This is a genomic window from Salmonella sp. SAL-020, from assembly GCF_017372215.1.
GTDB classification, from domain to species: Bacteria; Pseudomonadota; Gammaproteobacteria; order Enterobacterales; family Enterobacteriaceae; genus Salmonella; species Salmonella enterica.
The window spans coordinates 3,848,110-3,905,780 of the sequence record NZ_CP071690.1 but is presented as its reverse complement, the minus strand read 5'-3'; the positions used below and the strand labels follow the sequence as shown (position 1 = coordinate 3,905,780).

The following is a 57,671-nucleotide window of genomic DNA, read 5'->3' as shown; positions in this document are numbered from 1 at the left end:
TCGTCTGGCAGGCGAGGGCGAAGCGGGCGAGCATGGCGCACCGGCAGGCGACTTGTACGTTCAGGTCCAGGTGAAACAACACCCTATTTTCGAGCGTGAAGGCAATAATCTTTATTGCGAAGTGCCGATCAACTTTGCGATGGCGGCGCTGGGCGGTGAAATTGAAGTGCCGACGTTAGATGGTCGTGTGATGCTGAAAGTACCGAGCGAAACACAAACGGGCAAGCTGTTCCGTATGCGCGGCAAAGGCGTGAAGTCCGTACGCGGTGGCGCGCAGGGCGATTTGCTGTGCCGTGTGGTGGTTGAAACGCCGGTCGGTCTGAGCGAAAAACAGAAGCAATTGCTAAAAGATCTTCAGGAAAGTTTTGGCGGCCCGACGGGAGAGAAAAACAGCCCGCGTTCAAAAAGCTTCTTTGACGGCGTGAAAAAATTCTTTGACGATTTGACTCGCTAATCTTTTTCCCGTTGTATTTTTCTTCAGCCCGGGTGTATATCCGGGCTTTTTTCTGCCTGTACGCGCCCAGGCTTCTGTTAAACGCATCGTATCCTCTCATTTGTTGATATTTTGTTTTTACTGATAAACAAATTGATGTTAATCAGCAGTTTTGTATACGCTTATTCTTTAAAAAAACGTGATGTGATGACATTAATGATTGCTTTTTTAGATGCTGTGAATTGATTTATCTTGAGTATTATCTATATTGCTTTTTTTAGTTTCCGGAGGCAGACAGCGAATGGGATCGAAAGGTGCCAACAAGAGCTTTGATTATAATTTAATCAAAATTCTTGACGCTGTTATTTTGTCAGGAAATGCGGCTATGGCGGCAAAAAAGTTAGGCATTACACCGGCTGCCGTTTCTCTGGCGTTAAAGCGCCTGCAGAGTTATTACCCGGAAGAACTGTTTAGCAGAGGGAAAGGCGGGCTCATCCCCACAGCTAAGGCTGTCGACATTCACCAAAATTTCAGTCAGGTGATGAAACTGGTGGATGACACCTTTCTCTGTAATAGTAAAAAAGATGAAGCGTTCCAGATAACGTTATTAGGCAGTGATATTGTTGAAAGCTATTATCTTTCTCAGCTCTATAACAGCGATATATTTGACCGTATTTTGATAAATCATTTCACTGTCAGAAATATGAGTCGGGAGCATATCAGCGAACTTCTGTTTACTGCGCAAGGCGATCTGTTGATTAGTGCCGAACCTTTGCTGGAGTCCGGCATAGAGAATCAAATTATTGATAGTTTTAAATCATTTGTTTGTATCTGTAGCAGTAAACACATGCTGAGTACCCTCTCACAACTGTCGCTACATCATTTTTATTCTTCGCGTCATGCGTTATATCAGCCGGGGATGGGGGCTTCAGTGATATATCATGATAGTGAATTATTTAAGGATGAGCTTTACTATACTGGCAGGCGTATTGTCGGCTATCGCAGTGATTCGCTTAACGGTTTGATGAGCATGATCGAACGAACCTCATTGATTGCATTGATGCCTTTGAAATTAGCGCTTTTTTATAAAAATCATCGTAAATATGACATTAAATTTATTCAGCCTCCGCCCGAACTGGCTTTGAAGTCAGTTCAGGTTTATGCATCCTGGAATAAAAATAGTAGAAATATATCGACGATTAATGAGATGGTAAGTATGTTACAAACGCTTTCCTCCTTCCGTCGTTAATACACCTCATTTTTACGCTTTGATTTAATATGGTTTTAAATGATGTGCTTTGATTTTTACCCTCCTGACAGGGCGCTTACACTCCTTGTGTTAATTATTAATTTATAATGATTTCGGAGTGTTAAAATGTCTATTCCCAACCATGTGTCGACAACGGAAGTTGTGCTATTGGAGCTAGAGATCTTACTCACTATTATTTCGATTGGCGCGTGGGGAGGCTTTGTCAGCTATCTTTTACGCAAAGATAAGACAGAATATAATAGTTCTCATGAAAGTATTAAATATTGCTTAACGCAGATCGTGATTTCCTGCTTCACCAGTTTCTTGTTAAGCGCGATTGCGATCGAAAAAGAATGCAGTTTCAACATTGTTCTGTTGGCGGCAGGCTTAGGCGGTGTTTTCGCGAGTCCGATCTTAAAGATTCTTGGGCGGCGGATTAAAAAAATTATCGAAGGTAATAATTCAGATTAATTATCATTTGCAGTATCAGGCTCATCCGTGAGCCTTTTACGCGTCTTTTTTCAGCCTGGTCTAGGTCACTCTATTCTTGATCCAGCCATAAATAAATTGTTCGTTATTGTGGTTTTTCTCAGCAACGTTTAAGTAGTACGTGCCCTGACTGCAATTGAGGGCTTTCACCAAAACGGCTTCCCCTTCCTGGCCTCGCCAGGCCAAATAATGTTCGAGAGCGGCAAGCGTCCGCGGGCCAATATTGCCATCCACATGAATATCCGGGTAGCGTTTACCTTCGTGATTAAAGACGTTCAACCAGCGTTGCAGCCACGCGCTGGGGTGGTAAGCGCCTATGTTGACTGCCGCATCGCACAGCTCGAAGGAGACTGGCCACGATAGCGTCGAGATGACGTCAAAACCTGGTTTTATCCAGTAATCCTCTTCGAGAATCGCGTAGGCTTCAGCGTGGGTCAGATCCCGCATATCGCCAGCATAGCCATGCGCTCGCGCCGTGGCTTCGGTAATGCCCCAATGGGTGGCGCCGCCTTTATCTTTAGGGTTAAATACGTAACCGCCTTCAAGCGCAATAATTCCATCTATAATTGGATTCATCTTCCCTTTCCTTCGCTTAGTGAATATGCAGATACATGAGAGAACCTAACGTTACTGAAAATACGGTCGTCAGGGCGGCGATGGTTTGCCGTACAATCTGTTTTTTTCTTCCCTTTGTTTCGCTATCCGTCGCGATAATGGCGATATCACTATTCACTTTGAGACCTTGTCTTGGAATGGTAATAAAAAGATCGTTAATACCAAGCGCTTTAAGGTCACGTCTGATTAAATAGAGAATCTGCGTTAGATTTGCATCATTAACATAATGGCTTCGACTTCCCCATAACGCAGTGGTTATTTTTTGTCGCTCGATAATCTCCAGATGAGCATTCTCGATGATGAAACTGAGACATTTGGCTCTCATCGCAGTCATTTTAATAACCTGTGAATTTGAGACCGTCCTCAGTTCATATTTACCTTCATTGTAAATGCAATTGCTATTAATGATATAAGTTTTCATAACGTCTTCCTTTAGAAATGTACATCCTGGTTGTCTGTGGTGACTATATTGTATGAGAAATGTCTTAATCCAATAAATGTCACTGGTTTTATTGTATTGTCATTGTCTATAGCGAGTGTAATCACATTATTTCATTGTAATTAAATGATATTTAATTACATGATAAATGATATTTACTATGTTCTCACCAGAACGGAGTAAGCGGGCGCTGAGAGGTGTTGTTTTCTCTTCGTTAGACGGTGTTGTTAACCTCATTTTTATGATTTTTATATCATCTAAAAAGATGATGTTTTGTGATTAGCTATTTTTTATGCCTGTAACGATTATGGACCCCGCAGAACGAGCTGCGACAATTTTGAAACGTAAAAGGAAATTTGAAAATGGCTACAAGCAAACTGATTCAAGGCGATACAATTACTGAAACTACTCATGCAGCGAATGGTTTTGACCCTGCAACAAGCGATGATAAAATAAGCTATACTTCCGCTCGTGTTGCGAAACCGGTATACAATAAATATAAAAATTCCACGACTAAACCGAAGGTATTCGGTTATTACACCGACTGGTCACAGTATGACAGCCGTCTGCAAGGCAATATGTCCCAACCGGGCCGTGGTTATGATTTAACCAAAGTTTCACCGACGGCTTATGACAAACTGATTTTTGGCTTTGTTGGCATCACCGGTTTCAGAAAAATTGATACAGAAGACCGCGATGTCGTAGCAGAAGCGGCAGCGCTGTGCGGCAAAGTGAAATATGAGCCGACCTTCCTCGACCCATGGGGCGACTTCCAGTCTTATATCAACCTCGGCTTTGATGTCAGCGGCTGGGATGTGGATCCGAAGACTGTAACTCAGTCTAACGCCAAGGGTCTGCTGGGCGCGCTGCGTGATATGCAGGCAAAAGCGAAAGCCGCAGGTCACACGCTGGCGCTCTCCATGAGTATCGGCGGCTGGAGCATGAGTAACGGGTTCCACGAAACCGCCGCTTCTGACTCTTCTCGTAAAATCTTCGCCAAAGGCGTGGTGAAACTGTTCAAACAGTTCCCGATGTTCAGCGAAGTGGATATTGACTGGGAATACCCGAACAATGAAGGGGCGGGCAACCCGTTTGGTCCGGAAGATGGCGCTAACTACGCGCTGCTGATTGCCGAACTGCGTAAACAGCTGGATTCCGCTGGTCTGAGCAATGTGAAGATCTCTATTGCCGCTTCTGCTGTCACTACTATTTTTGACTATGCGAAAGTAAAAGATCTGATGGCTGCTGGCCTGTATGGCATCAACCTGATGACCTATGACTTCTTCGGTACGCCGTGGGCGGAAACTCTGGGCCACCACACCAACCGCAAAGCGCTGGAAGAGGGCGGCTGGGCTGTCGAAACCATCGTTGATCACCTGCTGGCGGAAGGTTTCTCCGCTGACCGTATCAACATCGGTTATGCCGGCTATACCCGTAACGCTCGTCAGGTAGAAATTGAATCCCTGTCGCCGCTGAAAGGTTCTTACAACCCAGGTTCAGGCCCTACTACCGGTTCCTTTGAATCCGGCACCAGTGAATGGTATGACGTCATTTATAGCTACCTGGATCTGGAAAACCAGAAAGGCCGTAACGGTTTCAACGTTTACACCGACCAGGTCGCTGACGCTGACTACCTGTATAGCCCGGAATCCAAACTGTTTTTATCCCTGGATACGCCGCGTACTGTCAAAGCAAAAGGCGAATATGCAGCGAAACTGGGCCTGGGCGGCGTGTTTACCTGGACTATCGATCAGGACAACGGCGTGCTGGTTAACGCCGTGCGTGAAGGTCTGGGTTATGAAATCGAATCTGAAGTTATCGATATGGAACCGTTCTACTTTGAAGGTATCAATGTAGAAAAAGATGAAGAGCAGAGCGACAGCGACGACGCGCAGAAGGTCAACCACGCGCCGAAAGCGGCGATTGAACTGCTGGTCGTAGGCGGATCTACGGTACAGCTGTCTGGCGCAGGTTCTTCTGATGAAGATAACGATGAGCTGTCCTTTAGCTGGGGCGTGCCTTCTCAAATCACTGTGGCAGACAAAACGGCTGAAATCATTGAGGTTGTGGTACCGGAAGTTAGCGAAAAAACAGCCTTCCAGTTCACCCTGTTTGTACGCGACTGCTACAACGAACCGTCCTCTCAACAGCGCTTTGTTCTGACGGCTGTGCCTGCGCTATCTCAGGTTCAACCGGAACCGGAAGAGGAAGAAGATATTATCGTTCCTGTACCGGACGAGGAAGAAGATACCACACCGGCTGAGGATGATACGCCAGCAGATGACAAAACGTCACCTTACGCGCAGTGGGATGCTTCTACCGTTTATGGCGCAAACTGGGGTTCTTTCGAAATCGTTAGCTGGAAAGGCCATAACTATCAGGTGAAATGGTGGTCTATGGGCAACCAGCCTGACCTGAACTGCGGTGTCGGCGGTGCATGGACCGATCTTGGCGCTTACTAATACACGGTATTAAGCCGATGTATTGGGCTTCATGATTCAAGCCCCGGTTTACCGGGGCTTTTCTCCACCAGGGACAGAGGAAGAGTAGACCATGACCATTTCCATTCACGCCAGCGCATTTGACGTCAACAGCTGGTATCAAAAAATCACCTTAACCTTCATCAATGAGAGCGGTAATGCGGTCGATATGAACCATGCCGCAATATCATTCACGGCTTCCGGGCACATCGATCCATGGGGAAATAGCGGCGGTACGCTCAAAGGGAACCTGCCGCTTACGCTGAATGAGAGTTCGTATGGCACGCTGGAAACTAACAACATCATCATTAATAACAGCGATGCATTACTTCTTCAGCCGGGCGAACGCGGGACGCTCTCTTTCAGCCTCGCGGCGACGCAGGTGCCGGTAAAAATGTCCGCCATCACCTTGACGCTGGCGTCATCGTCATCCGAAGACGCAGAGTCTGAAACCCCATCCGATCAGGAGACGCCAGCGATACCCGCCGCAGACGAACAACTCGCCGAACCCGATGTGCCGGAAAAGGACAATGATCTTCAGGAACACGGCCTTACGCTTAACGTTAGCGAGTTGAATACCGCAAGTTGGTATCAACGCGTCACCTTTACGCTGACCAACCTCTACGCCCAGGCGGTAGATCTCAATCAGCTTCAACTGAATTTTACGGCCAGCGCGCACCCCGATCCCTACAGTCCGTTTCAGGGAACAATGTTGGGGAATCAGGCCGTGACGCTGGCCAGCGATGGGGGATGGCCCATCGAGAAGAATACCATCACCATTAATCATGACGGCGCGCTGATGCTGGCGGCGGGGGATACCGCCGAATTACAGTGCTATCTGGCCGCCACGCAGACGCCAGTTGCCATCAGCGATTTGAACGCGACGTTGGCCCATGATCCTGCCCGTCAGGGAAAAGTTTGCGTTCATTTTCCTGCCATGACGCAGACCGTGGCGCTCAAACCGGTGATTGAGCTGCTGTTTCCTGCCGGCGAAACCCGGCGCTTTGTCGGTGAGTGGGGCGAGGTTCTGACAATAGGCGATCTTAGCGCAGGAACGTATCGGCTTACCGTACCGGTACTGGCGAATGATGAGATGCAAATCGCGCCAGTCGAGTCCTCTTTTACCGTTACGCTGCAATCCGGCGATGCCGCCGCGCAGGTCCAGGTATCCTGTCTGCCGATTGTCCGTTATGCCAGCGCGCGTCTGATGATTGACGCCCCTGCGCTTGGTAATGCGAAATTGACCGTTGAGATCGCCGATGCTACGCAAGCGGATGAGCGTACCGTCACGCTGATCGCCAACCAACCGCAGTTAATCACCCGGCTACTGGCGGGGCATCATTATACGGTCAATCTGCAGCCTGCGATGATTAATAACCGCTTTATATCGGCACCCATACAGCTTACGGGATTTATCCCTGCTGCGGCGCAGATTGCCGAGGTTGCTGTCGCTTACCAACAGTCGGCGCTCGACACGGCGAGTTTCGTGACGGTGGATGCCACTATACTGGGCCTGCCCGATGGCGTCGCGCCGCAGCGTTATCTGTTCAGCAGCGGTAAATATCAGTACTCATTAATGCTGGAGAGCGGCAGCGATCGGCAGACGTTGGCATTACGCTTTGCGCCCGGGCTGTATGATGTTCAGACGGACGATATTTTCATCGACAGCGTGCCGTGGCGTTGTGAACAGGCCGGGCCGCTACGGTTGTTGCAAAAGGTCAACCATGTGGCGCTGGAGTTTCTGCCCGGCGTGACGCTACAGGTAAAAGGTTGGCCTGATTACCTTGCTCATGGCGGCGTGACGGTTAACGCGCCAGAGACGGTTTCTCTTTATCGCGATATACCGTTTAGCGCGTTGTTTAAATACGATGGTTTTGACGGCGGCGGCGATCCGGTTCCGGCCGCGGAGGTTGACGTGAACGGGGATGGTTTTCTGGATTACGCGACGTTACCGATCCATAAAACCGTTGCGCTGGTGCGCCAGATAGAAAAAGAAGCCGGGCGTAGCGTCATGCCGGTAATGGTCATTTATACCGCGAATGCCAGCGGCGGTAGCGCGCTGGCGGATTTACAGGATGCGCAAAAGCTACGTAACCATTTTGGTAACTTTATTACCCAGTGTCTGGCGGCGCAGTCATACAAAGATGAGACGCATCCTGTCCCGGCCACCTTTGTGCTTAACCCGGATTTTCTCGGGGCGCTACAGCAAGGACCGTATGGCTATACCGTAGTACGGCAAAAAAACAGTGTGCCGGTGAATGCCCAACTGGCGGCGGCGATACAAGCATTACCGGCGATGGCTGGCTTTATCGTGCCTTCGTTGCCGACGTTTAGCGACGATCTCTACGGCTATATTCAGGCGGTGAACTATCTTGTTCGTCAGTTTGCCCCGGATGTGGCTTTTGGCTGGCAGACGAATGTCTGGGCGACAGGAACGGCGGACTGGGTGTTGCGCGATACCGCTGATCCGGTAGCTGAAGGGCAGGCGATCGCCGGATTTATTCATGAACTGGGCGTTTACAGCGGAGAATATGCGCCGGACTTTATTGCGTTTGATAAATTTGAGCGTGACTGTTTCAGTCCTGATGCGCTTGCCCACTATGGCTGGAATGCGACATGCTGGCTTAATTACCTGGCGATGGTCAAACAGGTGACGAAAGCGCTGCTGACGCCCGCCATGCTGTGGCAAATCCCTGGCGGCCATATGCCTACAGTAGAAGAGGGCGTCAGTAAAATCAGCGCTGCGCACTTTGCATCCGGCGGAACCTTTTTTATGGGGGACGCCCGCATTGGCAGCGATCCTGACACGCTCTCTTTGCAGCTACTCAATACGGCCTTAAATAGCGCGACTTACGGCGTCCCGACCGTCGGCGACTTTTTACGTAAAGATAAAGGGTATGACTGGGGCCAGATGCAGGCGCTGAATCTACCGGACTTTAACGTCTTTTCGATCTTATGGGGCGGTGGTTCTACTATCAGTATTACGACAATCCATTCTAACGGTGAAGACGGCGGCTGGCTGGCGGATAAAATGGTAGAGTATTATGCTGCCCCTCGCTATTTCAGATAATATCACTGCTTATTTGCATTAATCTGGACTATTAGTTTGAGATTCGAAGGCGCGTTCTTTCGAATCTCTTTTCCTGCGCCCCCTGACCTCTCATTCTTTATGCGTAATTTGTTATTAATTTTCTGTAATCATTTTGTATTAAGAATTGTCTTAATCTTAAAAATATTGCGTATTAGTGCGTTGTGAATACAGAAATACTGCATAGCGATGTTATTTATTATTAATTTAAGTACTTTTTGAGAGGTTATACTGTGACGCTACATTGAGTAGACAACCGTTAATGAAAAAAATGATGAACGACGCTTTTGCTAAAGATAATAATGAGAATTCATTACACTCTTTTCTTTTTTCTCAGCAGGCTAAACCTCACGCGGCAATTGATGCCTTATTTTCGGCCTTGTTGCCATTTGGTCAACCGTTTACGCTGGGTATCGGCGATGAGTTTTATTTACAGGCAAATGATGAACACTACATTGTATTACTGGAGTCAGGCGTTGTTTCTTTCTGTCATGATGACAAACGACTCCATATATCTTCATCGTTTGCGCCATCGGTCGTGGGTATGGTTGACAGCTATGGCGCTACCTATAACGTCCCCGCGCGACCGGAACACTTTTTGCTCGCAGAAACGGTTTGTACCGGTAGATTTGTTCGCCTGCCGGATTTTATAAAAATCGCCGATGAATGCGATTTGTGGCACGACGTGGCCCGTTGTCTGGCTTACCGTCTGATGGTGATGAGCGCGCGCGATCGTGAATTAGTCGGCGTCGATTCTTATCTGAAAGTTCGGGCGCTGCTGACTGAAATCTGGGCTTATCCACAGGCCTACCGGGAAAGCATTATCGTGTTGAATTTTATTCAACGGCGTACCGGGATATCGCGCAGTCGGACCATGAAGATTCTGTCTGAACTAAAAAAAGGCGGGTATATCCATATTGATAATGGGCGGCTGACGGCGCTCGGAAAACTGCCAGTGGCGTATTAATGCACTATCCGCAACGATATATTTACATATCTCGACTGAATTTGCCTGGTATCGTTAATAGAATGTTTTACTGAAGGTTGTTATGAAAACTATTTTTAAAAAGTCAATATGGCTAAAGGAGATAGGCCGAACGACTGGTGTAAAGTTAATATAAAACAACATGTTATGCCTGGTCCTATAAAACCAAATGTCGATGATTGCAACTTGCCGTTGGCTTGCTAATAATTAATAACATCGTTATCTCATTATAACGTAAAGATTAACTCACGACGTTGAGTGGCTGTTTTATTGCCTCTGACATTTATATCAGAACAAGAAGACACTTTTTTTCGCATAAGAAAAAGTCGTGATATTGCTGTGAAGAAATATCAGCAGCCGTTTCGTTAAAAAATCTGATTACCCTCATTTTTATATTTAAAAGGAGCTTGAATGAAAAAGCCTGTACTAGCATTAATGGTCTCTGCCATTGCCTTTGGCGGAATGTTGTCCACCGCGCAAGCGGATACTACAACCGTCACTGGCGGTACGGTAAATTTTGTCGGACAGGTCGTTGACGCTGCCTGTTCTGTTTCCGCTGACTCTGTCGATCAGACCGTGACATTAGGCCAGGTTCGCGCCAGTAAATTAACCGAGGCCGGTATGGTGGCGAATCAAAAAGAAGATTTCACCATCAAACTGGAAGACTGCGATACTCAGACCAGCCAGAATGCGGCGGTGATTTTTAATGGCCAACAGGACGCAAACCAGCCGGGGTCGCTGGCGAATACCGCTGGGGCAGGTTCGGCGACGAATGTGGCATTACAACTTTATGGACCAGATGGCCAGGCGCTGAATATCGGTGAATCGTCCAGTACTGTTACCTTGAACGATGGCGAAAACGTTATTCCGCTTAGCGTGGATTATATCGCTACCGGTACGGCGACTGCCGGTAATGTTACCGCGACGGCGACATTTAGCATGGTTTATTCCTGATTCCTTATCGGGATTTTTTTCTCGTCTGTTGGGAGGCGAGAAAGGGGCGTTACGCGCGTCACTGCGCGTAACAAACCGACGGCATCAGGATATTACGCAGATGAAAAAAAACGTACCGATTTTCCTTCGATTATTGCTACTGCTGTCGGCGGCCGGCCTGTCGTTTGCCGTGCAGGCGGGAGGCATTGCGCTGGGCGCGACCAGGGTGATTTATCCGCAGGGAAGTAAGCAAACCTCCTTGCCGATTATTAATTCTTCTGCCAGCAATGTTTTTTTAATTCAGTCATGGGTCGCCAATGCCGATGGTTCACGCTCGACGGATTTTATCATTACGCCGCCTCTCTTTGTGATCCAGCCTAAAAAAGAAAATATATTACGTATTATGTATGTCGGGCCGTCATTACCGACCGATCGCGAAAGCGTATTTTATTTAAACAGTAAAGCGATACCCTCTGTCGATAAAAATAAATTGACCGGCAACTCCCTGCAAATTGCGACGCAAAGCGTGATTAAGCTATTTATCCGCCCGAAAAATCTGGCGGAGGCGCCAGCTCATGCCCCGTCGACGCTTCGCTGCCGTAACGAGCGCGGCCAGCTAACGATTACTAACCCTTCGCCGTACTACGTTTCGATGGTTGAACTGTACAGCGCGGGGAAAAAACTGCCGAATACTATGGTACCGCCGAAAGGCGCGATCACTCTCCCGGCGACGCCCGGCCAGGTATCTTTGCGCACGGTAAACGATTTTGGCGCAACGACGCCAGCACGCGTTTGTCCAGCTTCATGATGTTATGCGTAATCAGCTTTTCATGACGCGATATTACTCCAGCGTAACTAAACCCGTATTAACCCCGCTGGCGTTGGCTATCGCATTGGCGCCTGCGCCGGGGTGGGCGGAAAACTATTTCAACCCGGCATTTCTGTCTGACGACCCGTCTGCGGTGGCCGACCTATCGACCTTTTCCCGTAATGCCCAGGCGGCAGGGATGTATCGCGTTGACGTTTACCTGAACAATACGTTTCTCGCGACCAGAGACATTGCCTTCCAGGCGGTGAAAACGACGGGAAAAAGCGCGCCCACCGATGACAGCGGATTACGCGCCTGCCTGACGCCTGAAATGCTTAAAAATATGGGGGTAAACACCGGGGCGTTTCCACTGTTGGCGAAGGCGGCGGCGGGAAGTTGCCCTGATCTCGCCAGTGCGATACCGGCCGCCCGGACCCGCTTTGATTTTGCGCAGCAACGTCTCGACATTAGCATCCCGCAGGCGGCGATGGTTGCCAGCGCCAGAGGCTATATCCCACCGAAATACTGGGATGAAGGTATTAATGCGTTGCTATTGAATTACACCTTTACCGGCGCGAATAGTCAGGATCGGAGCCCAGGCGGCAGTGCGGAGAACAGCTATTTTCTTGGATTGAATAGCGGCCTTAATCTGGGGGCCTGGCGGTTACGCGACTACTCCACATGGAACGCGAATAGCGGCGATCAGAATAGCGACAGCGACTGGCAGCACATCAGTACTTATCTGGAACGTGATGTGGTCTTTTTGCAGGGAGAACTGACGGCAGGCGATAGTTATACCCCCTCCGCATTATTCGACAGCCTTCCTTTTCGTGGGCTACAACTGGCGTCTGACGACAATATGTTGCCAGACAGCATGAAGGGCTTCGCACCGACCATTCACGGCATTGCCAGAAGCAACGCGCAAGTGACCATTCGGCAAAACGGCTACATCATTAATCAGCGCTATGTGCCGCCCGGGGCATTTACTATTAATGATCTCTATCCTACCGCCGCCAGCGGCGATTTGACTGTGGAAGTCAAAGAGTCCGACGGTTCTATTAATCGCTATAACGTGCCCTATTCCGCCGTGCCGATTCTACAACGAGAAGGGCGGCTGAAGTATGCGGCGACGGTGGCGGAGTATCGTAGCGAGAGTAGTCAAAAAGAGAAGGTGAAATTCAGTCAGGCGACCTTGATATGGGGGTTACCGCATGGTTTTACGCTGTATGGCGGAACACAACTTTCCAGTCATTATCACGCGCTGGCGATCGGCAGCGGCGCAAATCTGGGCGACTGGGGCGCGGTGTCGCTGGATGTCACCCAGGCTACCAGTACGCTGGCGGATAATAACACCTACCAGGGGCAATCGCTGCGTTTCCTGTATGCCAAATCGCTTGCACAGTCAGGAACCAATTTACAGCTTATGGGCTATCGCTATTCAACCTCGGGCTTTTACACGTTGGATGATACCACGTGGAAACGGATGAGCGGCTATGACGATGACAGTCGGACTGACAGCGATAAAAGCAGGCCGGAATGGGCGGATTATTACAACCTTTATTACACCAGGAGGGGGAAAGTACAACTCGATATCAATCAACAGCTAGGCGGGTTGGGATCGCTTTTTATTACCGGCAGCCAGCAAAGTTACTGGCACACTGATGAAAAGGATTCTTTGTTGCAGGTGGGATACAGCGATACGCTGGCGGGTATTGCATGGAGCGTTTCTTACAACAATAACAAATCCGCAGGCGATGCGGAGCGCGATCAAATTTTCGCGCTGAATATCTCGGTGCCGCTAAGTCAATGGCTGCAACACGATGATGAGGTCACGCGCCATCACAATGTTTACGCTACCTTTAGCACCAGTACGGACAAACAGCATAACGTTACGCAGAATGCGGGCCTTAGCGGCACACTGCTGGACGAAAACAATCTTAGTTACAACATACAGCAAGGTTATCAGAATCACGGTATTGGCGAAAGCGGCGCCGCCAGGCTGGAATACGATGGCGCGAAAGGCAACGCCAACATTGGCTATAACGTTAGCGATAACGGCGATTACCAGCAGGTGAATTATGGCCTGAGCGGCGGCCTGGTGGCGCACGCGCATGGAGTGACACTAAGCCAGCCGCTGGGCAATACCAATATTTTGATTGCCGCGCCGGGCGCAGCCAACGTCGGCGTTGTCGACCAGCCGGGTATTCATACGGACGCGCGTGGCTATGCGGTGGTGCCGTATGCGACAACATATCGCCAAAACCGTATGGCGCTGGACGTTAACGCCATGGCTGATGATGTCGATATTGATGACGCGGTGACTCGCGTTGTGCCGACCGAAGGCGCGCTGGTTCTGGCCCGCTTTAAAGCGCGGGTCGGCGCGCGTGCCCTGGTAACGCTGAATCATAACGGTAAGCCTGTACCCTTTGGCGCAACGGTGACGGTGAATGATCGCCATGCGGAGGCGATTGTTGACGAGGCCGGGGAAGTCTATCTTTCCGGGTTGTCAGCGCAAGGCGTTCTGCACGTTCGCTGGGGGAACCTGCCGGATCAACAGTGTGTCGCGTCCTATCATCTCTCTTCCTCCCGTCAGATTCTGAGTCGACAACATGCGGAGTGTCATTAAATGAAAATACCTCTTTTATTTGCTCTGCTGGCGGGAAGTGTCGTATCGCAGTACGCCTTCGCAGACGTGTGTAAAAACGTTAACGGCGTGCCTTCCAGTATTAATTACGATTTAACGACCACTCTGACGGCAGAACAAAACCAGGTGGGAAAGACGGTTCAACTGGAAAAAAGCCAGGAAGTTAATGTACAGGCGGTGTGTCCCGCCGGCGCGTCGACCTATAGCCAGACTTATCGCTCCTATGTGTCGCCATATCCGGTCGTAGAAACGAGCGGTAACTGGAAATATTTAAAGCTGGACCCGGACTACCTTGAAGGCGGAATGCGAATTGAGGATTCTTCGGCGGGCGATATCTATCCGCCAATGAACAACGTTCTGATGGGATATGATGAAAATGTGAAAGCGGGTCAACCGTTTTACGTTCGTGACTCAAATCTGGAGTTTCAGCTCAAAATTGTTAAACCGTTCGTCGGCACGGTGAATATTAGTCCTAAGACTATGTTCAATGTTTATGTCATGACCGCCGCAGGCGATCCGCTGACAGATGTCGTATACAGCATTCTTTATAGTGGAACGGTGACCGTACCGCAAAGCTGTGAAATCAACGCCGGACAAACGATTCTGGTAAATTTCGGCGCATTATACAGTGGCAATTTCAACCATGCAGGCCAAAAGCCGGAGGGGGTACGAGCGAAAAAATTCAGCGTACCGGTAAAGTGCAGCGGTCTGGATTCGCAGGTCAATTTAACAATGCGTCTTATCGCTACGCCGGATAGCCACGTTCCCCAGGCTATCGCTTCGGATAATGCCGATGTCGGCGTAGTGGTCGAAACCGATGAAGGAAACGCGCTTATCCCCAATGATGCACAGAGCGTCGCGCCTTTTATCACCGATAGCGCCGGACGCGCTAACATCACATTGCAAGCCTACCCGGTAAGTACAACAGGCGAAACGCCTGCGGAAGGGGCGTTTACCGCACTGGCCAGCCTGCGAGTGGACTTTGACTAAATGAACAGATCACACTGCGCTCTTTTTGCCATGGGACTAATGCTGTGTCCGCAAATCAATGCCAGCGCTGACGACCTCGCTTATAACCTCGAATTTACCGGCACTATTGTGGCGCAAACCTGCGACATAGATATTTCCAGTCTCAGTCAAAGTATTGATTTAGGACAGTTTGCGGTTGGCGACTTTCCTTCGACAGGAACAACGACAAAATTTAAGCCCTTTAATATCAACCTCAAAAATTGTTCCCGAGGAATTGCCGGGGCGAAGATCTGGTTTACCGGCGAACCCGATCCGGACAATCCCGCGCTACTGGCGATAACCGACACCGGGATGGGAAGCGGAAACATGTTAGCAAGCGGGGTTGGGGTGGAAATTCTGAATGATGATCAGGATACCATCAGTATCAATAATGCCGACTCGGTGGTCTATCCGTTGAAAGCCGGACGCAACACGCTGTCTTTTTATATTCGCTATAAATCGACCCGGCCGACGGTCACGTCCGGGAACGCGACGGCGGTCATGTATTTCGATATGCAGTATGAATGAGGAGCCATCGTAATTATGCGTAACGATATCCTGTACGGCATCGGGATGCTGCTGGCGGCATCCGGCGTCCAGGCGCACGATGGCCGGGTCTATGTTTCCGGAACCATCACGGACAATACGTGTTCGCTCTCTCCTGGCTCGGAAAATATTAACGTGGCGATGGGCGCGGTTTCTCAACGGCAGTTTTATCGCGCGGGCGACGGTTCCGCATGGCAACCTTTTGCTATCGATTTACAAAACTGCGGCAGCACTGCCAGCGGCGTAACGGTCAGTTTTAGCGGTGCGGCGGACAGCCGTAATACGGATTTATTGGCGCTTACCGCAGGGGAAAGCGACGCTTCAGGCATTGGGATTGCGCTTTATGATCAAAATAAAACTTTAATCCCACTGGGGCAAGAGAGTGATGTGGTGACGCTCAGTCCGGGTCAGGCGTCGGCGCATCTGCAATTTTACGCGCGTTATCTTGCCGATGGCGGCGCGGTAACGCCCGGGGACGCCAATGCCTCCGCAACCTTCATTCTTGCCTATGAATAAGTTCTTTTTACGCTGCGCGATATATTGGTGCTTGCTTCCCATATCATGGGCGCAGGCTGGCGTGGTAATTGGCGGTACTCGCTTTATCTATCATGCGGGCGCCCCGGCATTAAGCGTACCGGTAAGTAACCATTCAGAAGCGTCCTGGTTAATTGATACGCATATTTTACCTGGTGGCCGCTGGCCAGGAACCAAAAACGAAGGGAATATCATGCCCTTCGTGGTCACGCCGCCATTATTTATGCTTTCAGCGCGCCAGGAAAACTCAATGCGGGTGGTTTATACCGGCGCACCGCTACCCGCCGACAGGGAAAGTCTGTTTACCTTGAGTATCGCCGCTATTCCCTCCGGTAAACCGGAAGCGAACCGTGTACAAATGGCGTTTCGTTCGGCTTTAAAATTGCTCTATCGCCCTGAGGGACTCGCCGGCAATCCGCAGCAGGCCTACCGGCATCTGATCTGGTCGCTTACCCCCGATGGCGCGACGGTACGCAATCCGACACCCTATTACGTTACGCTCTTTTTATTACGCGCTAACGAGCGCGCCCAGGACAACGCCGGGGTCGTGGCTCCCTTTGCAACGCGTCAAACGGACTGGTGCCGGCACACGGTTCGCTGCACTGTGCGCTGGCAAAGTATTAATGACTATGGGCGGGTAATGACAGCGCAAACCGTGGATCTGACGCGTATTCATTAACTTTTTTTCAGGCGTCTCCCGATAGCGGGAGGCTTTCCGAACTTATCGAACGAGACTTTTATTATGTATTATCACGCGTTAAAACTTTCCCGACTGGCGATGTTGACGTTGGCAGGCGTTGCCGTATCCGCCTCGGCAATCGCCGCCGATTCTGCCCCGACGTCGCAAATTGGCCCGACGGCGGAAGCCTACATCGTCAGTCATCCGGATAAAGTGGGAGAGGTGGTGGCAACGTATTTGGCCGAACATCCGGAATTTTTGGTCGCCGCCAGCGAGACGTTGCATCAGCGTCAGCAGATTGCGCAACAACAGGCGTATGTTCAACTGGCATTACAGTATCGTGCTGAGTTGCTCAGTAGCAGCAGTCCTTCCGTTGGGCCCAACGAGGCAAAAGCGGCGGTGGTGATGTTCTTTGATTACCAGTGCTCGTGGTGCAGCAAAATGGCGCCTGTGGTCGAAAACCTGATTAAGGCGAACCCGGATACCCGGTTTATTTTCAAAGAGTTTCCTATTTTTTCCTCCCGCTGGCCGGTATCCGGACTGGCGGCCAGAGTCGGCGAACAGGTATGGCTTACACAGGGCGGGGCGAAATATCTCGACTGGCATAATGCGCTTTATGCCACAGGGAAGGTGGAAGGCGCGTTAACGGAACACGATGTCTACACCCTGGCGCAACATTATCTAACGCCGACGCAGCTGGCCGCCGTAAAAGAAGCGCAAAGCAGCGGTGCAGTACATGATGCGCTCCTCACTAACCAGGCACTGGCGCAGCATATGGACTTTAGCGGCACGCCTGCTTTTGTCGTCATGCCTCAGACGCAAGACGGTGATGTAAAACGGGTGACCGTGATCCCGGGAAGCACGACTCAGGATATGTTGCAAATGGCGATTCAGAAAGCGAAGGGGTGATATTCGCTCAGAGGAGAACGCACAGGAGTGAAAGTAAAATGAAGTCTATGCGTTGCGTCATACCGGTGATTTTACTTTCCTTTATCGTTCATGAAGGGACAGCGAAACCGACCGCTCAGATTCATTTTATGGGATCGGTTGTTGAGGCAGGCTGCTGGAATGACGTAGGAACCTTAGAAATTCAATGCCATAATAAAGAGGGAGTTGAACGTTATATTATTGTCGAGAATATTATCACGCCGATATCGTCTCCTCATGCAACGGTAAAACGAGATTATTTGGATGAAGATAAGCAATTAACAGTGCTACGCATTGTCTATGACTGAACCGCGTAGCAGACCGCAGATGGTGTCCCGTCAGTGTCGTGTGAGGATATTATGAAAAATGTTCTCACCTTCCCGGGACACGGTCTACAGACTTTATCTTCAGATAAACGGCGCTAAAAAGAAAAGCACGATCAATAAAAAAAGAGTGGGAATACCAATGGATATAATTTTATTACATCGGTGAGTATGATATTGAATAGCTTGTGGCGGTATGTCAGCAGCGTCAATGATAAATCTTTCATCGATTTTTATCCCCTGCCTGGGGAGCGTAACAAACAGTTCGAAAAGCCCGATTTGTTGTAAATCTCGTCGCAGCAGATAAAGAAGTTGCGTCAAATTAGCATCGCTAACAAATTGACTTCGCTCTCCCCAAACTGCGTGTGAAATCATCTCCCGCGTAATCAGTTTCTTGTAGGCATTTTCAAAAAGATAGCTTAAACAACGCGCACGCATTAGCGTCACCTTTAGCACTTTTTTATCATGTAATGATATTATTTCTCTTAACGACTCATTATAAATAAATTCGTTATTAATAGTATATTGTCTCATGAATTCACTCCGTTTTGATATTCATAAGGTACGTTTGACACTGTCAGTGTGTTCACTGGCGGTAAAGTACTCCTTACATCAGTACGGATAAGCGTAGAGAACCGCAAAGAAATAAGAGAATCATTTGTGATTAAACAGGATAATATTATGCTTTTTTATAAAGTGTGCCAGATGTTTTTGATGTTTTTTATAAAATGGCATCATGTGTTTTTATTTCACACAGGCTGAAATGATATCAATAAAATTATAATTTAATAACAAACAGATAGAGGAAATGATTTACTTATTGAAATAAGTGTGGTGCAAGGTTAATCTGCGCCTTAAATGATGGTGCCAGATTATACCAGCCAGGATAACCTATATGCGGCCAATAAAAAATGCTAAAAAAATTGACTACAATCTGATCAAAGTGTTCGATACGGTTATTACTGAAGGAAATGCAACCAGGGCGGCGAGGAAACTGGATGTCACGCCTGCGGCGATCTCTCAGGCTCTTCTTCGTTTACAAAATCTTTATGGCGAAGAGTTATTTATCAGAACCCGCAAAGGATTAGTTCCGTCCAGCAAAGGTAAATCGCTTCACCAGGTATTTCGCCAGGCAATTGAATCTATAGAAAGCACACTGTGCGATAAAACAGATGCTCAGGAGAGTAATGAACTCATTGTTCTGGGAGGTGATATCACTGAAAATTACTATTTTCCAGCATTGCTGGATACTGTGTTGATGAATCGATATATTATTAAACACTATGCGATTAAAAAAACAGGGGAATACTCACCAGCCTCCATGCTGACGCATGGCTATGCGGATGTCATCATGGGAATTCTGGAAATTAAGAATGAGATGATTGAAAGTTATCTTATTGATAATTTATCTGATTTTGTTTGTGTTTGTGGTGAAAAAAGTCCATTGGTTGGGCTTGAAAAAATTTCTTTATATAATTTTTATGCTGCCAGACATGCTGTCTATCATTCAGATATGTTCTCTTCTTTCACCGCTGATAGCATTGATTTATTCAAGAGTAGTACGCCTTATGCGGGGCGCAGAGAAATAGGTTATTATAGTGATTCACTATTTGGAGTTATCGGTGTTGTTGAAAAAAGCGATATGGTTGCGATTTTGCCAGGAAAGATTGCTACTTATTTTAGAGATGTGCGGCGTTATAATATAAAAATACTACGTATGCCTGATGAAATAATTTTTCGTATGTTACCCGTTTATGCTTATCTGGCTACAAACAGCACCCATTATAAAAATGCCAAAAAACTGATATCAACATTTCAGTCGACCTTTCTTTTTAGCCAGGAAAAGCAGCCTGACGCTTTGGTTGAAGGAAGCACATCCTTATGCGATTTGTCGGTTTAATATCAAATTATCGTATTAAATGAATAACCGTTATGACCATGGTCAGTAAAGCGAAAAATAATGCCATATATTTATACGCTTCTTTTTTTAAAGAAGAGGGGAGGCAGCTTTTGTTTTCATTGCTGATAATAATGTTAGCATCTACTTTAATACCCGTTCGAGGCACCGTGGAAAAAAACTGGCTCAGGCCAAAGCCTTTAAGGTCGCGCCGCAGTAGATATAAAATCTGGGTCAGGTTGGCGTCGCTGATAAATTGACTTCTTTCCCCCCAAAGTTCATTAGTGAGTTGTTTTTTATAAATAATCTCTTGTTGTGCATGATTCAGCATATATTCCAGACACTTTATGCGCATTGCGGCAATTTTTATCATCTTTCCCGTTTTTATGTTTTTTAGCTCATTGGTCTTATCATTGTAAGTGTGCGTGCTGTTAATTAAATAAATAGTCATGATGTTATTTAATGGGTTTAATTGGGGTGGCGATAATAATATGCATATTAAATTTACGGATCAACTGGCGTGATTGTAATAGCGTCTTTTTTCCAGAGAAAATCGTATCGTGTCACAAAAATGATGTTTTTTTAGAAAAACTAAAATTTTATTTTTAGTCGCTCTAAAAATAAAATGATAGTAGTGTTAATTTTTATCAGTAGATTGATATGCTTTGATTGATTTATTGTTGACATAAAATAATTTGAATTATGGCGCAAGGCCTATGCCAACCATAAAAAAGGTATAGGCTATTGGTCACAATGCATTAATGCTACATAATTGTTATGCTTTTATAGTAGCGCCAGGGAAATAAAATCTTCGGACGATAAAGAATAGTTTTAGTCTGGGTGTTATTTTATGGATGTTTTATTTTAAATTATTAAACCGATTTCTCTTGTTGAGGTAGGGTTATTTGCTAAGCAACGGGCTGGCATGTTGTAGCTGCTCGTTGCCTATATCCCAATTAATCAGGAGAAACGTATGAATAAGAAAAGTTCGTCAATGGTTAACATGCCCGCACCGCGTGAGCCGATTAACCAGAAAATCGATACCAATAACGCACTGGTTTTAAACCATAACGCCATATATGAACAACGATTAGCGGAGATCACGCAATCTAATACCTGTGACAAGGCCATTGTCACCGTAAATCCCTACGGGACCGCCCCGTTGAGTCTCTATCTGGGGGTTTGGATGGATGAAGCTGCCGCGCTTGAGATCAATGTTGTTGATAGCGAAGCGACGACAGAGGCAGTGCGTTATCAATATGATGTACATCCGGGCGCTAACCTTATTCCTGTGTGTGGGATGGTATCCGCGGTGAATAATCAGATTACCCTACGCCTTGCCTCGCAAATTGTCGGGCAATATACAGTAATGACAGACGCATTACCGCCCACGGATTCGGCTAACGTGAGCCTCGGCTTCCCTATTATTAGCGTCTCCTGTCCTGCGCAGCAGGCCTCGCTGATGGAGGAAGGACTTTATTTCTCCACTTATTTTGATCGGTATAATCTGGCTTTTGATCATAACGGGATTGTCCGGTGGTATGTAAGTCAGGAAATCCCTTCTTATAATTTTGTCAGAATGGATAACGGCCATTTCCTGGCGACGTCACAGGGAATAAACCATTGTCTGAATATGTATGAATTTGACATTATGGGACGGGTTTATACGGTTTATCTTCTCGACAATGAGTTCCATCACTCCATTCTTCCCATTGAGAACAATCTGGCGATTGCGCCTTCAGAATATAGCAATGGACGGCCAGACGGTTACTCAACCGGGAAAGATGGCGTTTCTATTATTAACTTATCTACCGGACTTGAAGTCGCCTATTACGATATGCTGTATGTGATGGATTATTCCAGATCGCCGCGTCCTTCCGGAAGCGCGCCAGGTCAGGACGTATCAATGGATGACTGGCTGCATATCAACCAAAGCTATATTAATGAACCCAACAATTTGCTGATCTGTTCCGGTCGACATCAGAGCGCGATTTTTGGCGTAAATGTGGATTCCGGCGAACTGCGCTTTATTATGGCGAACCATGAGGATTGGTCTGACGAATTCAAGCAATACTTATTAACCCCTGTCGATGATGATGGTGTCCCGCTGTACGATCTTACCTCGCCGGGAGGGATTGATGCGGCAGATAAGAATTTCTGGACCTGGGGGCAGCATAACATTGTTGAAATTCCAAACGATGAGCCTGGTATCCTGGAGTTTATGGTCTTTGATAATGGTAACTATCGTTCACGCGAAGATGCGAAAAGTCTGTTGCCGCTCGATAACTTCAGCCGGGTGGTGCAGTTTAAAATAAACCTAAACACGATGACCGTAACGCGTCCGTATGAATATGGTAAAACGGAAGTCGGGAACCGGGGCTATAGCAGTTTTGTGAGCGCTAAGCATTTATTGACTAATGGTCACCTGGTTATTCACTTCGGCGCGACGACGGTTGATGAGTTTGAACATACCATTACCGCGCAACCAGGTTCCAGCGATCTTGTCGATCCGGATGAAGGGCAACAGGCGTTAGGTCGACTGGTATTACAAGAAATCAATAAAGAGACGAAAGAGGTCTTATTCGAAGCGATGGTGACGTCGGGCTATTTCAAGAACGAAGAGACGAATGGCACGAATTATCGTTATGATATTTCTGCATTTCGGGTATACAAAATGCCGCTGTTTGCATAACTAAGTATGTTATGCGGCCGGTTATCGACCGCATAACATTATGGCTTATTTGCTAATATCATCCACGCGCATGGTGTGGTCAGGTTGAATATTGTTAACCTGCTTCATATAGTTAACCAACGCCGGTGCGGTTTGTACCCCTATATATTTGATATTTTTACCTTTAGTGAAGGTAAATCCGCCACCACCTTTACCGATAAAGGAGTCCAGCGCGACGGTATAGAGTTTATTGTCTTCTACCGGTTTGCCTTTGATATCAAATTCAACAATACGCTGGCCCAGCGGTTTGGTGCTGTCATATTTAAACTGGACGGTTTTAGATACGTGCAGCATACCGTTTTTCAGATCGGCAGCGTGTGACATGATGGATTTCAGGTCTTTACCGCTGATTTCCATGCTCATGACATCGTTGGTGAACGGATACATACTCAGCACATCACCATAGGTGATATTGCCTTTTGGCAATTCGGTACGGATGCCGCCAGCATTATAGAAGGAAGCGTCGGCGCCAGGAACGGTAGCCATCAGGGCATCGGTGATTAAGTTGCCGGTTGGCGCGGATTCACCGTAAGAACGGGTCAGCACTTCCGGAGAGTGCGCGACCACCTCATCGGTAATTTTCTTAACCTTGTTATCCCATTCGTCAATTTTGGCCTGCGTGACCGGATCTGGCTTATAAGTATCCGCATACATGGTGATCAACTTACCATTGTAGCTGTCCACTTTTTTGGTTTCCGGGTTCCAGTCAAGCACCAGTTTACCTAATTCGATGGTGTACGCATCCGTGGAAACGACAAGGGTATCGCCCACTTTAATCGGTTCTGGCGTACCTTTATGCGCATGGCCGGTAATCAGGACGTTAAGTCCATAGCCTTCCAGCGATTTCGCCATATCAACGTCGGTTTTCAGCGCGCGTGCGACATCAGCCTCGCCTGCGCTGGACTGCATACCCGGCACGCCTTCGTGGGCGAGCAGCACGGTCAGGTCAACTTTCCCTTTTAACTCTTCCAGCTGTTTTTTCACATAAGGAATCGGATCGCGGCAGTCAACGCCTTCACGCACGCCTGCGGCAATCGCTTCATAGAATGCGGAAACGCCGTGCATACCGATGACGCCGATCTTGAATCCATCTTTTTCCACGATGGTATACGGTTCTTTAATTAATGGCGTATCTGTGCCGCTGTAAAAAACATTATCCAACAATACCGGGAATTGCAATTTGCTGAGTTGTTTAACCAGATTCTCATGGCCATGGTCAAATTCATGGTTACCGACAGAGACGGCGTCGTAAGGCATGGTATTTAAAATATCAATAATAGCCTCGCCTTTGGTCAGCGTACTGATAAAAGGTCCGGTGAAATAGTCGCCAGCATCAAAGAAAAAGACATCTTTCTCTTTCGCTTTTGCATCTTTGACAATTTTCGAGATGGGCGCAAAGCCGCCTACCGGACGTGTCTTGGATACATAGGGGATAATTTCTGGGGTTACATGGGCATGTAAATCGTTTGTATAATAAATTGTGATGTCACGCGCATCGGCTGAAAAGGAAATGGCTGAAGACAAACCAATGCACAGCGACAGTAGGGATATCGAAAACTTTTTGTTCATATAAACCATCCATTTACGCTACATTAAAGAAAAACAATGCCTGTAGTCGTGTCATTCACGACTACAAACCGGGGAAATTAAGTAATATTCATCAAGTTTATTAATTATTAAAACTCGAAGCCGATCAGGTAATTCATACGGTCGCCGTAGCCGTCATACCCCAATTTATTATTGAAGTAACGGTAAGAGACGGAGGCGGTCCATCGCGGCATAAATTTCCATGTAAACGTTACCGCGCCGTTCAGGCCGGTCGTCCCACCCTGTTGTTCGGCGTAGGCATCATTACGATCCATTTCAACTTCGTTCCAGTTTGAAATGACGAACTTTTCATTAAACATATCGAAGTTATAAGCCGCGACCCAACCGAGAACATAACCGTTAAAGCCTGTCGCCTGTCCATACTTTTTAGAGGTATAATCGTTCGATAAGTTATGAACAGCGAAATAGGGCTTAATAAAGCCTGATGGGCTGGTTAAACCCAGATAACCTACCCCGTACATCATGTTTAATTCATCACCGAATTTATTCTCCATCGACATATAGAGTTTCATCATTGCGGTAAAGTTAGAGCCTTCTACTACCCTATAATGTCCCAGAAATTGGGTAACATGGTTACGGCCTTCTACCGGATGGTTGAGCACGTTCATTTCATAAAATGATGCAAATTCGCCCCTGTCAAACACGGCGCCGAAATCGGCTACCGCTTTCCACACTTCGCCGCGATCGACATTGACAAAGCCTTTATTCCAGTCGCCATATCCGAAGCTAAGTTTACCGTATACGCGTTTCAACTCCGCTGCCTGGCCATTAAAGCAAGAGAAAAGAACACATGCGGCGAGTAGACTATTAATATATTTCTTATTTTTCATGCTCAACTCCATGAGGTAAAAACACAGTGAAATGTTGTGTAAAGAAGCGAATTCTAAGGAGTGTCTTTTTATACGTAGGTGATAGATGTCTCAAAAATATCAGCGACATATAATCGTCAAATATTCGTGTCAGATAATGTTGTTTATTACGTGATAACTATTTGATTTATAGTTTATGTCTCTGTTGTAAAAGTCACACCGGATAGCATGAAATTAATGAAACTTCGAATGGGAATAATCTCTCGCAAAGACAACTTACTGCCATTAAATGAGGGTGTTACCGTTCAAACAGCAACATATATTGACATCACAATAGCGGTTCTGACATATGGGCCATATTTGAGATCTGCATCACTCGTTCGCGATTTCTTTTTTTATAGACTGCTTCAGGCGTGTTTTCTTTAGCACGAAATATATTTATGGCATTAATATTATAATGAGTGTGAATAATTTCTACGATAAAACGATGTTAATGGAAGAAATATAAGACAAATCGAATATATATAGTGCAATTAATTTAGGCTGTATTCCGCAGCCGGGTCTATCGGCAAATATATCGTAATCAGACCGTGCGATAACTCAAAGGAGTTGAAATGAAAAGAACAGTCGTTGCCAGTATGATAGGGTTGGCGCTATGCGCTGGATGCGTATTATCAACCGCGCAAGCGGCAACCGCAAAGCGTCCTAACTTAGTCATTATTCTGGCGGATGATTTAGGGTATGGCGATCTCGCCACCTACGGGCACCGCATCGTTAAAACACCTAACATAGACAAATTGGCGCAGGAGGGGGTGAAGTTTACCGACTATTATGCGCCAGCGCCTCTGTGTTCTCCTTCCCGCGCGGGCCTGTTAACCGGTCGTATGCCGTTCCGTACCGGAATCCGTTCCTGGATACCGGAAGGCAAAGATGTTGCGCTGGGGCGTAATGAACTGACTATCGCCAATCTGCTAAAACAGCAGGGCTACGATACAGCGATGATGGGGAAATTACACCTGAATGCGGGCGGCGATCGCACCGATCAGCCGCAGGCGAAAGACATGGGCTTTGACTATACGTTGGTTAATCCGGCGGGATTTGTCACCGATGCTACGCTGGATAACGCCAAGGAGCGCCCGCGCTATGGCGTGGTGCATCCTACGGGGTGGATTCGTAATGGCCAACATATTGGCCGCGCAGATAAGATGAGCGGCGAGTTTGTGAGCTCTGAAGTGGTGAACTGGCTGGATAATAAGAAAGACGATAATCCGTTCTTCTTATATGTCGCCTTTACCGAAGTCCATAGCCCGCTGGCGTCGCCGAAAAAATACCTTGATATGTATTCGCAGTACATGACCGACTACCAGAAGCAGCATCCGGATCTGTTCTACGGCGACTGGGCAGACAAACCGTGGCGCGGCACCGGCGAATATTACGCCAATATCAGCTACATGGATGAGCAGGTCGGTAAAGTGCTGGATAAAATTAAGGCGATGGGCGAGGAAGATAACACCATCGTCATCTTTACCAGCGACAACGGCCCTGTCACGCGCGAAGCGCGTAAGGTATACGAGCTGAACCTGGCCGGGGAAACCGACGGTCTGCGCGGGCGTAAAGACAACCTGTGGGAAGGCGGCATTCGCGTACCGGCAATCATCAAATACGGCAAGCACATTCCACAGGGGATGGTAACGGACACGCCGGTATATGGTCTTGACTGGTTGCCGACGCTGGCCAACATGATGGACTTTAAACTCCCGACCGATCGTACCTACGACGGTCAGTCTTTAGTTCCGCTCCTGAAGGACAAGACGTTAAAACGCCAGAAACCGCTGATCTTCGGTATCGATATGCCGTTCCAGGACGATCCGACGGATGAGTGGGCGATCCGCGACGGCGACTGGAAGATGATCATCGATCGCCAGAATAAACCTAAATATCTCTATAACCTGAAAACCGATCGTTTCGAGACGCTCAATCAAATTGGTAAACAGCCGCAGATTGAGAAACAGCTTTACGGTAAGTTCCTGAAGTATAAAAAGGATATTGATAACGATTCGCTGATGAAAGCCCGTGGCGATAAGCCGACGCCTGTCACCTGGGGCTAATGGAATAATTATAAAAAATTAAGTATGCCACTTAGGGCGATGCCCACCTGATCCGGTCACTCTGTGCCGGATCAGGTTCTTTTATTTCAGGGAAGGTAATGATGTTTGGGAAAAGTTGTCAGGTCATGGTTAAACCAACCGGATCGGTGTGTAACCTTGACTGTAAGTACTGTTTTTATCTGGAGAAAGAAAAGCTCTATCCGGATCGAAAAAACCATTACAAAATGTCGGAAGAGACCCTCGAACTCTTCATCAGGCAGCAGATTGCCGCACAGGATATTGATGAGGTCATTTTTGCGTGGCAGGGCGGGGAACCCACATTAATGGGCATCCCGTTTTATCGTAAAGCCGTTGAATTTCAGCAGCGCTATTGTGGCGGCAAAACCATCGTCAATACCTTCCAGACCAACGGCATCCTGATCAACGATGACTGGGCGACCTTCTTCCGGGAGCATGATTTTCTGGTTGGCGTCTCTATTGATGGCGATGCCGCGTTACACGATGAATGGCGAGTGACGCGCTCCGGAAAGCCGACGCATGAAAAAGTAGAAAATGCGGTGCGTTGTCTGGCGCAGCACGACGTAGAATTTAATACCCTCACGGTGGTTAACCGTACCAATATGCATCATCCTGTTCAGGTCTATCGCTACCTGAAAAGCATTGGTAGCCGCTATATGCAATTTATCCCTTTAGTTGAACGCTGCGGGGAAAATGGACTGGCGCAGCCGCAGGATAAACATATCGCGATGACGCCGTGGTCGGTCGATAGCCTGCAATTTGGTCAGTTTCTGAATGCGGTATTTGATATCTGGATCCGTGAGGATATCGGCGATATCGGCATTCAGCTATTTGAACAGACGCTGGCGGCCTGGTGCGGCCTGCCGCCGCAGGTTTGCGTTTTTGCGCCCACCTGCGGCAGCGCGTTTGCGATGGAAATGAACGGCGATGTTTATAACTGCGATCACTTCGTATATCCGCAATTTAAACTGGGGAATATCCACCAGAAGACGCTGCGTCAAATGAATCAGGGCGAACAAAATCGCCAGTTCGGCAGCGATAAACAGCGTTCAATGGCGCAGGAGTGTCATCGCTGTCAATGGAAGTTCGCCTGCTATGGCGGCTGTCCGAAACATCGTTTTTTACCCTCTGCGTCAGGCGCAACCAATCATAACTATCTGTGTGCAGGTTATCAGGCTTTTTTCTCGCATACCGCGACGGCGATGAGTGCCATGCGAACCCTGTATGAAAAAGGCATCTCACCTGCAGAAATAAAGTCAATATTTGTTTGAAGGTAGTATTCGCAGGGAGTGAATATGTTTTCTCACATTAATGTCGATGCTTGCAAAACGCCAGGCTGCAAAAATCTGGGGATTCTGGGGAGCCCAGACTATCTACCGCAAGGGAAAAATGTTCTCTGTCGAGCGTGCGGTTTTTTGTTCCCCATTATCTCAGCCAGATCGCTTAATCTTTTTCGCCAGGCGGCGAATCAACCCTGGAAAGGTCTGGTGAAGTCCTGTCCGCATTGTGGCGGGACGTCGCTGAAAAAATATGGATTTTCCACTAAAGGTGAACGGCGTATGTATTGCCGCCAGTGTAATAAAACGTTCATCTCCTATACCGCTGTCAGGAGCGACGCCAGACAAGAGAACCTTGCCACGTTGATTGGCGAAGGAGCGTCGCTAGTTGAAATACGCGCGGCGCTGGCGATAGACAGCACGGGTTTTAGCCGCGAATTACAAAAACTGTCCCGTCGCGCTAATCAAGCGGAACGCGATTTTGTGTTTCCCGCGTTTGATATCGCTATGAGCACGCGGGCGTTTCGTGTGAAATTTAACGGCGGCGACAGCAGCTTATACGTGCTGGTGACGGCGGAAGAGGAGAGCGGTAAGGTCGTCGCGATCTCAACGAATTACTCCGCCCAACCGGTGGAAGCGGATTATCAATATCATTCTGATTACGAAGAACGACTTCCGTCCGGCACGCTGGCGCATCTGGTGCAGCGAAAAGAGGCGCTGACCATGCGCCGCAATGTATTATTTGATGTGGATTACGGCCCCGCCGTTTTATATAAAAACGATCCGGGGATGTTAGTAAAACCCGTATTACCTGCTTATCGACATTTTGAGTTGGTTCAGGCGTTGACGGATGAGCGTTCCCTGAATGTCCAACATTATCTCGATCACGAATGCTTCATTCTGGGCGGCTGTATGATGGCGAATTTTAGCTATCTTCGTCAGGGGCGCTGCCATATTTCGTTTGTGCGTGAAAGAGGCGTTACGCCGCCCAAACGCGATCTCCCTCCGCGGTTGTTTTTGAGCGGCGGAATTCGCAACAACGTCTGGCGTACATTTTCCACACGGGATTATGCGATGGCGGTATGCAATCTCACAGGAAATAAAAAGGTGAGTTTGTTACGCCATGCGACGTTAAATAGCGCGACGGCGTTTATTCGCTATGTTCACAACCATCCCTTCCTGCCGCATCTTAACCGGATGTCTCCTGGCAATGTTGTTGCCGTACTGGATTACCTAAAATTTGAATATAACGCTTCACGTAACTGAATTGCTAAAATAAAAAGTGTGATGAGGTGTTGTTGCGGTATTTTATTCGGACGGCTTAAAAATCCAGAGTATTAATTTTCGTGGTCCCCATGAGGGGCGATGAGATTAATACACTGGAGATTTATCATGAATACGTTAACTACAACGTCTGTTGTCCTTCCTGCGCCGCGTCCGGCGATTAATCAGGGTATCGATATCAATAATGAAATGGTGCTTAACCATACCGCTATTTATGAAAATTGCCTTGCGCAGGTCACGCAAGAGAATACGGTAGAAAATGCGCTCATGTTGTTAGACCCTTACGGCACGGCGCCTTTAAGCGCTTATGCCGGGGTCTGGAGTCTGGAACCGGCTGAGATCATAGTCACGGTCCAGGATGCGGCAAAAACGGCGATGCCGGTAGAACATCTTTACACCCTTACGGCAGGCGCAAATCTGTTGCCGGTTCTGGGGCTGGTAGCGGATACTGAAAACCGTATTGTCTTTTCTCAGGCAGATACGCCGCTTGCCGTCTATACGCTCATCACACAGCCATTACCGCCGGTAGATTCCGCGGAGGTCGTATTAGGTTTTCCGATTATCAACGTGACGCAACCTGCTACCGATGCGGACAAGATGGCGCCAGGGTTTTATTTTATTACGCATTTCGATCGCTATAATTACGCATTAGATCAGAATGGTCTGGTGCGCTGGTACGTTACTCAGGATTATCCGTCTTATAATTTTGTTCGAATTGATAATGGCCATTTCCTCACTACTTCAGAAGCGAAAAATACCTATCTGGATATGTATGAGTTCGACATGATGGGGCGTCTTCACACATTCTATAATCTCGATAATCAATTTCACCATTCTATCTGGCCGTGGGATAGCAATACCATTGTTGCGCCCTCTGAATATACCTCGGGTCGGCCCGACGATTTGAAAACCAATGAAGACGGCGTATCGGTTGTCGATCTGACTACCGGACTGGAGACGGCTTACTACGATATGGCGAAGGTGCTGGATACGACGCGGGTTTCCCGTCCTTCAGGTACGGCGCCGGGAGAAGACCCGACGGTTAAAGACTGGCTGCATATAAACCAGAGCTACGTGAATGAGACGAATCAGTTGTTAATTGCGTCCGGGCGTCATCAGAGCGCGGTGTTTGGCGTCGATCTGCAAACGCAAGCGCTACGCTTTATTTTGTCAACGCATGAAGACTGGGACGACGCTTATCAGCCTTATCTTTTAACCCCGGTCGACAGTGAAGGTGTGGCGCTTTATGACTTTAGCAAACAGGAGGATATCGACGCGGCCGACCGTGACTTTTGGACTTGGGGCCAGCATAACGTCGTTGAAATCGCCAATAATACGCCGGGTATAGTGGAGTTTATGGTATTTGATAACGGTAACTACCGTTCGCGTGATGACAGCAAAAGCCTGTTACCGCCGGATAACTACAGCCGCATTGTCCATTTCGTGGTGAATATGAATGAGATGACCGTTATGCGGCCATTTGAATACGGCAAGGAGCTGGGCGCGCGTGGCTACAGTAGCTGCGTTAGCGCGAAAGCGATCCAGCAGAATGGCAATATTGTGGTGCATTTTGCCGACTGCACGTTTGATGAAAATGGCCGCGCCATCTCTTGCCAGCCTGGCGAGAGCGATATTATCGATCCGCAGGCGGGCAGCGAGGCGATGGGGCTGCTAATTTTACAGGAGATTGCGCCTACGGAGAAAACCGTGCTTTTTGAAGCGACCATGACGTCAGGTTACTACAAAAACGCGGAAACGAACGGGGAAGGCTATCGCTACGATATTACCAGTTTCCGGGTGTATAAAATGGATCTGTACGCGTAGCGGTCTATCATCAATGACTGACTGCACTAAAAAAGTCCGGCGTAAGTCGGACTTCATTTCGTAAAAAACGAGCTATTCATCATATATAATCTAATTTTAACGATGAGTCAGGCGAGGTAAGATAGTAGATCCGAAGAATTCACCTGATTGAGAGAATAAAAAGTGAAACATCTGCACCGATTTTTTAGCAGCGATGCCTCTGGGGGCATCATTCTCATCATCGCCGCTGCGCTGGCTATGCTGATGGCCAATATGGGCGCGACCAGTGGATGGTATCATGATTTTCTGGAGACGCCGGTTCAGCTACGGGTTGGGGCGCTTGAGATCAACAAAAACATGCTGTTGTGGATCAACGATGCGCTGATGGCCGTGTTTTTCCTGTTGATTGGCCTGGAAGTTAAGCGCGAACTGATGCAAGGCTCGTTAGCCAGTCTGCGCCAGGCCGCTTTTCCGGTGATTGCCGCCATCGGCGGGATGATTGTACCGGCATTGCTCTATCTGGCCTTTAACTACTCCGATCCGGTCACTCGCGAGGGCTGGGCTATTCCTGCCGCGACGGATATCGCCTTTGCGCTGGGCGTGTTGGCGCTGTTGGGCAGCCGGGTTCCGCTGGCGCTGAAAATTTTCCTGATGGCGCTGGCGATCATCGATGATCTCGGCGCCATCGTTATTATCGCACTGTTTTATACCAGCGATCTTTCTATCGTCTCGCTGGGCGTGGCGGCGTTCGCGATTGCCGTGCTGGCGCTGCTGAACCTGTGCGGCGTCAGACGGACTGGGGTATATATTCTGGTCGGGGCAGTGCTGTGGACGGCGGTACTGAAGTCCGGCGTTCACGCGACGCTGGCAGGCGTTATTGTCGGTTTCTTTATTCCGCTGAAAGAAAAACACGGTCGCTCGCCGGCCAAGCGTCTGGAGCATGTTCTGCACCCGTGGGTCGCGTACCTGATCCTGCCGCTTTTCGCTTTTGCGAATGCCGGCGTTTCTCTTCAGGGCGTCACGATTGACGGTCTGACCTCCATGCTGCCGTTGGGAATTATTGCCGGTCTGCTGATTGGTAAGCCGCTGGGGATTAGCCTGTTTTGCTGGCTGGCGCTGCGTTTCAAGCTGGCGCATCTGCCGCAGGGGACCACTTATCAGCAAATCATGGCGGTCGGCATTTTGTGTGGCATTGGCTTTACGATGTCCATCTTTATCGCCAGCCTGGCATTTGGCAATGTCGATCCGGAACTTATTAACTGGGCGAAATTGGGCATTTTGATTGGTTCATTGCTCTCCGCAGTGGTGGGGTATAGCTGGTTGCGCGCGCGTTTGAACGCGCCGGCATAATCAGTACGAAGGAAAGGGGGAGCGATGTATCGCTCCCTTGCGACATTGAACAGGGAGAGAAATGAGCATGTCTCATATTAACTACAACCATCTTTATTATTTCTGGCATGTCTATAAAGAAGGTTCTGTCGTGGGTGCCGCAGAGGCGCTTTTTCTGACGCCGCAAACCATTACTGGTCAAATTAAAGCCCTGGAAGAGCGTTTACAGGGGAAGCTATTTAAACGTAAGGGACGCGGTCTTGAACCCAGCGAACTGGGCGAGCTGGTTTTTCGCTATGCGGACAAAATGTTTACGCTAAGCCAGGAGATGCTGGATATCGTCAATTACCGCAAAGAATCAAACCTGTTGTTTGATGTCGGCGTCGCCGATGCTTTATCCAAGCGTCTGGTCAGCAGCGTTCTGGATGCGGCGGTGGTGGTGGACGAACCCATACATCTGCGTTGCTTCGAGTCCACGCACGAAATGTTGCTCGAACAGCTCAGCCAGCACAAGCTGGATATGATTATCTCCGACTGCCCGATAGATTCCACGCAGCAGGAGGGGCTATTCTCAGTCAAAATCGGCGAATGCAGCGTCAGTTTCTGGTGTACGAATCCGCTTCCTGAAAAAGCGTTCCCTGCCTGCCTGGAAGAGCGACGGTTGCTGGTGCCGGGACGGCGCTCAATGCTGGGGCGTAAGTTGTTGAACTGGTTTAATTCACAGGGGTTGCAGGTTGAGATCCTCGGTGAATTTGATGATGCGGCCTTAATGAAGGCGTTTGGCGCGACGCACGATGCGATTTTTGTGGCGCCGAGCCTTTATTCGCTGGATTTTTATGCCGATGAGTCGGTAATAGAGATTGGGCGCGTGGAGAATGTCATGGAAGAATATCATGCGATTTTTGCCGAGAGAATGATCCAGCATCCGGCGGTGCAGCGTATTTGCAATGCGGACTACTCGGCATTGTTTAAACTACAGTAGACGTACCTACCGTAATACTTCCGGCTGCGGTATTAACCCGCAGCCGGAATCATTCTACAAGTTCAGCAGGCTACGGTACTGCCCACCTTCGCGGATAAACACCGGAATTCTGTTCAGTGGCGTAGCGTAATGCAGCGTCTGCCCTCCTGAATAGCTTTCACCGGTCGCAAGATCCGTCCATGTTTCCCCTTCTGGTAGCCAGACATCACGCTCGCGCATACCTTCATGCATGACGGGGGCGATCAGCAGGTCAGGACCAAAACAATACTGGTCGGTGATTGTCCAACTTGTTTCCTGTTCGGGGAATTCAAAGAACAGGGGGCGCATCACTGGCGTATTGTGCTTATGGGTTTCCTCCATCAGCGCTTTGATATAGGGCTTGAGTTTTTCTCGCAACGCCAGGCAACCTGTCAGTACGTCGCATACTTCCTCACCGTAGCTCCAGACCTCGTTCGGCGCACCTGTAGGGCATTGAGCAATGCCATCCCGGTACGGTTGCGCGGGTAAAATCTGCGGATCGCGGTTGCCGTGCAGACGCATCACCGGACTAAAGACGCCCCACTGGAACCAGCGAATTAGCAATTCATGGAATTTCGGGTCGTGAATATTACCGCCATGGAAACCGCCGATATCCGTCGTCCACCACGGTATCCCTGCTATTCCCATATTGAGTCCGGCGGCAAACTGGTTGCGCAGCGATCTAAACGAGGAGTGAATATCCCCTGACCAGACCAGAGCGCCGTACTTCTGACTGCCGGCCCAGGCGCAGCGTAGCAGGTTGATAACCTGGTCTTCGCCATCGGCTTTCATGCCATCAAAAAAGGTTTTGGCGTACATGCGTGGGTAGATATTGCCCACTTCCAGTACCGGCCCGGCATGGTAGCGATAGTTGTCGTAGTCGTAAACGCTGAACTCAGGTTCGGCTTCATCTAACCAGAATAACTTCACGCCTTTATCGTAATAGTTGCGTTTGGCTTTGCCCCAGACGTAGTCGCGCGCGCCCGGATGAGTCGCATCAAAGTAAGTGGTATTGCCGAGGAAATCCATATTGATCGGCAAGCCACGTTCCGTTTGTACCAGCCAGCCGTTTTCGCGCATCTCCCGATAGCTTTCGGTACGGTTATCCACCGTCGGCCAGACGGAGACCATCAGCTCAATTCCCAGCGATTTCAGCTCGGCAATCATGGCATCAGGATCGGGCCAGTCGCGCGCATCGAACATCCAGTCACCCTGATTCGGCCAGTGAAAGAAGTCGATAACGATCACTGAGATAGGCAGATTGCGGCGCTTATATTCGCGGGCGACCTCCAGCAGCTCTTCCTGCGTACGATAACGGAGTTTGCACTGCCAGAAGCCCATAGCGTAGTCCGGCATCATCGGCGGCGTGCCGGTAGCCAGCGCGTAAGCCCGGCTAATTTCTGCCGGGGTATCGCCAGCCGTGATCCAGTAGTCTAACTGTTCGCTGACCTGCGCTTCCCATTCGGTAACGTTTTGGGCAAAGGTTACGCGTCCGACTGCCGGGTTGTTCCATAAAAATCCGTAGCCCAGACTGGAGAGCATAAACGGTACTGAGGCCTGGGAGTTACGTTGCGCCAGCTCAAGCACGCATCCTTTGAGATCCAGGTTGGCCTGTTGATACTGCCCCATGCCATAAATTTTTTCCCCTTCGGTGGCTTCGAAGCGGGCTTTCAGTGAATATTTCCCACCCTGAATAGGGCGGAACTCGCGTCCCTCAAGGTTGAGTGCGCTAACGTACTGGCCGTGAGATGATTCATCCTCGCCAATTTCGCCCCGCAGGCGCCAGAACTCCTGCAACAGGGGTTTGTGTGGATGGCGGTAAAAGGTAACTTGTCCTTTTTGATTGACGATAGCGATAATTTTGCCGTTGGTCAGCGTTGCCTGGTGGTGCTCATAATCAATGTGGCACTGACTTTCTGCGACTGGCTCAGTCAATGCCCAGTCTTCATTTCTCATTACCGGCAGATGACGGCCGCTGCGTACGCGCAGGCTGTTCTCGCCCCAGGGTTCAATCCATAAATAGCGATCGTTTTGCTGCCAGACCAGACGACGCGGGTCTTGTTGCATAAATGGCATGGTGGTGCCTCCCATATTCGAGGGTGAAGGTAAAGAACGTTATGAGTTGACGGTTTCCAGATCGTGGCGAATCTTCTCTTCCATCGCTTCGTATTTGCGAAAGAAAAGTAGTGGGATCGCTGCGAGCGCGAAGAGTAGGGCGGGTGCCCAGATAAAGGCCCAGATAATGCCCTCCAGACCCGCAGCACTCTGGGCATGGTTGGGGACATAGCCAAAACTGTTCATGATCCAGGCGGCGAAAGCGGTGCCGAGGCCACTACCCATCTTGATGCAGAAGGTGCTGCCGAAGGCGATAAGAATGCCGGTAGCCTTAATACCGGTCTTCCAGGCGCCGAAATCGACGGCGAACCCCAGCATGGCAAACGGCATTGAGCAGGCGATACCGCTGCCGATATTGCCGAGTATCCAGGCGGCGATGAGGAAAGTAATGTTGTCCGCTGCCAGCCACATCATGACGCCGCCAAACGTGGCGACCAGCAGACCGCCTACCCATATCCAGGTTTTAGCCAGGTATTTGCTAAAGAAGGGGATAGCGATGATAAACAGGATCTGAATCGTCGCCAGGCTGTTAATCAGCGGTACCAGATCTTTACGGTCGAGGTTGTAGGTCAGATAATAGACAATGGTCGTGTTGCGCTGCTGTAGGGCAATCCAGAAGATCAGATTAGCCAGCACCATCAGGATCCACGGCCAGTTACCTTTCATCGCCGCGAAACTTTTTTTCATCGGCAACTTAGGTTCATGCTGTATTTTATCCGTATCCATTTCACGAATGTTTTTAAACGCAAAGAGCGTTAGCGCGCAGGATATAATGGCAAACGTAATTGCCGTATAAATAAAACCAGCGTGATCATCACCGTTACCTAAAAAAGCGACTAACGGCAAGGCGGTCGCGTTCATTAATAAAACCCCAATTTGTCCACCGGTCATTCGCCAGGAATTTAAAACCAGTCTTTCCTTGGGAGATAAGGTCATCAGGGGTAATATTGCACTGAGTGGTGTATTAAGTCCGGTAAATAGAATGCTGGCAATCATATAAGATATTGCTGCATAGATGGCTTTTCCTGTCATACTGATATCAGGAGACCAAAATGACAGTGCGCTGAATACCGCAAAAGGCAGCGGTAACCATAAAAACCAGGGACGACATTTACCGTAGCGTGAACGTGTTTTATCGATGATGATCCCCCATATGGGGGCGTCTATGCCATCGATAATACGCGCCAGCAGCAGGATAACGCCTGCTACGGCAAGGCTAATGCCCGCAACGTCTGTGTAGAAATATAAAATGTACGTTGAACCGAAGCAGTACAGCAGATTACCCGCCACATCCAAAGAGCCGTAGCTAATACGCTGTAGTAAAGACAATGATGCTGACCCGGAAGGCTGGGTATCCTCAATGACAGAACTCATAATGATAACTCCGATATTGGTACGATACGCCCAGAAAAACAACCTCTACTTTCTAAGCAAGTTTTGAATATTATTTTTATGTCGTTTTTGAATTTAACCTCAGATTAAAATGAGTAAGTAAGGTGTACATGAAAAGTAGTTAACCCGACGGCATCAATCAATTATTAAATCTTACATCAGGATTGCGTTTATTAGTTTTTGAATGAGCGATGTTTTTATTTGCTAAGGTGGTCACAGTTTTTTCAGTAATGAAATAAGAAAAGGAAAACAGTGAAAGAAAATAACTTTCAAGTATTACGTGACTAAGGGAGGGATAGCTGAAAAAATAGGCTGGTTAGTAAGAGCGTGAACGAGTGAGGTCAGCGCCAGCGGTTGACGAGCAAAACGGCAGATAGCAGGCATAAAAAAACCCGCTTTACGCGGGTTTTTCTACAAAGCTGATAACAAGCAGGCGATTAAGCCAGTTTGTTGATCTGTGCAGTCAGGTTAGCTTTATGACGTGCAGCTTTGTTTTTGTGGATCAGACCTTTAGCAGCCTGACGGTCCACGATCGGTTGCATTTCGTTAAATGCTTTCAGTGCAGCAGCTTTGTCGCCAGCTTCGATAGCTGCGTATACTTTCTTGATGAAAGTACGCATCATAGAGCGACGGCTTGCGTTGTGCTTACGAGCCTTTTCAGACTGAACGGCGCGCTTCTTAGCTGATTTGATATTAGCCAAGGTCCAACTCCCAAATGTGTTCTATATGGACAATTCAAAGGCCGAGGAATATGCCCTTTTAGCCTTCTTTTGTCAATGGATTTGTGCAAATAAGCGCCGTTTAAATTGCAGCACTCGTTGCGTAGTGATGGCGCAGGATTCTACCAGCTTGCGTGCTGTGAATACAGCCTTTCCATGAGAAAAATTGCATTAAGCGGCGGGTTTTGGGGCGGAGTTTGCCGCATGGCGATGAAAAGCATCTTCTTTATGTTTCATCAGGGCAATCGCCGGTTAACCTTAACCGCTGTACAAGGTATACTCTTGCGATTTTCACTGTTTTGAGTCAGACATGAAGCTGATACGCGGCATACATAATCTCAGTCAGGCCCCGCATGGGTGTGTGCTGACCATTGGTAATTTCGACGGCGTACATCGGGGGCATCGCGCTCTACTGCAGGGTTTGCAGGAAGAAGGACGCAGACGCGGTCTGCCGGTGGTGGTCATGATTTTCGAACCGCAGCCGCTGGAGCTGTTCGCGACGGATAAAGCGCCCGCCCGCCTGACGCGCCTGCGTGAAAAACTGCATTACCTTGCGCAGTGCGGCGTGGACTATGTGCTGTGCGTGAAATTCGATCGCCGCTTTGCCGCTTTGACGGCGCAAACGTTTATCAGCGAACTGCTGGTGGAGCGACTTGGCGTGCAATTTCTTGCCGTCGGCGATGATTTCCGCTTTGGTGCTAGCCGCGCGGGCGATTTCTTGTTATTACAGAAGGCGGGGGCGGAGTATGGTTTTGCGGTTTCCAGCACCCAAACCTTTTGTGAAGGCGGCGTGCGTATCAGTAGTACCGCAGTGAGACAGGCGCTGGCGGAAGATAACCTGGCGCTTGCCGAAAGTCTGCTGGGACATCCCTTTACTATTTCCGGGCGTGTCGTTCATGGCGACGAGCTGGGACGTACCATTGGCTTCCCGACGGCGAACTTACCGCTGCGCCGTCAGGTCTCCCCGGTCAAAGGGGTCTATGCGGTGGAAGTCACCGGGCTTGGCGATAAGCCGTTACCCGGCGTAGCGAACATTGGCACTCGTCCAACGGTGGCTGGCGTGCGTCAACAACTGGAAGTGCATCTGCTGGACGTTGTAATGGACCTCTACGGTCGCCATATAGATGTAATACTGCGTAAAAAGATACGTAATGAGCAGCGATTTGCGTCGCTTGATGAGCTAAAAGCGCAAATCGCACGCGATGAGTTAACGGCCCGCAAGTTTTTTGGGCTAGCCGGGCAGGTGTAACCCTGACGGTGTTTATCAAACCGAAATACGGAACCGAGAATCTGATGAGTGACTATAAATCGACCCTGAATTTGCCGGAAACAGGGTTCCCGATGCGCGGCGACCTCGCCAAGCGTGAACCGGGAATGCTGGCGCGTTGGACCGATGATGATCTGTACGGCATCATTCGTGCGGCCAAAAAAGGCAAAAAAACCTTCATTCTGCATGATGGCCCTCCATATGCGAATGGCAGCATTCATATTGGTCACTCAGTTAACAAGATTCTGAAAGACATTATCGTGAAGTCCAAAGGACTGTCGGGATTTGACTCGCCTTACGTGCCGGGCTGGGACTGTCACGGTCTGCCTATCGAGCTGAAAGTCGAGCAGGAGTTCGGGAAGCCGGGCGAGAAATTCACTGCCGCTGAATTCCGCGCCAAGTGCCGCGAATATGCTGCTACGCAGGTTGACGGCCAGCGTAAAGACTTCATTCGTCTGGGCGTGTTGGGCGACTGGTCGCATCCGTACCTGACCATGGACTTCAAAACCGAAGCCAACATCATCCGCGCGCTGGGCAGAATTATCAAAAACGGTCATCTGCACAAAGGCGCTAAGCCGGTGCACTGGTGCGTTGACTGCCGTTCCGCGCTGGCGGAAGCGGAAGTTGAATATTACGACAAAACGTCACCGTCTATCGACGTGGCGTTCCGCGCCGTCGATCAGGATGCGGTGAAAGCGAAGTTTGGTCTGCCGGGCGTGAGCGGCCCTGTGTCGCTGGTTATCTGGACCACCACGCCGTGGACTCTGCCGGCTAACCGCGCCATCTCCCTGGCGCCGGACTTTGATTATGCGCTGGTGCAGATTGACGGCCAGGCGGTGATTCTGGCGAAAGATCTGGTTGAAAGCGTCATGCAGCGTATTGGCGCGGCTGAATACACCATTCTCGGCACCGTTAAAGGCGCGGAGCTGGAACTGCTGCGCTTTACCCATCCGTTTATGGGCTTTGACGTGCCGGCGATCCTCGGCGATCACGTCACCCTGGACGCCGGTACCGGCGCGGTACATACCGCCCCTGGTCACGGCCCGGATGACTACGTGATCGGCCAAAAGTATGGCCTGGAAACGGCTAACCCGGTTGGGCCGGACGGCGCTTACCTGCCAGGCACATATCCAACGCTTGACGGTGTTAACGTCTTCAAGGCGAACGATATCGTTATTGAACTGCTGAAAGAAAAAGGCGCGCTACTGCATGTCGAAAAAATGCAGCACAGCTATCCGTGCTGTTGGCGTCACAAAACGCCGATCATTTTCCGCGCGACCCCGCAGTGGTTCGTCAGCATGGATAAAGAAGGGCTTCGTCAACAGTCCCTGAAAGAGATCAAAGGCGTTCAGTGGATCCCGGACTGGGGTCAGGCGCGTATTGAATCAATGGTCGCTAACCGTCCTGACTGGTGTATCTCACGTCAGCGTACCTGGGGCGTACCGATGTCGCTGTTCGTGCATAAAGAAACGCAGGAGCTGCTGCCGATTGAGCGTACTCTGGCGGCGATGGAAGAGGTGGCGAAACGCGTCGAAGTTGACGGTATCCAGGCGTGGTGGGATCTCGACCCGAAAGAGATCCTCGGCGAAGATGCCGATCAATACGAGAAAGTTCCGGATACGTTGGACGTTTGGTTTGATTCCGGTTCCACCAGTTACTCCGTGGTTGATGCACGTCCGGAATTCGCCGGTCATGCGGCCGATATGTATCTGGAAGGCTCTGACCAGCATCGCGGCTGGTTTATGTCCTCCCTGATGATTAGCGTGGCGATGAAAGGCAAAGCGCCATACCGCCAGGTACTGACTCACGGCTTCACCGTCGATGGTCAGGGGCGCAAGATGTCCAAATCCATCGGTAACACCGTGTCGCCGCAGGATGTGATGAATAAACTGGGCGCGGATATCCTGCGTCTGTGGGTGGCGTCTACTGACTATACCGGCGAAATGGCGGTCTCTGACGAAATCCTGAAACGCGCTGCCGACAGCTATCGTCGTATCCGTAATACCGCGCGCTTCCTGCTGGCGAACCTCAATGGCTTCAATCCGGCCACCGATATGGTCAAACCGGAAGAGATGGTGGTGCTGGACAGGTGGGCGGTGGGCTGCGCGAAAACGGCGCAGCAAGAGATTCTGAAGGCATACGAAGCTTACGACTTCCATGAAGTGGTACAGCGCCTGATGCGCTTCTGCTCCGTTGAAATGGGGTCGTTCTACCTCGACATCATTAAAGACCGCCAGTACACCGCGAAGGCCGATAGCGTCGCGCGTCGTAGCTGCCAGACTGCGCTGTATCATATCGCAGAGGCGCTGGTTCGCTGGATGGCGCCGATCATGTCCTTCACGGCTGATGAAATCTGGGGCTACCTGCCGGGCGAGCGTGAAAAATATGTCTTCACCGGCGAATGGTACGACGGGTTGTTTGGCCTGGAAGAGAATGAAGAATTTAATGACGCATTCTGGGACGATGTCCGCTATATCAAGGACCAGGTCAACAAAGAGCTGGAAAATCAGAAAGCCAATGGCATCAAATCGAACCTGGAAGCAAAAGTGACGCTGAAATATGCTGACGATGCTAACGGTACGATCAAGAAGCTGAAACTGTTGGGCGAAGAGGTCAGATTTATCTTCATTACTTCCCAGTTCGTGATTTCTGAGCAAGCGGGGGGTATTGATGATGAAAATATTCAGTACAATGCTGGTAATACGACAGTTCAGGCAGTGGTAACGCGTGCCGAGGGTGATAAGTGTCCGCGCTGCTGGCACTACACTACTGATGTCGGCAAGGTGGCGGAACATGCAGATATCTGCGGACGCTGTGTCAGCAACATCGCCGGTAATGGCGAACAACGTAAATTTGCCTGATGAGTAAACCACTCTGTTCAACAGGACTACGCTGGCTATGGCTGGTAGTAGTCGTGCTGATTATCGATTTGGGCAGCAAATACCTGATCCTCCAGAATTTCGCTCTGGGGGATACGGTAGGGCTGTTCCCGTCGCTTAATCTGCATTATGCGCGTAACTACGGCGCGGCTTTTAGCTTCCTGGCGGATAGCGGCGGCTGGCAGCGCTGGTTCTTTGCCGGGATTGCGATAGGGATCTGCGTAATTCTTTTGGTGATGATGTATCGCTCGAAAGCGACGCAGAAGCTGAATAACATCGCTTATGCGTTAATCATCGGCGGCGCGCTGGGTAACCTGTTCGACCGCCTGTGGCACGGCTTTGTTGTCGATATGATCGATTTTTACGTCGGCAACTGGCATTTCGCGACGTTCAACCTTGCCGATAGCGCGATCTGTATCGGCGCGGCGCTGATAGTACTGGAAGGCTTTTTGCCGAAGCCGACAGCGAAAGAACAGGCATAAGCGTAAATACCGGGTGGCGCTTATCCGGTTTTGTAGGTCTGATAAGCGCAGCGCCATCAGGCAAACGTGGTGCCGGATGGCGGTGAAAACGCCTTATCCGGCCTACGGTTTTATCGTCCTTTGTGCCTCCGGGCAAAACACGTGAGCAATTTGCATGTCTAAATCCGTACAGAGCAACAGCGCGATCCTCGTTCACTTCACCCTGAAACTGGATGATGGCTCAACGGCGGAATCTACCCGCAATAACGGCAAGCCAGCCCTGTTCCGTCTTGGCGATACCTCGCTTTCCGAAGGTCTGGAGCAGCAGCTTCTGGGGTTGAAAGAAGGGGAAAAGAAAGCGTTTTCGCTGGAGCCTGACGCCGCGTTTGGCGTCCCCAGTCCGGACTTGATCCAGTATTTCTCGCGCCGTGAGTTTATGGCGGCGGGCGAACCGGAAGTCGGGGCGATTATGCTTTTTACCGCAATGGATGGCAGCGAAATGCCTGGCGTGATTCGCGAAATCAACGGCGACTCGATTACCGTTGATTTTAACCATCCGCTGGCCGGGCATACCGTTCACTTTGATATTGAAGTGCTGGAAATCGATCCGGCGCTGGAGGCATAAACATGCAGATCCTGTTGGCCAACCCACGCGGTTTTTGCGCCGGGGTAGACCGCGCTATCAGCATTGTTGAAAATGCGCTCGCTATTTACGGCGCGCCAATTTACGTTCGGCACGAAGTCGTGCATAACCGCTATGTAGTGGACAGCCTGCGCCAGCGCGGGGCGATCTTTATAGAGCAAATTAGCGAAGTGCCGGATGGCGCCATTCTGATCTTCTCCGCTCATGGGGTTTCACAGGCGGTGCGTAACGAGGCGAAAAGCCGCGATCTTACCGTTTTTGACGCCACCTGCCCGCTGGTGACGAAAGTCCATATGGAAGTGGCGCGCGCCAGCCGTCGCGGTGAAGAATCTATTCTCATCGGCCACGCCGGGCACCCGGAAGTGGAAGGCACCATGGGTCAGTACAGCAACCCGGAAGGGGGGATGTACCTGGTGGAGTCGCCAGAGGACGTCTGGACGCTGAATGTCAAAAATGAAGGCAAGCTCTCCTTCATGACGCAAACCACGCTTTCCGTGGACGATACGTCCGATGTGATTGATGCGCTGCGTAAACGCTTTCCGAAAATCGTCGGCCCGCGCAAAGACGATATTTGCTATGCCACTACTAATCGTCAGGAAGCGGTGCGGGCGCTGGCGGAGCAGGCTGACGTGGTGCTGGTGGTTGGCTCGAAAAACTCTTCTAACTCTAACCGATTGGCGGAACTGGCCCAACGGATGGGAAGAACCGCGTTTCTTATCGACGATGCGGCGGATATCCAGGAGGCGTGGGTGAAAGAAGCCGCCTGCGTCGGCGTCACTGCTGGCGCTTCCGCGCCGGATATTCTGGTGCAGAATGTTATTGCGCGTCTGCGCGAGTTTGGCGGCGGCGAAGCCGTCACGCTTGAGGGGCGCGAAGAAAATATTGTTTTCGAAGTGCCGAAAGAGCTGCGTGTGGATGTTCGTGAGGTCGAATAAGATTTCATAATTCAGAAATCTGCCTGATGACGCTACGTTGACCAGATCTTAAGAATTTCTTTTGATATTCAATGTGCGACAGGAAAAATAAGGCGTAGTCGTCATCCGTTGCTAATGCCCCACCTTTTTGCTATTCATCTGAAAAACCAGCACAATCGTTGCTGGTTTTTTGGTTGTAATGCCTACAGGGATAAGGGAAATGGGCAAAATAAAATATGGATTGCCAACGTTACTCGCCATCGGCTTTTGGATGGACGCAACAAGCGCCACGGTGCTGGAGCTACCTGCCTGGGAGCGAAACTATACCGGGACTATCGCGGGGAAACCGGTAAACGTTAATATCACGCGATTTGGTAACTCTCTTAATGGGTATTACTGCTATGAACCTTGCAATCAGCACAAGGCAGTGATTGTTCTACGCGGCTCACTCCAGGATAAAGAGGTGCATCTTGAAGAACGCGTAAAGGCGCTTTCGGGTTACTGGAATGCGGAAATCTCCAGCAGTGAGATTAAAGGCGAATGGACGTCCGCAGATAAAAAACGACATTTTCCTGTTGCCCTTATCTATTACAAACCTAAAAACTCCCCTGATATTGTGCTGGTCACGAACACGAATGATGCAGGGGGTTACGACCCTTCCAAAGAGATTGATTGCGGCAATACGCCGGCCATTTCGGCGATAAAATTATACCGTGATGGTAAACTCATACAGACCTTAGATACCGCCTCGGTGGGCACTTGTAGCCCGTTTATGCCTCAATGGGGGGATGTCAATTTTGATGGCTACCCGGATCTATCGATTGTAACAGAGTTACTTGCTGGGCCGGATGCTCCAGTACAAACATGGCTCTATGACCCCGCCAAACAGCGTTATGTTGATGCGCCAGCGTCTTATCAGGAAATCACTTCACCAGAGATCGATGCTGAACATAAACAGATTGTCAGCTATTGGCGCGGCGGTTGCTGCAGCCATGGCGTCAATGTGTATCGCTGGAAAGGAAAAACGATTGAACTGATCGATCGCGGTGAAAGCTACTTTCAGCCTGTGATAAGTAAAGGCAAAATGTATAACTGCTACATGACACCTTCCTACGCTGATGGGCGTATTATTTATCCGCTAGTACGTAAAAATGGTCATTTGACGCCGCCTCTTAGCCTTGATGGGACGTGTCAATCTTTTTTGGCTAACCGGTAATGTTCGTACCGTGATTCAGGCAGAAAAACCCGGCGCTGAGCCCGAATCGCTTGAGATTCAGTGGCAGGAAAACAAAGCATCGCCAGGGCGTTTTTGCCCATTAGTTCCGTTTGTCGAAGGTGATAAGCTAAGTCCGCGTCTGGTGACGGATGACGATGTGCCTGATACCTGTATCAGTCGCGCTGAGTATGAAGATATAAAACAATAGGTCAGGAGAGCTTTAATGACAGCATCCCTACACATTATTCTTGATACCGATCCGGGCATTGATGACGCGGCTGCGATTGCCGCTGCGCTGTTCGCCCCCCAGCTTGATCTGCAACTAATAACCACCGTCGCAGGCAATGTTTCCGTTGAAAAAACGACCCGTAATGCGTTGCAGCTTCTGCATTTCTGGGACGCCGATGTGCCACTTGCGCAAGGGGCCGCGACGCCGCTGCTGCGTCCGCTACGTGATGCGGCATACGTCCACGGCGAATCCGGTATGGAAGGCTATGATTTTGTCGACCATCAGCGCCAACCGTTGGCGAAGCCTGCGTTTATCGCTATCCGGGATGTGCTGATGAACGCCCCGGAGCCCATGACATTAGTGGCGATTGGGCCATTGACCAATATTGCGTTGCTACTGATGCACTATCCGGAGTGTGCGTGTAACATTCGCCGTCTGGTGTTGATGGGCGGTTCCGCAGGGCGCGGCAATTTTACGCCTAATGCTGAATTTAACATTGCTGTCGATCCGGAGGCCGCGGCGCTGGTGTTCCGCAGCGGTCTGGAGATTGTGATGTGTGGGCTGGACGTTACAAATCAGGCAATGCTCTCGCCAGATTTTCTGAATAAACTGCCCGCGCTGAATCGCACCGGTAAGATGTTGCACAGCCTGTTCAACCATTATCGCAGCGGTAGTATGCGCACTGGCGTCCGGATGCACGATCTCTGCGCTATCGCCTGGCTGGTGCGTCCGGAGCTTTTTACCCTGCAATCCTGTTTTGTGGCCGTAGAAACGCAGGGGGAATATACCGCAGGCACGACGGTCGTTGATATTGAAGGGCGTCTGGGGCAGCCCGCCAACGCGCAGGTGGCGCTGGCGCTGGATGTGGACGGTTTTCGTCAGTGGGTGGCTGAGGTGTTTGCCTATGCGCCGTAATTACATGTTGGCGCCATAATCTCATACTTTGCCGCGATAGAGTCTCTCCGGCCTGCCCACTTTCCCGTAGCTGATCTCCGCTTCGAGAAAGTTATTTTTCACGCCTTGTTCCAGATAGCGTCGGGCAGTGGTTTTACTGCTGCCCAGAATTTGCGCCAGAGTGTCTGCTGTATGTACTGCCTGCGGGTCGGCGAATATTTGTCGTACCCGGTTGAAGGTGTTTTCATCAATTCCCCGCAGTCCGCTATTCGGTTCTGCGGTTTGTTCTTTGGCCTGGATATTAAATAAGGCATCAACGTGCGTCTGGTTTGCCTGCTCACTGGAACGTAACGAACTGCGGTAACGGGTGAACCGCTCCAGGGTATGCTGCAGGCGCTGATAATGTACCGGCTTAATCAGGTAATCGAATACGCCCATGCGTAAGGCATCGCTGATGGTATCCATATGATTGTCGGCGGTAATGAAAATAATTCGCCCCGTGTAGTTGGTGCTGATGGTATGACGAATTAAATCGATCCCTTTGCCATCGGGTAAAAAATTATCCAATAGAATTAACTGTGGTTGATAGAGGCGTATTTGCTTCTTCGCACTTTCCAGTTTGTCTGCGATGCCGACGATTGAAAACTGGGGAAAAATCTTGATGGTGTCCACCAGGATTTCCGCTAGCATCGGTTCGTCTTCAACGATGAGTGTCGTAATGCTATCCATGTTATTCTTCTCTGGTAAAAGGGATATAGAGGGTAAAAATGGTGCCAAAAGGATTATTGTTATCGACGATAATGTCGCCATTGGCCTGCTTGACGTAGCTGTGCACCAACCATAATCCAATTCCGTGATCGCCGTTATTGTGGGTGGTCACTCCACGCTCGAAAATATGCTGGCGGATATTTTCGTCAATACCACATCCCTGATCGGCAACTTCAATAATGACTTCATTACCTTCGCTGTTGATCAGGCACTCAATCTGTCGCGAGCCTTCGCGATTGAGCAGGGTGGCGTTATAGGCGTTGTCCAATAAATTGCCAACAATCGAAATCCATTCATTATGCGAGAGCGATGACGGCAGGTGTTCAACAAAGCTTGAAGGATCGAAAATCAGCTCCAGTCCCAGCTCTTTTGCCCGATAATATTTACCGATTAATAGCCCCGCAAGGTGGTGGTCGCGGAAATTATGGGAAATAAAATCGAGTACTTTCTGGTGGCTTTCCGACTGCTGCTGAATCAGCGCCAGCGCATTATCGTAGCGCTTCAGGAACAGCAGTCCGGCAATGGTGGAAATAAGGTTGCGATGCTCATGCTGCACGGCGCGCAGGTTATCGGCGTATTGCCGCACCTGACTTAACTGCAGGCTGAGTGTATTGATATCGTCTTTGTTGCGAAAGCTAATAACCCAGCCCTGAGGCTGGTTGTCAATAATGACCGCCATGCGACTGGCGATGACTTTCATTTGGTTAAAGGTGACGATCTCATCTTTTTTGTTTTTTTGCGGCGCATCGTAAAAGAAGGCCTCCGGCAACACGACATGGTGGATTGCATAGCCAATGAGTTCAGACTCCGGTTGGCTCAGATTCAGTAAGCGGCGAGCCGTTTGGTTAATGGCGGTAATACGGTGATGGGAGTCAATGGCGATCAACCCTTCAAATACCGACTCAAACAACACGCTTTGCTGAATTAATAGTTGTGAAAGCTGCTGTGGCTCCATGTTAAGCATCTGCTTTTTAATATGCAGCGAGAAGCGGCGGGCACAGTACAACAGCACCAGCAGCAGTAACGCCATCGGGAACAGCAACGAGCTGATTTGTAAGTTAAGCCAGCTCTCCAGCTGTTCCAGAGTATAGCCGACGGAAACAATACCGATGACTTTACCGGTACTGTCCTGAATCGGGGATTTACCACGCAAGGAAGAGCCTAATGAACCTTTGCGCACCGATACGTAGCTTTTAGCATTATACAGCGCGTCGTCGCTATCGCCGCCCTCCATATATTTGCCGATCTCATCCGGGTTGACGTGATACAGTCGCTGACCTTTTTCGTTGCCAACGGTAATGTAAGTCGCATCCGAAAACGAGCGCATTGGGTCAATCAACGCTTTGATGCGTGACAAATCATGCGCCTCTACGGCTTCAACTAATTCTGGCATAGCGGATATTTGCATTGCCTGAATAAGCGCACGTTGGCCCACCTGATAATGCAGGCGTTCTTTCGTGATATCGGTCAGATACCAGGTGATTGCCAGCATCACGATGGTGGATGTAAACAGGAGCAGTAGAAATATCCGGTTTTGAAACGAGTGTCTGGCAAACCAGCGTGTAATTTCCCGTATAAACATATTGGTATTTAAATATTTAATTACGGTATTTTCTTGCATTCGGCATCACCGGAACCTGAACCAGTTCATACTTACTTTTCTTTCAGAAAAAATTTGGATGAAAATGGGATACGACATGCGTATCCCATCCACTATTACATCGCCAGCACGTATTTCAGCATCACGCCCGCGGCAATGGCCGAGCCAATTACCCCCGCCACGTTCGGGCCCATCGCGTGCATCAGCAGGAAGTTCTGCGGGTCTGATTCCAGCCCCACTTTGTTCGATACGCGGGCCGCCATCGGCACCGCCGACACCCCCGCCGAACCGATAAGCGGGTTGATTTTGTTCTTACTGCACAGGTTCAGCAGCTTCGCCATCAGCACCCCGGCCGCCGTCCCGATACCGAACGCAATCACACCCAGCAGCAGAATGCCCAGCGTCTGCGGCTGCAGGAACTTATCCGCCACCAGCTTCGCGCCCACCGACAGCCCGAGGAAGATGGTGACGATATTAATCAGCCCGTTCTGTACCGTGTCGCTCAGACGCTCCACCACGCCGCTTTCACGCATCAGATTGCCAAAGCAGAACATCCCCAGCAGCGGCGCGGCGTCCGGCAGCAGCAGCGCCACCAGTAGTAACAGCACTACCGGGAAGAGGATTTTTTCCCGCTTACTCACCGTGCGCAGCTGCACCATGCGGATTTTCCGCTCCGTCTCCGTGGTCAGCGCTTTCATAATCGGCGGCTGGATTAACGGCACCAGCGCCATGTACGAGTACGCCGCCACCGCGATGGCCCCCAGCAGCTCCGGCGCCAGCTTGCCCGACAGATAAATCGCCGTCGGGCCGTCCGCGCCGCCGATGATGCCGATGGCCGCCGCCTGCGGCAGGGTGAAGCTGATAAGGCCGAAGTAGTTCAGCGTCAGCGCCCCCAGTACGGTGGCGAAGATACCGAACTGCGCCGCCGCCCCCAGCAGCAGGGTGCGCGGGTTGGCCAGCAGCGGGCCGAAGTCGGTCATCGCGCCGACGCCCATGAAGATGACCAGCGGCGCGACGCCGGAGCCAATCGCCACTTTATAGAACAGCGCCAGCACCCCCGGCGTGTAGCCCATGTCCACCGCCAGGTTCTCCATCTGGCTCTGCACCGACGGCAGCGCCAGCGCTAATGCCTCTTTAATGGCGTGCACGTCCGGCGCGCAGTTAAGCTTCGCGGCAATCACCGCCAGCTGCCCGGCGTCGTGATGCGCCAGCAGGCTCTCCAGCGCGGTCAGCGCCATACCCGCTTCCGGGATGTTGGAGAGCAGGCCGCCGAAGCCAATCGGCAGCAGCAGTAACGGTTCGAACTTTTTCGCAATCGCCAGCCACAGCAGCAGCAGGCTGACCAGCAGCATGATGGCCTGGCCTGCGCCAAGGTGCATCAGCCCCATGCCCTGAAGCAGGGCGTTCAGACTTTCCATTTCAGTTCTCCGTTACGCCAGCGTCATCAGGGTGTCGCCCACGGAAACCGCGTCCCCGGACTTCACCGCGATACCGCGTACCGTCCCGGCCTGCGCGGCGCGGATTTCGGTTTCCATCTTCATGGCTTCCAGAATCAGCAGCACATCGCCTTCGGCCACTGTCTGGCCTTCGGTGGCAATCACCTTCCAGATGTTGCCCGCCAGCGGCGCGGTGACCGGGGTGCCGGCGCCTGCCGGGGCGGTGGCAGGAGCAGAAGAGGCAGCAGGTGCAGCCGCAGTGAGCTGGCTGATATCGCCGCCGTCGCTGACCTTCACCACAAAGGCTTTGCCTTCCACTTCCACGGTGTAGATACCGGAAGCGGCAGGCTTCTCTGCTTTTGTCACCGGCTGCGCGGCTTCCGCCTGCGGCAGTGGCTCAAACGCCGCCGGGTTGTGGCGGTTTTCGAGGAATTTGAGGCCGATTTGCGGGAACAGCGCCACGGTGAGCACGTCGTCGATGGCGTTTCCCGCAAGCTGAATCCCCTTCTCCTGCGCCTGGCGCCTGACGTCCGCTTCCAGTTCAGCCAGTTCCGGCTTCAGCAGGTCTGCCGGGCGGCAGGTCACCGGAGCGCCTCCTTCCAGCACGCGGGCCTGTAACGCGGCGTTCACCGGCACCGGGGTGTGGCCGTATTCGCCTTTCAGAATGCCCGCCGTTTCTTTGGCAATGGTCTTGTAGCGTTCGCCCGTCAGCACGTTGAGCACCGCCTGGGTGCCGACAATCTGTGAGGTGGGGGTCACCAGCGGAATAAAGCCGAGGTCCTCGCGCACGCGGGGGATTTCCGCCAGCACCTGGTCGAGTTTGTCCGCCGCGTTCTGCTGCTTCAGCTGGCTTTCGAGGTTAGTGAGCATTCCGCCCGGCACCTGCGCCACCAGGATGCGGCTGTCGTAGCCTTTCAGCTGGCCTTCAAAGGCGTGGTACTTTTTGCGCACCTCGCGGAAGTACGCGGCGATATTTTCCAGCTTCAGGATATCCAGCCCGGTGTCATGCTCAGTACCTGCCAACGTCGCCACCAGCGCTTCGGTGGCCGGGTGGCCGTAGGTGGCGCTCATGGACGAAATCGCCGTGTCCACGCCGTCAACACCCGCCTCGATAGCCTTCAGCAGGGCCATCTCCGCCATCCCGGTGGTGGCGTGACAGTGCAGGTGCAGACGTACGTCGTAGCGTTTTTTGATTTCGCTCACCAGCTCAAAAGCGGCCATCGGGGTGAGAATGCCGGACATATCCTTGATGGCAATCGAGTCAACGCCGGTTTCCAGCAGTTGCTCTGTTAAATCCAGCCAGGTCTGCAGGGTGTGCGCCGGACTGGTGGTGTAGGAGAGCGTGCCCTGGGCGTGCGCCCCGTGGCTACGTACCGCCTGCAGGGCGGCTTTCATATTGCGCGGGTCGTTCATGGCATCGAAGACGCGGAACACGTCCATGCCGTTTTTGACGGCGCGTTCGACGAAGCGTTCCACCACGTCATCGGCGTAATGGCGATAACCGAGCAGGTTCTGGCCGCGCAGCAGCATCTGCAGTGGGGTTTTGGGCATGGCTTTTTTCAGTTCGCGCAGGCGCAGCCACGGGTCTTCGCCGAGAAAGCGGATACAGGCGTCAAAGGTGGCGCCGCCCCAGCACTCCAGCGACCCGTAGCCCACGTCATCGAGCGCGGCGGCAATCGGCAGCATGTCATCAAGGCGCAGGCGGGTGGCGAACAGAGACTGGTGGGCGTCACGCAGGACGACGTCGGTAATGGCAATGGTCATGGATCCCTCCGGGAAATTAAACGTGGTGGCGGTGATGGTGAATGGCGGCGGCAATCACCGGCTTTAAGCGGGTGAAGTCGTCCACGACGGGAACGGCACGCGGTGCGGGCGCGGCGACGGGTTCCGGGAAGAAGCGAGTAATCACGGCGGACATGCCGCGGATGGCAAAGATGAGCAGGAACAGAAAGCTCAGTACGAACCCCATCCCTAAAAACATCAGGGTGAAACCTTCACCCAGTAGTACAGCTTCATTCATGAATCATTTTCCATAATGAGAGGCACGACGGTGGCCTTGACGACAACCTTCCTGGTGAATCCGGCTAAGGAGTAGAGTGGATTTCCCTTGGCCACCTCTGGCTTTGGCCTCTACTTTTCTCCAGGTCGTTTGCTGCCAAGACACCGCCGTGCGTTTTTTTACACCATCATGCTGAACACGATGCTAGCGATAACCAGCACAATACCGCCGCCCAGACGAGAGGAAATTTGTGCATATGAAATGAGGTTCATACGGTTACAGGCGGAGAGCACTTCCAGATCGCCGGAGCCGCCGCGGTTGGCCATACAAAGACCCGCAGTAATGGATGATTCAATCGGGTAGAAGCCAATCAACCAGCCCCCGATAGCTGCGCCAACGACTGCGCCGACCACAATGATTGCGGCGATAACTACGTTCGCGAACGTCAGGGCATCGATAATCTCTTGCAGATCGGTGTAGCAAACACCCACACCGACCATCAGCACCCACAGCAGTTGTTTGGAGAAGAAGTCAGAAAGACGTTTCGCCCCGGCTTTAATCTCCGGTGAGCAAAGACCTGATGCGTTCAGCGCAGCAACAATCAGAACCATCCAGGCGAAGTAGTGAATAGAGACGCCGCCGATGCTTGGCAGAATTTTCTTGGCAACAACATAGGCCAGCAGGAAGCAGGTGGTGGATAACACCATGCCAACCGCCGTTTCACGATGGGTAATCTGACCGGCCTTTTCATCATCTTCGGTTTTGAAGGAAGCCTTACGAACCAACTCACCTTCACCGCTAAGCCAGGTGTATTTTTTGCCTATCATATCGAGGAGGGCGGCGAAAATAATGGCGAAGATATTCGCAATGGTCAGAATAGCAATAGCCGTTGAGTAATACTCTTCGCGAGAACGTCCGGTAACCGAGTGATAAATTTCAGACAGAGGCACGGCGCCCGCGCCGTTACCACCGCCCATAATCGGCAGAACGTACAGCATCATGATACGGTCGACCGGGATACCGAAGCACAGACCAATGACGATACCGAAAAGGGACGCGCCGACAATCCCGGCGAGGATGGTTGGGATATAGCCCAGCAGTGATTTTAATAGCAGCTTACGGTTTACCGACAGGATCGCGCCTGTGATCAACACTGCGATAAACAGGTTAAGGAAGTTGCTTTTATCCATTACGTTGCTGATCGCATCAATTTCTTTCTGCGTAAATATGCCAGCATAGACAAAATAAGCTGCAACCAGAAATATCATAACCGGTGCGCCGCCAATATATTTATTGAAGATCGGTAAACGTTTGCCGATTTCACCAAAAATGGCCCCCATCACAAACATAAGGGCAAAACCACCGACTAAGTCAGTCGGTATAGCATTATAAAAATGAGAAAGTAATAAAGTAATTAATGCAAAGGCATAAAGCGGTAGCGGCATACCAAAGATTTTGAATCTGAGTAAATCGCTAGCCCCCTTTTTCTCCGTCGCCGAAGCTTGGGTCATGTTGGTCATAAACATTTTCCTGTGTATTGATGGGTAACAAGACCCGCGCATACTAATAAATTCAATGAACCATGAGATGTGACTATCTTCACTGAATGGTTGTGTTTTTAATTAATTTAATTATTTTTATTAACTCTGGTTAATTAAGGAAATAAAAACCATAAAGCTTATAAAAGCAAGGGGGAAAGTGTGATGTCTATTCCAGACGAGTAATACAAACGCTGGCGAAATATGCGACGTTATTTGCTGACGGATGCAGAATAGAGTGAATCTAATATTTAAACGCATTTATTTGCAAAAGGATGTATTGCGTCGCGAGTCGGTCGCCATGTTTCTGGAGGGCGTGGGACTAGCCCTGGAAGACGATTGTGAAATCGCGGTATGCGCATATTGGCAGGGTGAGATAGTCGGGTGCGGTTCTCTGGCCGGGAACGTACTGAAATGCATCGCCGTTTCCCCGGTTTTACAAGGGGAAGGGCTCAGCCTCAAACTGCTGACCGAGCTGCTTACATTGGCCTACGAGTTAAACCGCAGCGAGCTTTTCCTGTTCACTAAGCCGCAAAATCGGTTGCTGTTTTCTGGCGCGGGGTTTTGGCCCATTGCGCAGGCAGGTGAGCTGGCGGTGTTAATGGAGAACAGCAGTGAACGGTTAGCGCGCTTTTGTCGCCAACTGGCGCTTTATCGTCAACCGGGAAAAACGATCGGCGCCATCGTCATGAACGCCAATCCGTTTACATTGGGCCACCGTTATCTGGTGGAGCAAGCGGCTGCGGCCTGTGACTGGTTGCATCTGTTTGTAGTCAAAGAAGATGCTTCATTTTTTTCCTATACCGACCGTTGGGCGCTGATCGAACAAGGAATCGGGGGCATTGACAACGTCACGTTGCATTCCGGCTCCGCTTATATGATCTCGCGTGCGACGTTTCCCGGCTATTTCCTCAAAGAAAAAGGGGTTGTGGACGACTGCCATTGCCAGATCGATCTGCAACTCTTCCGTGAACATCTGGCTCCAGCGCTGGGGATTACCCATCGTTTTGTCGGCAGTGAACCGTTTTGTCCTCTGACCTGTGCCTATAACCAGCGAATGCACGACATTTTACACGATCCGAAGCGCAGCGGCCCGGTTATTGAGGTCGTCGAGCTGGCGCGGGTGGAGAAAAACGGCGCGGCTATTTCCGCCTCTCGCGTCAGAAAACTGTATAGCGAACGTAATTGGCCGGCAATAAGCGCGCTGGTGCCTGCTGGCACCCTGGCATATCTGCAGCGGCATGCCGCCAGACACACTGAAACCATATGACGTAACACCGTTAACAAGGAACATAACTAATGAAAATCATTAAAGATGCCCTGGCAGGCACGCTGGAATCCAGCGATGTGATGATCAGGATTGGTCCATCCAGCGAGCCAGGAATTCGGCTGGAGCTAGAGAGTCTGGTGAAGCAGCAGTTTGGCGCGGCGATTGAGCAGGTGGTTCGGGAAACGCTGGCGAAGCTGGGCGTTGAACGCGCGCTGGTTAGCGTCGATGACAAAGGCGCGCTGGAGTGTATTTTACGCGCCCGAGTGCAGGCGGCGGCGTTACGCGCTGCAGAACAAACGGAAATTCAATGGAGTGCGTTATGAGACCTCGTCGCAGTATGTTGTTTATCCCCGGCGCAAATGCGGCCATGTTGAGCACCTCGTTTGTCTATGGTGCGGACGCGGTGATGTTCGACTTAGAAGACGCCGTAGCGTTACTTGAGAAAGATACCGCCCGTCTTTTGGTTCATCACGCGCTTCAACATCCGTTCTATCAGGATGTTGAAAAAGTGGTGCGCATTAATCCACTGAACACGCCGTTTGGTCTGGCCGATCTTGAGGCCGTCGTGCGTGGTGGCGCGGATATCGTGCGTCTGCCGAAAACCGACAGCAAAAACGATGTGCTGGAGCTGGAAGCGCAGGTTGAACGGATCGAACGTGAATGTGGACGTGAAGTCGGCAGTACCAGGCTGATGGCGGCGATCGAATCAGCGAAAGGCGTGGTCAATGCCGTCGACATCGCCACCTCCAGCCCGCGCATGGTGGCAATTGCGCTGGCGGCATTTGATTACGTGATGGATATGGGCACCAGCCGGGGCGATGGCACCGAGCTGTTCTACGCCCGCTGCGCAGTGCTGCATGCGGCGCGCGTTGCGGGTATTGCCGCCTATGATGTCGTTTGGTCGGATATCAATAATGAAGAAGGCTTCCTGAAGGAAGTGCAGTTGGCGAAAGGGCTTGGTTTTAACGGTAAGTCCTTAGTGAACCCACGTCAGATTGAGCTGTTACATCAGGCTTATTCTCCGACACGTAAAGAAGTTGAGCATGCGTATGAGGTGATTGCCGCCGCTGAAGAGGCTGAGTCTCGCGGTCTGGGCGTCGTTTCACTCAACGGCAAAATGATTGACGGCCCGATTATCGACCACGCGCGCAAAGTGGTGGCGCTGTCGGCTTCCGGTATTCGTGATTAAGGAAGGAACCATGAAAGAGACTGTAACCATGCTCAACCAGCAATATGTCGTACCGGAAGGATTACAGCCCTACCAGGGGGTAACAGCGAACAGCCCGTGGCTTGCCAGTGAAACGGAAAAGCGTCGGCGTAAAATTTGTGACTCGCTTGAAGAGGCTATTCGTCGTTCCGGGCTTAAAAATGGCATGACGATATCCTTCCACCATGCGTTTCGTGGTGGCGACAAAGTTGTCAATATGGTGATGGCGAAGCTGGCGGAAATGGGATTCCGCGATCTGACGCTTGCCTCCAGCTCATTAATTGATGCCCACTGGCCGCTTATCGAACACATTAAAAATGGCGTGGTGCGGCAGATTTACACCTCCGGGCTGCGCGGCAAGTTAGGGGAAGAGATCTCCGCTGGCCTGATGGAAAACCCGGTACAGATCCACTCTCACGGCGGCCGCGTAAAACTGATTCAGAGCGGTGAGCTGAATATTGATGTCGCTTTCCTCGGCGTGCCGTGCTGCGATGAATTTGGTAATGCGAACGGCTTTAGCGGCAAGTCACGCTGCGGCTCTTTGGGATATGCGCAGGTTGATGCGCAGTATGCTAAATGTGTGGTGCTCCTGACTGAAGAGTGGGTCGAATTTCCCAATTATCCGGCCAGTATCGCGCAGGATCAGGTTGATTTGATCGTACAGGTGGACGAAGTAGGGGATCCGGAAAAGATCACCGCGGGCGCGATTCGTCTGTCCAGCAACCCGCGTGAACTGTTGATCGCCCGGCAGGCGGCTAATGTGATCGAACACTCAGGTTATTTTTGTGACGGTTTCTCGCTGCAAACCGGCACCGGTGGCGCATCTCTGGCGGTCACCCGTTTCCTGGAAGACAAAATGCGTCGCCACAACATTACGGCGAGTTTTGGCCTGGGCGGGATCACCGGCACCATGGTGGATCTGCATGAGAAAGGGTTGATCAAAGCGCTGCTGGATACGCAATCATTCGATGGCGATGCAGCCCGTTCGCTGGCGCAGAATCCACATCATATTGAAATCTCAACCAATCAATACGCGAACCCCGCCTCTAAAGGCGCGGCATGCGAACGCCTGAATGTGGT

At 50.3% G+C, this 57,671-nt stretch carries 49 protein-coding genes and 1 pseudogene (2 of these 50 only partly in view); 35 read left to right on the top strand and 15 right to left on the bottom strand.

Annotation, left to right across the window (positions count from 1 at the left end; genetic code table 11):
* From dnaJ to J1G48_RS18955, 3 genes are all read left to right on the top strand, one after another.
* Positions 1 to 454 carry the 3' portion of a molecular chaperone DnaJ gene (dnaJ, locus tag J1G48_RS18965; protein ID WP_001119009.1) on the top strand. 686 nt of this gene lie to the left of the window's left edge, so 454 of the gene's 1,140 nt are visible here — the last part of the coding sequence; the start codon falls outside the window, past its left edge; its stop codon occupies positions 452 to 454.
* A 280-nt stretch (positions 455 to 734) separates the two neighbouring features.
* Positions 735 to 1,682: a LysR family transcriptional regulator gene (locus tag J1G48_RS18960; protein ID WP_000534911.1), complete on the top strand. Its 948-nt coding sequence runs from the start codon at positions 735 to 737 to the stop codon at positions 1,680 to 1,682.
* Positions 1,683 to 1,808: 126 nt separating this feature from the next.
* Positions 1,809 to 2,153 (top strand): phage holin family protein, encoded by a 345-nt coding sequence (locus tag J1G48_RS18955; protein ID WP_000026889.1) that lies wholly within the window; start codon positions 1,809 to 1,811, stop codon positions 2,151 to 2,153.
* 60 nt (positions 2,154 to 2,213) lie between these two features.
* Here J1G48_RS18955 and J1G48_RS18950 read toward each other — a convergent pair whose 3' ends face one another.
* Positions 2,214 to 2,747, bottom strand: a complete 534-nt coding sequence (locus J1G48_RS18950) for a glycoside hydrolase family 108 protein (RefSeq protein WP_001068132.1) — start codon at positions 2,745 to 2,747, stop codon at positions 2,214 to 2,216.
* A gap of 16 nt (positions 2,748 to 2,763) precedes the next feature.
* Positions 2,764 to 3,207, bottom strand: a complete 444-nt coding sequence (locus tag J1G48_RS18945) for a transcriptional regulator (protein WP_000860681.1) — start codon at positions 3,205 to 3,207, stop codon at positions 2,764 to 2,766.
* Positions 3,208 to 3,587: 380 nt separating this feature from the next.
* Here J1G48_RS18945 and J1G48_RS18940 point away from each other — a divergent pair, with 380 nt between their 5' ends.
* From J1G48_RS18940 to J1G48_RS18885, 12 genes are all read left to right on the top strand, one after another.
* Positions 3,588 to 5,687, top strand: a complete 2,100-nt coding sequence (locus J1G48_RS18940) for a glycosyl hydrolase family 18 protein (protein WP_000235795.1) — start codon at positions 3,588 to 3,590, stop codon at positions 5,685 to 5,687.
* Between the two features lie 91 nt (positions 5,688 to 5,778).
* The gene (locus J1G48_RS18935; protein ID WP_000155796.1) at positions 5,779 to 8,775 is read left to right on the top strand and encodes a hypothetical protein; all 2,997 of its coding nucleotides are present in this window, start codon (positions 5,779 to 5,781) and stop codon (positions 8,773 to 8,775) included.
* A 280-nt stretch (positions 8,776 to 9,055) separates the two neighbouring features.
* A complete protein-coding gene (locus J1G48_RS18930) occupies positions 9,056 to 9,760 on the top strand; it encodes a winged helix-turn-helix transcriptional regulator (RefSeq protein WP_000738617.1) in 705 nt (234 codons plus the stop codon).
* A 429-nt stretch (positions 9,761 to 10,189) separates the two neighbouring features.
* Complete coding sequence (locus J1G48_RS18925) at positions 10,190 to 10,732, top strand: fimbrial protein BcfA (protein WP_000743357.1); 543 nt, start codon at positions 10,190 to 10,192, stop codon at positions 10,730 to 10,732.
* Positions 10,733 to 10,832: 100 nt separating this feature from the next.
* Complete coding sequence (gene bcfB, locus J1G48_RS18920) at positions 10,833 to 11,519, top strand: fimbrial biogenesis chaperone BcfB (protein ID WP_000742558.1); 687 nt, start codon at positions 10,833 to 10,835, stop codon at positions 11,517 to 11,519.
* 4 nt (positions 11,520 to 11,523) lie between these two features.
* Entirely contained in the window at positions 11,524 to 14,145 is a 2,622-nt protein-coding gene (bcfC, locus tag J1G48_RS18915; protein ID WP_001245855.1) for a fimbrial usher BcfC, read from the top strand.
* Positions 14,146 to 15,153: a fimbrial protein BcfD gene (locus J1G48_RS18910; protein ID WP_000701246.1), complete on the top strand. Its 1,008-nt coding sequence runs from the start codon at positions 14,146 to 14,148 to the stop codon at positions 15,151 to 15,153. It begins immediately after the preceding gene.
* A complete protein-coding gene (locus J1G48_RS18905; RefSeq protein WP_001082038.1) occupies positions 15,154 to 15,699 on the top strand; it encodes a fimbrial protein BcfE in 546 nt (181 codons plus the stop codon).
* A 15-nt stretch (positions 15,700 to 15,714) separates the two neighbouring features.
* Positions 15,715 to 16,233 (top strand): fimbrial protein BcfF, encoded by a 519-nt coding sequence (locus J1G48_RS18900; RefSeq protein ID WP_001243232.1) that lies wholly within the window; start codon positions 15,715 to 15,717, stop codon positions 16,231 to 16,233.
* Positions 16,199 to 16,930, top strand: coding sequence for a fimbrial chaperone BcfG (gene bcfG, locus J1G48_RS18895; protein ID WP_001135028.1), 732 nt, complete (start codon positions 16,199 to 16,201; stop codon positions 16,928 to 16,930). The genes J1G48_RS18900 and bcfG overlap by 35 nt, the downstream gene beginning before the upstream one ends.
* Positions 16,931 to 16,993: 63 nt before the next feature.
* Positions 16,994 to 17,839: a DsbA family protein gene (locus J1G48_RS18890; RefSeq protein WP_000291392.1), complete on the top strand. Its 846-nt coding sequence runs from the start codon at positions 16,994 to 16,996 to the stop codon at positions 17,837 to 17,839.
* A gap of 38 nt (positions 17,840 to 17,877) precedes the next feature.
* Positions 17,878 to 18,165, top strand: a complete 288-nt coding sequence (locus J1G48_RS18885) for a hypothetical protein (RefSeq protein ID WP_000839833.1) — start codon at positions 17,878 to 17,880, stop codon at positions 18,163 to 18,165.
* A gap of 99 nt (positions 18,166 to 18,264) precedes the next feature.
* Here J1G48_RS18885 and J1G48_RS18880 read toward each other — a convergent pair whose 3' ends face one another.
* Positions 18,265 to 18,714: a transcriptional regulator gene (locus tag J1G48_RS18880; protein WP_001250363.1), complete on the bottom strand. Its 450-nt coding sequence runs from the start codon at positions 18,712 to 18,714 to the stop codon at positions 18,265 to 18,267.
* Positions 18,715 to 19,075: 361 nt separating this feature from the next.
* Between J1G48_RS18880 and J1G48_RS18875 the strand changes: the two genes are divergently transcribed.
* Positions 19,076 to 20,080 (top strand): LysR family transcriptional regulator, encoded by a 1,005-nt coding sequence (locus J1G48_RS18875; RefSeq protein WP_001247392.1) that lies wholly within the window; start codon positions 19,076 to 19,078, stop codon positions 20,078 to 20,080.
* Positions 20,081 to 20,087: 7 nt separating this feature from the next.
* Here the strand turns inward: J1G48_RS18875 and J1G48_RS18870 are convergent, their stop codons facing one another.
* On the bottom strand, positions 20,088 to 20,528 hold the full coding sequence (locus tag J1G48_RS18870) for a transcriptional regulator (protein WP_000158346.1): 441 nt from the start codon (positions 20,526 to 20,528) through the stop codon (positions 20,088 to 20,090).
* A 522-nt stretch (positions 20,529 to 21,050) separates the two neighbouring features.
* On the opposite strand from J1G48_RS18870, the gene J1G48_RS18865 reads away from it, so the two are divergent.
* Complete coding sequence (locus J1G48_RS18865; protein WP_001036511.1) at positions 21,051 to 22,769, top strand: aryl-sulfate sulfotransferase; 1,719 nt, start codon at positions 21,051 to 21,053, stop codon at positions 22,767 to 22,769.
* Positions 22,770 to 22,814: 45 nt separating this feature from the next.
* Here J1G48_RS18865 and J1G48_RS18860 read toward each other — a convergent pair whose 3' ends face one another.
* Together J1G48_RS18860 and J1G48_RS18855 are read right to left on the bottom strand one after the other, a co-directional pair.
* Positions 22,815 to 24,386, bottom strand: coding sequence for a bifunctional UDP-sugar hydrolase/5'-nucleotidase (locus J1G48_RS18860; RefSeq protein WP_000262867.1), 1,572 nt, complete (start codon positions 24,384 to 24,386; stop codon positions 22,815 to 22,817).
* Positions 24,387 to 24,484: 98 nt separating this feature from the next.
* Complete coding sequence (locus J1G48_RS18855) at positions 24,485 to 25,246, bottom strand: outer membrane protein OmpK (RefSeq protein ID WP_000791534.1); 762 nt, start codon at positions 25,244 to 25,246, stop codon at positions 24,485 to 24,487.
* Positions 25,247 to 25,839: 593 nt separating this feature from the next.
* Between J1G48_RS18855 and J1G48_RS18850 the strand changes: the two genes are divergently transcribed.
* From J1G48_RS18850 to nhaR, 6 genes are all read left to right on the top strand, one after another.
* The gene (locus J1G48_RS18850) at positions 25,840 to 27,333 is read left to right on the top strand and encodes a sulfatase-like hydrolase/transferase (RefSeq protein ID WP_000831880.1); all 1,494 of its coding nucleotides are present in this window, start codon (positions 25,840 to 25,842) and stop codon (positions 27,331 to 27,333) included.
* A 98-nt stretch (positions 27,334 to 27,431) separates the two neighbouring features.
* Complete coding sequence (locus J1G48_RS18845; protein WP_000971148.1) at positions 27,432 to 28,622, top strand: anaerobic sulfatase maturase; 1,191 nt, start codon at positions 27,432 to 27,434, stop codon at positions 28,620 to 28,622.
* Between the two features lie 18 nt (positions 28,623 to 28,640).
* On the top strand, positions 28,641 to 29,894 hold the full coding sequence (locus J1G48_RS18840) for a hypothetical protein (RefSeq protein WP_001055836.1): 1,254 nt from the start codon (positions 28,641 to 28,643) through the stop codon (positions 29,892 to 29,894).
* Between the two features lie 126 nt (positions 29,895 to 30,020).
* Positions 30,021 to 31,736 (top strand): aryl-sulfate sulfotransferase, encoded by a 1,716-nt coding sequence (locus J1G48_RS18835; RefSeq protein WP_001094889.1) that lies wholly within the window; start codon positions 30,021 to 30,023, stop codon positions 31,734 to 31,736.
* 162 nt (positions 31,737 to 31,898) lie between these two features.
* Entirely contained in the window at positions 31,899 to 33,065 is a 1,167-nt protein-coding gene (gene nhaA / locus J1G48_RS18830; RefSeq protein WP_000681340.1) for a Na+/H+ antiporter NhaA, read from the top strand.
* Positions 33,066 to 33,126: 61 nt separating this feature from the next.
* On the top strand, positions 33,127 to 34,026 hold the full coding sequence (gene nhaR / locus J1G48_RS18825; RefSeq protein WP_000062872.1) for a transcriptional activator NhaR: 900 nt from the start codon (positions 33,127 to 33,129) through the stop codon (positions 34,024 to 34,026).
* 54 nt (positions 34,027 to 34,080) lie between these two features.
* Here the strand turns inward: nhaR and J1G48_RS18820 are convergent, their stop codons facing one another.
* The 3 genes from J1G48_RS18820 to rpsT all read right to left on the bottom strand — a co-directional run bounded on the left by J1G48_RS18820 (position 34,081) and on the right by rpsT (position 38,252).
* Complete coding sequence (locus J1G48_RS18820) at positions 34,081 to 36,120, bottom strand: glycoside hydrolase family 31 protein (RefSeq protein WP_001116453.1); 2,040 nt, start codon at positions 36,118 to 36,120, stop codon at positions 34,081 to 34,083.
* Between the two features lie 39 nt (positions 36,121 to 36,159).
* A complete protein-coding gene (locus J1G48_RS18815; protein WP_000099989.1) occupies positions 36,160 to 37,533 on the bottom strand; it encodes an MFS transporter in 1,374 nt (457 codons plus the stop codon).
* A gap of 455 nt (positions 37,534 to 37,988) precedes the next feature.
* A complete protein-coding gene (gene rpsT / locus J1G48_RS18810) occupies positions 37,989 to 38,252 on the bottom strand; it encodes a 30S ribosomal protein S20 (protein ID WP_001518655.1) in 264 nt (87 codons plus the stop codon).
* Between the two features lie 105 nt (positions 38,253 to 38,357).
* Here rpsT and J1G48_RS18805 point away from each other — a divergent pair, with 105 nt between their 5' ends.
* The 8 genes and pseudogenes from J1G48_RS18805 (at position 38,358) to rihC (ending at position 46,794) form a co-directional block, all read left to right on the top strand.
* On the top strand, positions 38,358 to 38,573 hold the full coding sequence (locus J1G48_RS18805) for a YaaY family protein (protein ID WP_001575565.1): 216 nt from the start codon (positions 38,358 to 38,360) through the stop codon (positions 38,571 to 38,573).
* A 7-nt stretch (positions 38,574 to 38,580) separates the two neighbouring features.
* Positions 38,581 to 39,519, top strand: a complete 939-nt coding sequence (gene ribF / locus J1G48_RS18800; RefSeq protein WP_000767311.1) for a bifunctional riboflavin kinase/FAD synthetase — start codon at positions 38,581 to 38,583, stop codon at positions 39,517 to 39,519.
* Positions 39,520 to 39,563: 44 nt separating this feature from the next.
* Positions 39,564 to 42,398 (top strand): isoleucine--tRNA ligase, encoded by a 2,835-nt coding sequence (gene ileS / locus J1G48_RS18795; RefSeq protein WP_001674865.1) that lies wholly within the window; start codon positions 39,564 to 39,566, stop codon positions 42,396 to 42,398.
* The gene (gene lspA, locus J1G48_RS18790) at positions 42,398 to 42,898 is read left to right on the top strand and encodes a signal peptidase II (protein ID WP_000042739.1); all 501 of its coding nucleotides are present in this window, start codon (positions 42,398 to 42,400) and stop codon (positions 42,896 to 42,898) included. The genes ileS and lspA overlap by 1 nt, the downstream gene beginning before the upstream one ends.
* Positions 42,899 to 43,052: 154 nt before the next feature.
* Positions 43,053 to 43,502, top strand: coding sequence for an FKBP-type peptidyl-prolyl cis-trans isomerase (gene fkpB, locus J1G48_RS18785; RefSeq protein WP_000047269.1), 450 nt, complete (start codon positions 43,053 to 43,055; stop codon positions 43,500 to 43,502).
* A 2-nt stretch (positions 43,503 to 43,504) separates the two neighbouring features.
* Positions 43,505 to 44,455: a 4-hydroxy-3-methylbut-2-enyl diphosphate reductase gene (ispH, locus tag J1G48_RS18780; protein WP_001166428.1), complete on the top strand. Its 951-nt coding sequence runs from the start codon at positions 43,505 to 43,507 to the stop codon at positions 44,453 to 44,455.
* A 199-nt stretch (positions 44,456 to 44,654) separates the two neighbouring features.
* Positions 44,655 to 45,858 (top strand): annotated as a pseudogene (locus tag J1G48_RS18775) (nitrite reductase).
* Between the two features lie 15 nt (positions 45,859 to 45,873).
* Positions 45,874 to 46,794, top strand: coding sequence for a ribonucleoside hydrolase RihC (rihC, locus tag J1G48_RS18765; protein WP_000127276.1), 921 nt, complete (start codon positions 45,874 to 45,876; stop codon positions 46,792 to 46,794).
* Positions 46,795 to 46,815: 21 nt separating this feature from the next.
* Here the strand turns inward: rihC and J1G48_RS18760 are convergent, their stop codons facing one another.
* The 6 genes from J1G48_RS18760 to citS all read right to left on the bottom strand — a co-directional run bounded on the left by J1G48_RS18760 (position 46,816) and on the right by citS (position 54,096).
* Positions 46,816 to 47,502 carry a response regulator gene (locus tag J1G48_RS18760; RefSeq protein ID WP_000377406.1) on the bottom strand — a complete coding sequence of 229 codons (687 nt, stop codon included), beginning with the start codon at positions 47,500 to 47,502 and terminating at the stop codon, positions 46,816 to 46,818.
* A gap of 1 nt (position 47,503) precedes the next feature.
* Entirely contained in the window at positions 47,504 to 49,123 is a 1,620-nt protein-coding gene (locus J1G48_RS18755) for a sensor histidine kinase (RefSeq protein WP_001677995.1), read from the bottom strand.
* Between the two features lie 134 nt (positions 49,124 to 49,257).
* The gene (locus tag J1G48_RS18750; protein WP_000444879.1) at positions 49,258 to 50,559 is read right to left on the bottom strand and encodes an oxalacetate decarboxylase subunit beta; all 1,302 of its coding nucleotides are present in this window, start codon (positions 50,557 to 50,559) and stop codon (positions 49,258 to 49,260) included.
* Positions 50,560 to 50,571: 12 nt separating this feature from the next.
* A complete protein-coding gene (oadA, locus tag J1G48_RS18745) occupies positions 50,572 to 52,341 on the bottom strand; it encodes a sodium-extruding oxaloacetate decarboxylase subunit alpha (RefSeq protein WP_000150408.1) in 1,770 nt (589 codons plus the stop codon).
* Between the two features lie 16 nt (positions 52,342 to 52,357).
* Positions 52,358 to 52,597 carry an oxaloacetate decarboxylase subunit gamma gene (locus tag J1G48_RS18740; RefSeq protein WP_001001154.1) on the bottom strand — a complete coding sequence of 80 codons (240 nt, stop codon included), beginning with the start codon at positions 52,595 to 52,597 and terminating at the stop codon, positions 52,358 to 52,360.
* A 158-nt stretch (positions 52,598 to 52,755) separates the two neighbouring features.
* A complete protein-coding gene (citS, locus tag J1G48_RS18735) occupies positions 52,756 to 54,096 on the bottom strand; it encodes a citrate/sodium symporter CitS (protein WP_000183602.1) in 1,341 nt (446 codons plus the stop codon).
* A gap of 244 nt (positions 54,097 to 54,340) precedes the next feature.
* On the opposite strand from citS, the gene citC reads away from it, so the two are divergent.
* The 4 genes in view from citC to citF are tightly spaced (at most 29 nt apart) and all read left to right on the top strand, a layout consistent with a single transcriptional unit that may run on beyond the window.
* Positions 54,341 to 55,384, top strand: coding sequence for a [citrate (pro-3S)-lyase] ligase (citC, locus tag J1G48_RS18730; RefSeq protein ID WP_001181446.1), 1,044 nt, complete (start codon positions 54,341 to 54,343; stop codon positions 55,382 to 55,384).
* A gap of 29 nt (positions 55,385 to 55,413) precedes the next feature.
* Positions 55,414 to 55,707 carry a citrate lyase acyl carrier protein gene (gene citD / locus J1G48_RS18725; RefSeq protein ID WP_000691461.1) on the top strand — a complete coding sequence of 98 codons (294 nt, stop codon included), beginning with the start codon at positions 55,414 to 55,416 and terminating at the stop codon, positions 55,705 to 55,707.
* The gene (gene citE, locus J1G48_RS18720; RefSeq protein WP_001247804.1) at positions 55,704 to 56,573 is read left to right on the top strand and encodes a citrate (pro-3S)-lyase subunit beta; all 870 of its coding nucleotides are present in this window, start codon (positions 55,704 to 55,706) and stop codon (positions 56,571 to 56,573) included. Before citD ends, citE begins: the two co-directional genes overlap by 4 nt.
* 10 nt (positions 56,574 to 56,583) lie before the next feature.
* Positions 56,584 to 57,671 carry the 5' portion of a citrate lyase subunit alpha gene (gene citF, locus J1G48_RS18715; RefSeq protein WP_000665573.1) on the top strand. The gene runs 433 nt beyond the window's last position, so 1,088 of the gene's 1,521 nt are visible here — the first part of the coding sequence; the start codon lies at positions 56,584 to 56,586; its stop codon lies off the right edge, out of view.

Excerpts from the sequence above, each read along its gene's own strand:
- oadA (WP_000150408.1), bottom strand. The coding sequence starts at position 52,341 with ATGACCATTGCCATTACCGACGTCGTCCTGCGTGACGCCCACCAGTCT.
- J1G48_RS18900 (WP_001243232.1), top strand. The coding sequence starts at position 15,715 with ATGCGTAACGATATCCTGTACGGCATCGGGATGCTGCTGGCGGCATCC.
- citE (WP_001247804.1), top strand. The coding sequence starts at position 55,704 with ATGAGACCTCGTCGCAGTATGTTGTTTATCCCCGGCGCAAATGCGGCC.
- ileS (WP_001674865.1), top strand. The coding sequence starts at position 39,564 with ATGAGTGACTATAAATCGACCCTGAATTTGCCGGAAACAGGGTTCCCG.
- J1G48_RS18940 (WP_000235795.1), top strand. The coding sequence starts at position 3,588 with ATGGCTACAAGCAAACTGATTCAAGGCGATACAATTACTGAAACTACT.
- fkpB (WP_000047269.1), top strand. The coding sequence starts at position 43,053 with ATGTCTAAATCCGTACAGAGCAACAGCGCGATCCTCGTTCACTTCACC.
- J1G48_RS18850 (WP_000831880.1), top strand. The coding sequence starts at position 25,840 with ATGAAAAGAACAGTCGTTGCCAGTATGATAGGGTTGGCGCTATGCGCT.
- J1G48_RS18935 (WP_000155796.1), top strand. The coding sequence starts at position 5,779 with ATGACCATTTCCATTCACGCCAGCGCATTTGACGTCAACAGCTGGTAT.
- J1G48_RS18875 (WP_001247392.1), top strand. The coding sequence starts at position 19,076 with ATGCGGCCAATAAAAAATGCTAAAAAAATTGACTACAATCTGATCAAA.
- J1G48_RS18960 (WP_000534911.1), top strand. The coding sequence starts at position 735 with ATGGGATCGAAAGGTGCCAACAAGAGCTTTGATTATAATTTAATCAAA.
- rihC (WP_000127276.1), top strand. The coding sequence starts at position 45,874 with ATGACAGCATCCCTACACATTATTCTTGATACCGATCCGGGCATTGAT.
- citD (WP_000691461.1), top strand. The coding sequence starts at position 55,414 with ATGAAAATCATTAAAGATGCCCTGGCAGGCACGCTGGAATCCAGCGAT.
- bcfG (WP_001135028.1), top strand. The coding sequence starts at position 16,199 with ATGCCTCCGCAACCTTCATTCTTGCCTATGAATAAGTTCTTTTTACGC.
- J1G48_RS18750 (WP_000444879.1), bottom strand. The coding sequence starts at position 50,559 with ATGGAAAGTCTGAACGCCCTGCTTCAGGGCATGGGGCTGATGCACCTT.
- J1G48_RS18910 (WP_000701246.1), top strand. The coding sequence starts at position 14,146 with ATGAAAATACCTCTTTTATTTGCTCTGCTGGCGGGAAGTGTCGTATCG.
- J1G48_RS18945 (WP_000860681.1), bottom strand. The coding sequence starts at position 3,207 with ATGAAAACTTATATCATTAATAGCAATTGCATTTACAATGAAGGTAAA.
- J1G48_RS18820 (WP_001116453.1), bottom strand. The coding sequence starts at position 36,120 with ATGCCATTTATGCAACAAGACCCGCGTCGTCTGGTCTGGCAGCAAAAC.
- J1G48_RS18855 (WP_000791534.1), bottom strand. The coding sequence starts at position 25,246 with ATGAAAAATAAGAAATATATTAATAGTCTACTCGCCGCATGTGTTCTT.
- J1G48_RS18815 (WP_000099989.1), bottom strand. The coding sequence starts at position 37,533 with ATGAGTTCTGTCATTGAGGATACCCAGCCTTCCGGGTCAGCATCATTG.
- citC (WP_001181446.1), top strand. The coding sequence starts at position 54,341 with ATGCAGAATAGAGTGAATCTAATATTTAAACGCATTTATTTGCAAAAG.
- J1G48_RS18845 (WP_000971148.1), top strand. The coding sequence starts at position 27,432 with ATGATGTTTGGGAAAAGTTGTCAGGTCATGGTTAAACCAACCGGATCG.
- J1G48_RS18760 (WP_000377406.1), bottom strand. The coding sequence starts at position 47,502 with ATGGATAGCATTACGACACTCATCGTTGAAGACGAACCGATGCTAGCG.
- bcfB (WP_000742558.1), top strand. The coding sequence starts at position 10,833 with ATGAAAAAAAACGTACCGATTTTCCTTCGATTATTGCTACTGCTGTCG.
- J1G48_RS18885 (WP_000839833.1), top strand. The coding sequence starts at position 17,878 with ATGAAGTCTATGCGTTGCGTCATACCGGTGATTTTACTTTCCTTTATC.
- J1G48_RS18755 (WP_001677995.1), bottom strand. The coding sequence starts at position 49,123 with ATGTTTATACGGGAAATTACACGCTGGTTTGCCAGACACTCGTTTCAA.
- J1G48_RS18890 (WP_000291392.1), top strand. The coding sequence starts at position 16,994 with ATGTATTATCACGCGTTAAAACTTTCCCGACTGGCGATGTTGACGTTG.
- J1G48_RS18860 (WP_000262867.1), bottom strand. The coding sequence starts at position 24,386 with ATGGTTTATATGAACAAAAAGTTTTCGATATCCCTACTGTCGCTGTGC.
- J1G48_RS18955 (WP_000026889.1), top strand. The coding sequence starts at position 1,809 with ATGTCTATTCCCAACCATGTGTCGACAACGGAAGTTGTGCTATTGGAG.
- J1G48_RS18835 (WP_001094889.1), top strand. The coding sequence starts at position 30,021 with ATGAATACGTTAACTACAACGTCTGTTGTCCTTCCTGCGCCGCGTCCG.
- bcfC (WP_001245855.1), top strand. The coding sequence starts at position 11,524 with ATGCGTAATCAGCTTTTCATGACGCGATATTACTCCAGCGTAACTAAA.
- J1G48_RS18880 (WP_001250363.1), bottom strand. The coding sequence starts at position 18,714 with ATGAGACAATATACTATTAATAACGAATTTATTTATAATGAGTCGTTA.
- J1G48_RS18930 (WP_000738617.1), top strand. The coding sequence starts at position 9,056 with ATGAAAAAAATGATGAACGACGCTTTTGCTAAAGATAATAATGAGAAT.
- J1G48_RS18950 (WP_001068132.1), bottom strand. The coding sequence starts at position 2,747 with ATGAATCCAATTATAGATGGAATTATTGCGCTTGAAGGCGGTTACGTA.
- J1G48_RS18870 (WP_000158346.1), bottom strand. The coding sequence starts at position 20,528 with ATGACTATTTATTTAATTAACAGCACGCACACTTACAATGATAAGACC.
- lspA (WP_000042739.1), top strand. The coding sequence starts at position 42,398 with ATGAGTAAACCACTCTGTTCAACAGGACTACGCTGGCTATGGCTGGTA.
- nhaR (WP_000062872.1), top strand. The coding sequence starts at position 33,127 with ATGAGCATGTCTCATATTAACTACAACCATCTTTATTATTTCTGGCAT.
- J1G48_RS18865 (WP_001036511.1), top strand. The coding sequence starts at position 21,051 with ATGAATAAGAAAAGTTCGTCAATGGTTAACATGCCCGCACCGCGTGAG.
- ispH (WP_001166428.1), top strand. The coding sequence starts at position 43,505 with ATGCAGATCCTGTTGGCCAACCCACGCGGTTTTTGCGCCGGGGTAGAC.
- citS (WP_000183602.1), bottom strand. The coding sequence starts at position 54,096 with ATGACCAACATGACCCAAGCTTCGGCGACGGAGAAAAAGGGGGCTAGC.
- J1G48_RS18925 (WP_000743357.1), top strand. The coding sequence starts at position 10,190 with ATGAAAAAGCCTGTACTAGCATTAATGGTCTCTGCCATTGCCTTTGGC.
- J1G48_RS18905 (WP_001082038.1), top strand. The coding sequence starts at position 15,154 with ATGAACAGATCACACTGCGCTCTTTTTGCCATGGGACTAATGCTGTGT.
- ribF (WP_000767311.1), top strand. The coding sequence starts at position 38,581 with ATGAAGCTGATACGCGGCATACATAATCTCAGTCAGGCCCCGCATGGG.
- J1G48_RS18740 (WP_001001154.1), bottom strand. The coding sequence starts at position 52,597 with ATGAATGAAGCTGTACTACTGGGTGAAGGTTTCACCCTGATGTTTTTA.